Genomic DNA, 55,639 nt, shown 5'->3' on the forward strand with positions numbered 1-55,639 from the left:
CTGGGATTCCGGTGCAGGCGGCTGGGAGCAGTCCCGTACCAAGCCGGTTAGCGGTGATTTCAACGGTGATGGTCTGACCGACATCGGCGGGTTCCACAACTACGACAGGGCTCGGACGGCCTTGTTCGTCTGGACCGCCAAGGTGGGCGGCTTCAACTGGCCGAGCATGCTCTGGGACTCCGGCGTCGGCGTCTGGGAGCAAACCCGCACCAAGCCGGTCAGTGGCGACTTCAACGGTGACGGGCTGACCGACATCGGCGGCTTCTACAACTACGACGGAGGCCGTACCGCCCTCTTCACCTGGACCGCCAAGACCGGCGGGTTCAACTGGCCGGCCAATGTCTGGGACTCGGGCACCGGCGTCTGGGACCAGACCCGCACCAAGACCATCTAATGACCCGTCACACAGCTTGGTAGAGCCCGATAGGCCGTCCGATCTTCGACCGGGCGGCCTATCGGGCTGTCCAGGCGCGACCACCGAAAGGACAAGAATGATCCTGCTCTCTGATCCCGAGATCAGCCGGATGCCGATCGAGGAGTCCGGCGAAGCACTGATCGATCTCCACACCGTTCAGGCGCTGCGCGTCGATCCGCGGATGGCCGAGACCGGAGCCGCCTACGCCCACCTTCGCGTCGGCGTCGTGGATCGTCTGGTCACCGCGCAGTCCCTGCTGCCACCCGGAGTGTATTTCCTGATTGTCGAAGGCTTCCGAACGGTCGAACTGCAGGCGCGGTACTTCGACGCCCACGTCGACCGGCTCCGCGTCGCTCACCCAGGCCAGGACCACGACTGGTACCACCGGCGAGCCAGCCGCTACATCTCTCCCCCTGAGGTCGCCCCGCACGTCGCCGGAGCCGCCGTCGACCTGACCCTGTGCGACACGGACGGGAACGAGATGTGGCTGGGCACGGAGGTCAACGACACCGACACCGAGTCCTGCCACACCGCCAGCACGGCGGTGTCCGCCGAGGCCAGAGCGCATCGCCGCATCCTCAGCGAGGCCCTGGCCACGGTTGACCTGGTCAACTACCCCACCGAGTGGTGGCACTGGTCGTACGGCGACCGCTACTGGGCCTGCGTCAACGGCGCCTCGGCCGCACGCTACGGCCCGACGGCGCTCTGATCGCCCCACGGTGGGGCTGTCGTGAACGACCGCCCCACCGTGACAACGTTCGCTCCGCGCCGCCGTCGTTTCAGCCGAACGCGGCGGCGCATCGTGCCGGGTCATCAGAATGCGGATCACCCACTCTGGGGACCGAGCTGCTCGTGCAGGCGCCGGGCCGTACGGACGAATCCGCTCGTTCCCTTGCGCGCGGCGATCTCAGCGACCACGGGGAGCGTGCCGTGCGCGCCCGCCCAGCGTGCGGCGTCGCCGGCGAAGGTGAGCGCTTGGGTGTGGCTGGAGTGCGGCCGCTCCCCCGGACCTGGCAGGTAGACGGGCAGCAAGCCGGTCATGATCTCCCAGACCTCCCGGTGCGCGCCCTTTCCGTCATGGTTCCGACGCAGCGGTTACGAGGAGCAGTACGAGCAGCAGAACGCCGGGCTGCTGCGTTCGGCGCTGCTCAAGCGGTTCGAATCCTCGGCCTATGCTTTCAGCGCACTCTAGACAAGATGATCGACGGCCACGAGGCGTTCCTGTCCGCGCTCGACGACGGCGTGGTTCTCACCGGGGACACGCCGCGGGAGGGGACCTCCTCTGACGGCGCCGATCTCGACGATTTCCTGTCTTCCCTGGACGTCGCGGCCAACGGCAACATATGGAATGCGAGCGAGTTCGACGCCGCCGCGGGATCGGCCCGGCGCAGCCCGTACCCGATCTATTGGGGGAGCTGTCGCGGAGCCGGGCCATGCCGGACGGCTGCGGGGCGGGGAGGGTTGCTCAGGGCGAGGTCGGGGGGAGCATGCTGACGTGGTGGGATTGGTGCAGCCAGCGGCCATCCCGGGCGACCAGGACGTCGGTGGCGACGCCGCGCATCGCGAACGGCTGCCCGCCGTGTTCGCCCGTCTCCTCCCAGGTGTAGGAGCAGACCGCGGTCCCGCCGAGCTCCCGCACGGTGACGTCGTCGAGTGCCCAGTGGTCGATCCGCGCCGACCGGAAGAACTCGGCGGCCTGGGTGAGGAGGTTCTCCCGGCCTGCGGCCATCACGTCCGGACCCCCGGCGGAGAGGTAGTCGGGGAGCGTCAGCTCACGCAGCCGGTCCAGGTCCTTGTCCTGCATCGCCTGCCACCACCGGCGGATCGCGTCCTGCGGGGTGTGTACGGGCTGCGCCGACGGGGCCGCGGCGCCGCGGAGGGCCTCGGGGGAGTGCGGGCGGTCGCTCTGGCGGGAACGCTCCCACTCCATCGGGCAGGCCGACGGCAGATCGGCCAGGCCCAGCTCCGCCAGGACGTCCAGCAGAAGCTGCCGCCGCTGCGCCGAATAGGTGAGGATGTGGGCGAACACCCCGCCGAAGCTGAAACTCTGCGGCGGCTCGCAGAGGGCGTCCACGAACACGTCGTTCCAGCCGTGGCCCGACTCCAGGTCCCGGGCGAGGGTGAGGAACTCCGGGCCCACCGCGGCGTGCCGGTTCTTCATCGCCGCCAGGGATCGGTCGGGCTCGCCTGGCAGCGGGCGTCCCTCCATCGCGGCCACCCAGACCTCCTTGGTCCACACCAGGCGGTCGAGCATCTGCCGGGCGGTGGCCTCCGGCCCGTCGAAGTGGTGCACCACGTGCCCGGGGCGCACCTCACGGTCGAGATCGTCGTCCGTAAGTCGGCCGGCGTGGTCGAGGAGCTCGCCGGTGAGCCAGACGTCGTGTTCGAGCAGGCGGGTGGTGAGGGTCATCGGAGTACCTCCGGGGTGGGAGAGCAGCAGACCTGCCGGTGGATGAAAATGGATTCCGTTGGCGGCGACGAGCCGGAAGTCGCCCCCGCGTCCGGCGAACCGTCCCGGCGACACACCGTAGGCGCGGCGGAACGCCCGGATGAACGATTCGGTCGCCTCATAACCCGCCTCCAGCCCCGCGTCGGTCACCGAGCCGGACCGCTGCAGCCGCCAGGCGGCGCGCTCCAGGGCGAGCCTGCGGCGGAAAGCCGCGGGAGGCTCACCCAGCCCCGCGGTGATCAACCGGTCCAGGTGAAAGCGGCTGAGATAGGCCCTTTCGTGGACCGGCGCTGCGTCGGGGTCGGCCACCGAGTCGATGAGAAGCTCGATCAGGTGGCGGAGACGGTCGGGAGGTGTTCGCACATGACCATTCTGGGCAGCCGCCGGTTTCCCGCGCCTGACCGTTTTTGCGGTCCTCGCCGGTGACCGGAAATGCGCTCACCCCGCAGAGTACGGCCCTGCGGGGTGGCGGATGATCTTCTGGTGCCTAGTTCTTGGGGCACCCGGCCATGACGGCTGTGTAACTTCGATCCGGTTCAGGTGCCTTGGGGTCGGCCCAGACGACGGCCCTGGTCGGGGAGAGCAGGGTCGCGTCCGACACCAGCCACGAGCCGGGGACCGTCTTGCGTTCCAGACTCTCGTCGGTGACGCGGAAGGAGTCGATCGACACGCCCTTTCCGCTGAGTACCTCGGTGAACTTCTCCACGGTCATTCCCACGAAAGGCACGCAGTGCAGGATCTCACCCTTCGCGAAGATCGATCCCGTGCCGTCGTAGTCCTCCCCGGGCCGGGGGGGACGGCCCATGATCAGCGTCTCGGAGCCCGAGTAACCCTCCGGGATCCTGATGCTGATCAGACACGACACCAACGGTTCACCGCATCCTTCGCCGATCGGCTGGATCGGTGGCCCGGACTGCGGAGTGTCAGTGGTGGTCTCCCCGCCGATCAACCGACCGACGGCGCTGGGCGACGTGGGGATGAGTTTCAGTTCGACGGCGAAGCCGCGCTCCTTGAACTCCTGGGCGTATTTCTGCGGGTCGGCGTACAGGTCTTGCACCGTGACGACATAGCCGTCGCCCGACGCCTTGAAGTCCAAGGCCGAGGCGGGCTTGGGTCCCAGACCGCCGGTCGTCGGCAGCAGACTCACGGCGGTGAAGGTCGCCAGCGCGGCGGCGGGTACCGCGACCGCCCAGACCTTCCAACTCAGGCGGCCGGCTCGCGAAGGCTCCGTGGCCGTGATCGCGGCTCGTAGCTCGCGCGCGCCGGGCCCCTGTTCCGGCGTGTGCGGGGCGGGGTCGATGGCTTTCACCAGGTTGTCGATGTCGTTCATGCTTCCCCCATCGCGAGCATCGAGGACGGGTGGTGTTCGAGCATCGCGGCCAGCCGTTTGCGGGCCCGATGCAGGCGGCTGCGGGCGGCGATGCGGGTGCAGCCGATGACTTCGGCGATCTGGTCGCCGGTGAGGCCCTCCCAGCAGGCCAGGGCGAGGATCTCGCGGTCCCGCTCGGACAGCGTGTCGAAGGCGGCGCGGACGTGGGCCAGCTCGACCGGCTCGCGCCGCCGGTCGGCGGCGAGTTCGTCGCGGAGCCGCTCGGCGAGCACGGCCCGGCGGGCGGCTCCGCGACGCTGGTTGGCCAGTACCCGGCGGGCCACCCCGTACAGCCAGAGCAGCGCCTTGTCCCCCTCGGGGACGCGGTCGATCCGCCGCCACGCGGTCAGGAACGTCTCCGCGATGACGTCGGCGGTGTCGTCGGGGGAGTCGGTACGGCGTGCGGCGTACCGATGTATCGCCGGATAGTGGGCGTCGTAGACCGCTTCGAAGCGATCTCGCTGTGTCACAGGTTCTCCTCGTGGAAAGGTGCCGGACAACCTGGTAGTTGTCCGGCACCTCCAGATGTGTTGCACGCTAGCCGAGGGCTTTGCGGCGGCGGTGGTCCGCGACCCGGGCCCGGGAGGCGCAGGCTGCCGAGCAGTAGCGACGGGCGCTTCCCGGGCCGATGCCCAGGTAGAGGGTGGAACAGGTGGGGGATGCGCACTCACCCCAGGTGACGCGGCCGTACTCGGTGAGGATCCGTGCCAGGGCGAGGGCACCGGAGGCCAGGAACCAGTCGGCCCACCCGGCGTCGTCGCCTCGGTCCACATGCAGATGCCAGGGATGCCCGTCGTGCCGGGACAGGCGCGGCCGGGCACCGCATTCGGCGAGGAGGCGTTGAGGGCGCGGGCCGCCCGGTCGGTGTCGGTCTCGGTGAGGATGCCGGCCTTACGCAGCGCGGCGCCCCCGGCGCTTCTCCTGCTGGGCGTCGCCGTGCTCCAGCTTGTGGCGGCACTCCTTCACCGGCTTATGTCACCCCGGCGGGGCCGCAGGGCCCTCGTCGAGGCGGCCGACCACCCGGGATCGGCCTAGAGGTGTTTCCCAACCGCCGGACCACGACCACCGGCGATATCGGCACTCCGGTATGAGGCGCCGATTTTGCATACTGAAACGGTGACATCGGTTTTGCATAACGAAACGACGGTGCCGGTTTTGCATATCGAAACGGTGTTGGCGATTTTGCATACCGAAACGGCATAATCATATTTAATTCCGATTTGTTTCGGTGTGTTTTCCCAAGTGGTTTCAGGGGGTCCTGAACAATTTTTATTGGTGGGTGTTCCGTGTATTGACCGTGTGAAAAGTATCGGATTGACTATCGGCGTTTCCGCAGCGGCATCCACCGTCTCGGTGTCGACTCGCGGCGCATCCCGGACACGCAGCGATTGATCGGTTGTCGTTTCACGTGCGGCCTGTGCGCCGCACCAAGGAGTGAGCACATGAGAAACCGGATCATGACGACCCTGGCCGCACTTGCCGTCGCGGGCGCGACGCTGGTCGCCCTTCCTGCGGCCTCCTCGGCGTCGTCCACCCCCGTGCCGATCTGCGCGAGCGCATGGGACCCCGCCAAGGGCTACGCCGGCGGACTGGTCGCCTCCCACAACGGGCGCAACTGGCGGGCGAAATGGTGGACCCGGGGCAACGTCCCCGGCGGTCCTTCCGGAATCTGGCAGGACAAGGGGGTCTGCGACAACCGGCCGGGGACCTTCGTGGTCACCGAGGCGCAATTCAACGAGATGTTCCCGAACCGCAACCCCTTCTACACCTACCAAGGCCTGGTGACCGCGCTCAGCGCCTATCCGGCGTTCGCCGGAACCGGCAGCGACCTCGTCAAGAAGCAGGAGGCCGCGGCTTTCCTGGCCAACGTCGCCCACGAGACCATCGGGCTGGTCAACCTCTACGAGACGAACACGGCGAACTACCCTCTCTACTGTCATCGGCCCCAGCCCTACGGGTGCCCCGCCGGGATCAACGCCTACTACGGGCGCGGACCGATCATGCTGAGCTGGAACTTCAACTACAAGTCGGCCGGTGACGCCCTCGAGATCGACCTGCTCAACAACCCGAACCTGGTGCAGACCGAGCCGCAGGTGGCCTGGATGACCGGCATCTGGTACTGGATGACCGCGAGCGGGCCCGGCACGATGACCCCGCACCGCGCGATGGTCGACAGCCGTGGCTTCGGCGAGACGATCCGGAGCATCAACGGATTCTATGAGTGCGACGGCCGCAACCCGTGGCTCATGCAGAACCGGGTCAACAACTACCAGCGGATCACCGGGATTCTGGGGATCGACCCCGGAACCAACCTGACCTGCTGACAGGCCCACCGTCCCAGGCGGTGAGGAGGGGGTACGGCTGAGCGGGCGTACCCCCTCCGCGGCCGCCGGAATTCCCTCGCCTGCCGGTAGGGGGATTTCGTGATTCGACTTCCTTGAGACTTGAGACCGCCCATGGGGTGATTCGGCCACCGGAGCTTGGACAGGGCCGCCGAGAGCTCCGGCAGATAATATCCCTGATCATCGGGAATTAGAGTCTGGAATAATCGCAATCGAGCGATGTTGCGAGACTTCCAATCGGAGGATTCACCGGCGCCGGGCGAGCCGGAGAAACCCTGGAAGTAATGGGTCTTGTCAAAGTGCATGCCAGGGAGGAGTGTCATGGTTGCCCCGACATGACCAGGGGCGCTCCGTCGGGAGGCGCGCCCCGTCGTCGGGAACGGCCGGCAACTCTCGGAGGAGCTATGGCGACACCATTCACCGCTCACCATGCGAAGCCAGGCCGGCGCCGGGCCCCGACGAAGGGGCTGGGACGGCGTCTGCTGGCGGCGATCACCGCATTGATCGCGTTCGCGTTCCTCTCCGTGGCCCCCGCCTCGGCGGCCCTGGTGCTGCCGACACCCAAGGATTACGTGTCCAACCTCGACCTCGAGTGCTTCAAGACCAACCCCTACCAGCCGCCCACCACCAGCCTGACGCTGCGGCACCTCAACCCTGTGATCACCGGGGTTCCTCCCATCACGGTCACCTTGGGGATCCGTGAGCAGCTGTGCGTCCCCGTCGCCAAGAACAGTGTGTTCCCCCCGCCCGCGGTCCTGGACTTCATCCGGTACACCGACCTGGCCTGCTACAAAGTCTCAGGACCCGCGCTCAACCGGGCTCTGGTTCTGAACCACCTCAACCCGCTGCTGTCCAGTCTCCCCCGTCAGGAGTTCCTCGTCGGGGCGCCCCAGCAGCTGTGCGTTCCGGTGATCAAGAACAACGCGCTGCCCTCGGATGAGGTGCTCTCGGTCGTCAGGCATGTGGACCTGCTCTGCTATGCGGTGACCCCGCCCAACCCGTTGAACCGGACCCTGACCCTGACCCAGCTCAACCCGGTGCTGACCCAGATCCCGACCAGGCCCGTGTCGGTCGGCGCCGCCAGGCAGCTCTGTCTTCCGGTGGCCAAGGGCGGGGACAACATCCCCGCCGCGGTGCTGGCCATCGTGCGCTGGGTCGACCTCCTCAAGTACGACGTCGCCGCCACATCGGCCATCCCGCCGCTGGGGTTGTCGATCAGGCACATCAACCCGGTGCTCGGGCACCTTCCGCCCGAGTCGGTCGCCTTGTCCAACACGAGCCAGCTCGGCCTCCCCGTCGCCAAGAACAACACGATTCCCCCGGGCTGAGCGTTGAGCGCGGGGAGAGGCGCGGTCCGGGTGACGACGGTGCTCACAACCAGGTGACCTGCGCGTAGCCCGGGTCGCGCTCCTCCCCGCCGTACACTCCACGCCGGTTCCCCGGCGCAGCAGGCCCCGGCCGGATGTCAGACGGCCGGGGTCGTCGGGGGTTGCGGAACAGTCCGCCCTGACGTGGATTGCGGCTTTCAAGTGGCTTCGTGGGAAAAATATCCCTGATCATTAAGAATTTGAGCCGGGATAAATATCAATAGGGTGATGTTTCTGGTCATGTCGTCGGGTTGAATATCGACGGCGCCTGAACTGGTGAAATCGTAGAAGTAATGGGTCTTGTCAAATCAGGAATCAAGGAGGAATGTCGTGGTTGCCCGGACGTGACCAGGGGTGCTCTATCGGGAGGCGCGCCCCGTCGTCGGGAACGGCCGGCAACCCTCGGAGGAGCCATGGCGACACCGTTCACCCCCCACCACCCGAAGCCAGGCCGGCGTCTGCTGGCGATCGTCACCGCGTTGATCGCGTTCGCGTTCCTCTCGGTGGCCCCCGCCTCGGCGGCCCTGGTGCTGCCGTCACCCAAGGCGTACGTGTCCAACCTCGACCTCGAATGCTTCAAGGCCAGCCCCTACCAGCCGCCCACGACCACGCTGGCACTGCGGCACCTCAACCCGCTGATCACCGTTTCCGGCCCCGTTCCCACACCGGTGACGCTGCAGGTCACCCTGGGCGTGCGCGAGCAGCTGTGCGTTCCGGTGGCCAAGAACAACGTGCTCCCGCCGCCCGCGGTCCTCGACTTCATCCGGTACACCGACCTCTCCTGCTACAAGGTCACCGGACCCGCGCTGAACAGGAACCTGGTCTTGAGCCACCTCAACCCGGTGCTCGCCACGGCTCCGCGCCATGAGGTCCTGGTGGGGCCGCCCCAGCAGCTGTGCGTTCCGGTGGCCAAGAACAACGCGGTCCCCTCCGGTGAGGTGCTCTCGCTCGTCAGGCATGTGGACCTGCTCTGCTACGCGGTGACCCCGGCCACCCCGCTGAACCGGACCCTGACCCTGCGGCAGCTCAACCCGGTGCTGACCCAGATCCCGGCCAGAGCCGTGGCGGTCGGTCCCGCCAGGCAGCTCTGCCTCCCGGTTCAAAAGAGCGGGGACGTCATCCCGACCCCGGTGCTCGGCATCGTGCGCTGGGTCGACCTGCTCAAGTACGACGTGGCGACCTCGACCGCCATCCCGCCGGTGGGATTGTCGATCAGGCACCTCAACCCGGTGCTCGGGCATCTGCCGGCCGAGTCGGTCACCCTGTCCGGCACGAGCCAGCTCGGTCTCCCCGTCGCCAAGAACAACACGATTCCCCCGGGCTGAACCGGGTCCGGCCCAAGGTCGGGTGGCACGCCGCGGGACGTGCGTCACGGCGTCCCGCGGCGTTCGCCCGTCCGTGTCCGGGCCGAGCGCCCCGTACCGGAATCGCCGTCGGGGGCGGCTCCGGGGCGAGGTCGGTGCCCTGGGTGGTTCATGGCCGAATCGGATGGTTTGTTTGATTTGGTGGGGGTACAAGCAGGGTTAAGAAGGGCTCCATAGCGATCCCCGCATCCCCGGCAGGGGGCCGCCGGATTCTCACAACGTCAAAGTCCCTCGGCGAGATCCGATCGCCGCAGCCTGTCGGCAGGGGCTTGCCACGTCACCGGTCGAGCGTTCCCGGTATCCCGTGACCACGGGTGGCCGGTCCTCGCTCCACGACGCCCGAAACCGGGCGGTGACGCGACCGGGGAACAGCTACGAGCCGAAAGAGGTGTCAGTCATGCCTCACTCCAGCCACAAACGTGGACGTCGCGAACACATGCGTCAAAGCTCGATGCAGTCCGGTGGGGGGAGCCGCACGATGGGCGGAACGAAGACCATGAGCCGTACCACGACGAGCCGTAGCGGCCGTACCAAGGAACAACTCTACGCCGAAGCCAAGCGCCGCAACATCAAAGGCCGGTCGACCATGACCAAGGCGCAGCTGGAGCGAGCTCTCCGCTACTGACGCGGACTCCCGCACCGAGCCGATTGAGATCGGAGGTGAGCCGCCGCACCGTCGGCGGCTCACCGCCCTGTCCGGGGACAGGGTGGCCTGCCGGGACGCATGCGTCCGGACGCCGTCGCCGACGCGTCGGCGGCCCGTGCGTTCACCCCCTGGTCAGGCGCCGGAGCCGTGCAGATAGTCGCGCAGGTGCCGCGCGGTGAGGGAGTCCCCGTGGGCGACCAGGTCGGCGGGGGTGCCGGTGAACACGACCCGGCCGCCGTCGTGGCCCGCGCCCGGGCCCATGTCGATGATCCAGTCCGCATGGGCCATCACCGCCTGGTGGTGCTCGATCACGACGACGGAGTTGCCGTCGTCCACGAGCCGGTCCAGCAACCCCAGCAGCTGATCCACATCGGCCAGGTGCAGGCCGGTGGTCGGCTCGTCCAGGATGTAGGTGCCGGCCTTCTCCGCCATGCGGATGGCCAGCTTGAGCCGCTGACGCTCACCGCCGGAGAGGGTGGTGAGCGGCTGGCCCAGGCCGAGGTAGCCCAGGCCCACGTCGGAGAGCCGGTCCAGCACCGCCCGGGAGGGGCCCGAGGTGAAGAAGGCCCGCGCCTCGGCGACCGACATGGCCAGCACTTCGCTGATGTCCTTGCCGCGGAGTGTGTAGGTCAGCACCTTGGGGGTGAACCGCTTCCCCTCGCACTCCTCGCAGACCGAGGCGACCCCGGCCATCATCGCCAGGTCGGTGTAGATCAGGCCGATGCCCTTGCAGTTCGGGCAGGCACCCTCGGAGTTGGCGCTGAACAGGGCGGGCTTGACTCCGTTGGCCTTGGCGAACGCGGTGCGGACGGAGTCGAGCAGCCCGGTGTAGGTGGCGGGGTTGCTGCGCCGGGACCCGCGGATCGCGGACTGGTCCACCGTCACGACGCCGTCCCGGCCGGCGAGCGAGCCGTGGATCAGCGAGCTCTTGCCCGAGCCGGCGACCCCGGTGACCACGGTGAGCACGCCGAGCGGCACGTCCACGCTGACGTTCCGCAGGTTGTGCAGGCTGGCGCCTGTGATGGAGAGGTGGCCGCGAGGCCGCCGTACCCGATCCCGCAGCCGGGCCCGGTGGTCCAGGTGGCGCCCGGTGAGGGAGCCGGAGGCGCGGAGCCCGGCGACGTCACCTGCGTAGCAGATCCGGCCGCCGTTCGGCCCGGCGCCGGGGCCGAGGTCCACCACGTGGTCGGCGATCTCGATGGTCTCGGGCTTGTGCTCCACCACCAGGACGGTGTTGCCCTTGTCGCGGAGGAGGAGCAGCAGGTTGTTCATCCGCCGGATGTCGTGCGGGTGCAGGCCGACGGTCGGCTCGTCGAAGACGTAGGTGATGTCGGTGAGGCTGGAGCCCAGGTGCCGGACCATCTTCACCCGCTGCGCCTCGCCGCCGGAGAGGGTGGACGACTCCCGGTCGAGGCTGAGGTAGCCGAGGCCGATCTCCACCAGGGAGTCCAGGGTGCCGGAGAGGTTGGCGACCAGCGGGCGTACCGACTCGTCCCGGATGTCCCGGGTGAACTCGGCGAGATCGGAGATCTGCATGGCCGAGCACTCCGCGATGGTGCGCCCGTTGACCGTGGCCGAGAGCGCGGCCGGGTTGAGCCGGGCGCCGTCGCACGCCGGGCATTTCGCGAAGGTGGCCACGCTGTCGACGAAAGCCCGGATGCCGGGTTTCAGCGACTCGCGGTCCTTCTCCAGGAACATCCGCCGTACCTTCACCGCGAGTCCCTCGTAGCTGAGGTTGCTGGTCCCGATCTTGACCTTGGTGACGGGCTTGTGCAGCAGGTCGTCCCACTCGGCGGGGGTGAAGTCCTTGAGCTTCTTATCGGGGTCGAAGAAGCCTGAGCCGCGGTAGACCTGGGTGTACCAGGCGTCCACGGTGAAGCCGGGGACGATGATCGCCCCCTGGTTGAGGGAGAGCTCGGCGTCCACCAGCCGGGTCACGTCCAGGTCGGAGACCCGCCCGATCCCCTCGCATTTCGGGCACATGCCCTCCGGGCTGTTGAAGCTGAACGCGCTGGAGGTGCCGATGTGCGGGGTGCCGAGGCGGCTGAACACGATCCGGAGCATCGCGTAGGCGTCGGTGGCGGTGCCCACGGTCGACCGCGAGTTGACGCCCATCCGCTCCTGGTCGACGACGATCGCGGCGCTCAGGTTGTGCAGCGCGTCGACGTCGGGACGGCTCGGCGTCGCCATGAACGACTGGAGGAAGGCGGTGTAGGTCTCGTTGATGAGTCGCTGGGATTCGGCGGCGATGGTGCCGAAGACCAGGGAGGACTTGCCTGATCCGGAGACCCCGGAGAAGACCGTGAGACGCCGTTTGGGGATGTCGAGGGAGACGTCGGCGAGGTTGTTCTCCCTGGCTCCGCGGACCTTGATCACGTCATGGCTGTCCGCGGGTGCCGCCGCGGGGGAGTGCAGGTCCAAGCTATCGCTCCTGGTATCTTTATCGAGTAAAGAGATTACGATACTTTATGCTGTAAGGAGTGGCAACTTGGTTGTTTACGCTGGTCAGGGTGATGTTGAACGATCCATGGCCCTGCTCTGGCGTGACCCGAATGCGGAAGCCGTACGTCCCGGTCCCAAGCCCGGGCTGAGCGTCGAAGCCATCGTGGACGCCGCGATCGCCGTCGCCGACGCCGGGGGGATGGCCGCGCTGTCCATGCGTGCGGTCGGCGAGCGCCTCAGCTGTAGCGGTATGGCCCTTTACACCTATGTGCCGGGCAAGGCCGAGCTCATCGATCTCATGTACGACCGGGCGCTCGGGGAACTCCCCGTCCACTACCCCGGCGAGGACGACGAGTGGCGGGAAGCCTTGATCTCCTGGGCCCGTGACACCTGCGCCTTCTACGTACGGCACCCGTGGATGCTGCAGGTGTCGCAGGCGCGACCCGTGCTCGGGCCGGGCGAGCACCGCTTTCTGGAGACCCTCGCCTGCGTCCTGTGCCGGACCGGGCTCCGGCCCGCCGTGCTGCGCCCGGTCGTCGGAACCCTCCTCCACCTCGTCCGCGGATGCGCGCAGACGATCGCCGACGCCCGGTGGGCCCCCGCGGTGACCGGGACCTTCGAACACGAGTGGTGGTACGCCAGATCCCGCCTGCTGGCGGAGGTCGCGCCCGACTACGCCGCCCGTTACCCGGTACTCGTATGGCTCCACGGTGAAGACCTGGAGGAGAGTCCGCCTCCCGGCGACGCGTCCCTGACGTACCAGGAGACCGAGGCGCGCCGCACCTTCGAGGCCGGCCTCGCCGTGCTCCTGGACGGCGTCGAGACCGCGATGCGGCGGGCGGACCTTCCCTGACGCGCCGGTACGGGCCTCTTCCGAGCCATGAGGTACGGCCCTGCGGGCGTCGCCGTACCGTGCGCGGCCAGGTGGCCGCCGTACGTCGCCGGATCGGCCCCAGGCGTCGCCACGGTCTCCCGTAGACTCGTGTCTGTGCAGGTGGCCGGGGATGGGGGAGCCGGCCGCCGACTCCGGGAAGGTGACGGGATGACCGAGGCGCGCAGGGCGCGGGACCGATACCTGGCCGCGTTCAACGACAAGGACATGGACGCCCTTCTGAGCACGTTCAGTCCGGCCGGTGTCGCCGTCAGCCCCGAGGGCGCGGCCGAAGGGCATGAGGAGCTCGCCTCCTACCTCAGGGAGTTCTGGGCGGCCTTTCCCGATTGTCACCTGGTGGTCTGGGAGGAGGCGGAGGCCGACGGCACGACGGTCGAGGAGCTGTCGTTCGTGGGCACCCACAACGGGCCTTACCTGCTGCCGAGCGGCGCGATGCTCGCGCCGACCGGGCGCACCGTCCAGGTGCGGGCCTGCTACATCTGCACCGTCGAAAACGGGACCATCGTCAGTCTCCGCCTCTACTTCGACCAGCTGGAGCTGCTCACCCAGCTCGGCGTGCCCTGCCTGCCCGCCGGTTGATCGGCCGGGCGGCGACGGCCACCCCGCCCGCGGGACGTCGCCCCACCGGCGCCTCACTCCGGGGCCGTCGTCGGCTCGGGGCAGGCGGCGGTCTCCCGTAGACTCGTGTCAGTGCAGGTAGAAAGGCATGCGGGAGCTGGGCGCCGACTCCGGGAGGGCGACAGATGACCGAAGCTCGACGGGTGCGGGACCGATACCTGGCCGCGTTCAACGACCATGACATCAGCGCTCTGCTGGCCACGTTCAGCCCCACGGGGGTGGTCGTGAGACCCGAAGGGACGGCCGAAGGGCCTGAGGAGTTCGCTTCCCACATCGCGGAGTACTGGGCGGCCTTTCCCGATTGCCGCCTGGTGGTCTGGGAGGCGTTCGGCGCCGGCGAGACGGCGGTCGAGGAGGTCTCCTTCGCGGGCACGCACACGGCGCCCTATCTGCTGCCCAGCGGTGAGGTGCTCGCCCCCACGGGGCGCACCGTTTACGTGCGCGGCTGCAACGTGAGCACGGTGGAGGACGGGCTCGTCATCAGCATGCGCCTCTACTACGACCAGCTGGAGCTGTTCTCGCAACTCGGCGTGCCCTGCCTGCCGTCCACCTGATCAGCCGGGCAGCGACACCACGGTGTACCCGCCGACGTCGACCCCGTCGGTCACCTGGGTGAGCCGGTGGATCAAGGCTTGACCGCCCGTTCCCCCGAGCCCGACGGTCACCGGGACCATCGCCACCCCCGCCGCCGGGAGGGTCGTCTCCGCGGCCGGCGTCCCGAAGTCGGTGTCGTGGTCGCGCCGCTCCCGCAGCAGCCGCTGAGCCTCCTCGCCGAATCCGCCGCCCAGGACATCGGCGATGTCAAGCCCGCCCACCTGCAGGCCCGTCATCGGCTCGGCCGGGCCGGTGCGGATGCCCAGCGCGGCGAACGGGTCGGTGAGCGTTCGATCCTGAAGGTGGATCAGGGCGTCGATCGGATGGACGTGCAGTCCGAAGCCGATCAGCCGATGGGGGGAGGACAGCCGGAACGACCGGACGTACAGGGTGGTGGGGGCCTCCTCCGAGAACGGGTTGGCCAGCTTGAGCGTCATCGGATGAGGCTCACCCTCTCCGGCCAGGACCGTCACGTTGCGCTGCCCGACATGCCGATCCAGGTCCGGCCGGAAGGTGCTGGTCAGCGGGTCGCCCAGGCAGGAGACCTCGACGATCAGGCACTCGTGACCGCCGTTGACGAACTGAGGCGTCCACAGTGTCGTACAGGGCAGCGTCTCGGCCTGCCCCGCCGCGATCGAGGTGCGGTCGGAGGCGCCGATCACCGTGGCGAGCGTCGGGGAGATCCCCGCCGAGGGGTCGGCCCACCAGAACCGGGCGCGTACCCCGCTCGCCGGAGCGTACCCGAGGTTCTGCACCGTCACCGAGACCAGCACCTCGTCTCCGGCCGTGACCCGGCCCCACGGGTCGGACGGGGTGACCGTGATGTCAGGGCTCGCCCAGAACGGGGTGCCCGCGGGCACGGGCCTCCTCCCCATGTCGCTCGGAGTGGCCCGGACGACCAGCCAGGGCGTATAGGTCGGTGGAGGGCCCTCCGGCTCTTCTCCGTTCACCGCTTACTCTCCCTCGATCACTCGCGGACCACGTGGCCCGGATTCGTCGGGTCGGTCATGGTCCAGGTCGGCCACCCGATTCCCCGGTCACCGTCCAGATCCCAGTTGAGCAGGTCGGATTGCGGCGCCCGGATCAAGGTGAGGGACACGTCCACGGCGTTGCCGAACACGCCCTGCGGGATGCCGCCGTGCTCGGCCCGCTGCATCCGGAGCTCCCACTGATCGGGATCGAGCACGCTGGGCTTACCCAAGGGCGCGTCGAGCGGGTTGTCCTGGGTTCCCGGGAATCTCGGTACGGCCGTCGGCCCGTTGTCGACGAAACTGAACCCGTCGACGAAGTGGCGCGGATACCACGACCCCTCGGGATAGGAGATCTGCCGTGGCGGCTCCGGCGGTTCGGCCGGGTAGCGCGGCCAGTTGCTCACCGGGCCCGGACCGGTGACCCAGGTCGAGGCGGGGTATTCGCCCCCCTCCAGGGCGGACGGGCTGCGGCAGGTGCTCAGCGCGGCGTCCGGCGGGATGATCTGGCCGCCCCAGGTCTGGAACTGGATCTCGTTGTGGGCGAGCCGGTCCGCGTACGGCGGTCCGAGGCCACCGGCGCCGAGCAGGTCGCGGAACGCGTTCTCCAACTGGGCGAGGAACGAGTTCACCCAGCCCAGGTGGCAGTGGAGCTCCTGCCAGTCGGGGTCGGTGGCGTCGTCCACCAGCGCCACCGCCGCCGCGATCAGCGCGATCCCGGCGGCGGCCGCGCCGAACAGGAACGCCGCCACCCCGAGGATCGCCGCCGCGATGCCACTGGCGATCTCGGCGGCGGACGGGCTCGGCGGATTGATCGTCGGCGGCGGGGTGACCGTGCCGCCGGAGACCACGCTTCCGTCGACCTCGACCCAGTCCGGCCGGTCGCCGCAGCCGTCCGGGTCGTTGATCCGATGCGGCGGCGTCGCGCCGAGGAGTTCCCCCGAGCAGTTGATCCAGGTCGTCAGCCAGAGGACCGCGTAGGCTCCCTGCAGACCCGCCGGATCCACCCCCGGGGAGGGCGGGTCGCCGACGGTGTCGCGATAGCAGTCCAGCCAGAGTGTCACCAGGTCGGCGGGGAGGTGCGCGGGGACTGCGACGCCGTCGCGGATGGAGTTGAGCACCGTGTCCGGCGTGATGCCGCCGATGGCGAACCGGTTCTGGAGTTCCGAGCCGGGGATGTTGTCCCATGCCTTGTACGGCGGAATCGGGACTCGTTCGGAGTTTGAGAACACGATCTCCTCACCCCGGGCCCGCACCCGCTCCCGCGTGCCGTAGTAGCCCCAGACCCAGGCGTCGACGTGGTGGGAGATCCAGCGGTGCCGCCACCAGTGGTTCCGGTACGGCGCTCCGACCGCCCCGTTGACGAACGGGTTGCCGCACAGCGCGCCCGCGTACCCGACGACGGCGCCCAGCCCGAACGCCTTGAGCCTGGGGTCGGGGGAGTCGGCGCCCCGGCGACGCAGCTCGCCCCAGAACTTCCCGGTGAGATGCCCGTGCAGGGTGTCCCGGGGGTGCCAGTCCACCGCGGGCGGCGTCTTGTCCAGCGGCCGGACCGCTTTGATCGCATCGGGCAGCCCGGTCCGGATGCCGTTGATCAGCCCGAACCGGGTCCGCAGCGTCGCGATCAGCCCGGGCAGCGCGGTCAGGTCGGACTTCATGTCCAGCAGCGCGAACTTGTCCTCGTCCCGCACCGCGGCGCCGAAGCGCCGCAGCGTGTCCTTGAGGGTCCGCAGGTTGGCGGCCATCCCGGGGGTTCCGGGTGTGCCCGCGAGCAGGCGGAACAGCGGCAGCCAGACGTCGAACAGCGTGGAGTTGGATCCGGCGGCGCCGATCTCCACCCGTGTCGGCAGGAAATCCCCGAAAGCGGGGCCGACGGCGCCCAGATAGAAGAAGGGCAGGTCCGCCTCGTCGGGCACCGGCTCGCCGGCGTTCCGCAGCGCCGCAAGGACGAGATCCGCGATCGCGAACTGTGTGGGCACCCCGGTCACGTCGTCTCCCCCCGCAGCCGGTCGGTGGCGCCGGGTCGCTCCCGGCATGGCTCCCCATGATCTGTTTTCGCAGGTTAAGCCGGAAGGCAGGCTGATCGACGGCGGTCACTCGGTGTGTCACCGTAGATCATTCATTGCCCTGATCCGGGGTGACGGGCATACCTTCAGGAGATCGGCATGGCCGGCCTATCCGGCCACCTTCGGAGCGTTCGGCGCCGTGCTCACCCTCGGGCTGATCCGGCGCCGGGGGGAGGTTTTCCCGCGCCGGATCCCCGGATTGCGGGGCAGGAGGGTCCCCCCGCTGCCGGCGGTCGTTCCCGCCGGGTCTGTCTCGATCATCGGCACCGTGGCCGAGTTCACCTACGTCCGTTTAGGGTTCACCGAAGGTTTCGAACCGGACGATTGGGGTGCCTGGCTGCCGTCCTGCCTGTGGCCGATCTGGGGCGCCGCGCTCGCGGTCGCCGCCGCCTCCTACCACCGGCGTCGCAGCCACGACGCGCGGCAAGCCCTGGAACACTGATGCCGCCGGGTACGGCGTCCGCGGCGCCTCCTTATCGGGAGGATCGTCTCCTGGCAGCAGGCCGGGTCCGCACCGTGGAGCCCGTACCGGACACAGGGAGCGCGAAATGGCGGCATTTCAGGCAATTCCGGTCAAGAATCGACCGGAATCGTCTTTAGCATAGGTGCCATGGGGAACAGCATGAAGATCAACGCTTCCGGCGCCGCAGGCGAAAAACTGTCGGCACGCGCGGTCAACCGGGCGACGCTCGCCCGGCAGCTTCTGCTGGAGCGGGCCGCTCTGCCCGTCGTGGACGCGGTCGAGCATCTGCTGGGGCTTCAGGCGCAGACCACGCACACCTGGTACGTGGGCCTGTGGTCCCGGTTGGCCGGACTCGACCCCGTCGCCGTCGGCACCCTGCTGGAGAGCCGGGAGCTGGTCCGGATTCCGGTCATGCGCGCCACCATTCACCTCCTCTCCGCCGCCGACGCCCTCGCCCTGCGCCCGGTCGTCCAGCCGATGATCGACCGCGCCGCGATGAGCACCTTCGGGCGGCACCTGGGCGGAGTGGACCGGGACGCCCTCGTCGACGCCGCCCGCGAGATCACCGGGGAACGGCCGAGGAGCGCCGCCGAGCTGGGCCGTCTCCTCGCCTACAGGTTCCCCGGCCGCGACGCGGCGGGGCTGGCCCAGGTCGCCCGGGCCTGGCTGCCGATGGTGCAGGTTCCCCCGCGCGGGGTGTGGGGCCGGAGCGGACAGGCCCTGCAGTCTCCGCTGGAATCCTGGCTCGGCCGCGCTCAGCGCCCGCTTCCCCTGGAACGACTGGTACTGCGTCACCTGGCCGCGTTCGGTCCGGCGACCGTCCGCGACGTCCAGACCTGGAGCGGGCTCACCCGGCTCGCCGAGGTGTTCACCGCACTCCGCCCGGGCCTTCGGGTGTTCACCGGCCCGGACGGGGCGGAACTCTTCGACCTCCCCGACGCGCCGAGGCCGGGCCCGGACTCGCCCGCGCCGGTGCGGTTCCTCTACGACTTCGACAACCTGCTCCTCTCCTACGCCGACCGAAGCCGGATCCTGGGCCGTCCCGGCGACGTCGACTACACCGCCCACGGCTACGCCATCGGCTCGAACCAGCCCGCGACCGTGCTGGTCGACGGAATGGCCGCCGCCACCTGGACCGTCCTCCACCGGCGCGGATCGGCCACCCTGGCCGTCCGCGCCTTCCGCCCGCTCACCCCCGCCGAACAGGCCGAGATCGAAACCGAAGGCGCCGCCCTCCTTACCTTCCTCCACCCCGGCGCCGCTCCCGACATCCGAATCGGCTGACCGTCGCACCAGCCGTACGGAGGCATCCGGCCCGGGTTTGGGCTGGGCGTGAACGCGACAGGCGAACTGCGGACGGCCTTCTGGTCCACTGGATCTATCGTGAAGATGCCACAAGCGCGCGATGCCTTTCCTATTCTTCTTATATGAGGTCAATCGCGGACCCCGCGTCATTATGTAAGCGTGACCCTCGCAACTGTCACATCTTGATCGGCCTCCAGCAGCGACATGGTGAACGGTGTAAGGAGGCCGGAATCGTCGGCAGTGATGCCCTCGTCAACGCCATGGCGGTTGGCCTGGTCATCGAACTTTGGCGTAACAGCCCCGTCGAAGATATGCACTCCAGTCGGCGAGGACCGGACGACGCAGCCATCTTCGCCGAATCGACGGCCCTTCAGGACAGGGCCGTGCGAGCTTTGCGGGACGAGAACAGGGCTACTGCTCTTATCGACTTCGAGCGGCACCTACTGGATCGCACTCGGTCGTGGGCGGGGACCGGAGGTAAGACGCTTAAGGAGCTTGGCTACGGTCATCTGGGAACCTACACCCGGCATGTGAAGGATCACACAAACTCGCTGCTCAGTATTGACAAGCACACATGTGTGGACAGCCCACTTCAGGTCTACCTGGTGAACAGAGCCCGGGCGTTCGGTCAGGACCACAAAGGAATGCCCGGCTGGTCTGTTGTTGTGGAGCGTATCGGCGTACTTCTTGCCGACCCGGCTCACCGCGCGTGGGGTGGCGGCGACCGCGGTAAGCGCGCTCTCGCCGAGATGCCGCCGGCCACCCCGCCAATCGACAAGCTCACCAAAGCCCTACTGTCGGCCCCGTTCACCCTCCCGCGTGAGGTCCTTGCCTGGCTCAGCAATCACCTTCTCTTCTGTGCAGCACCCCCATACGGCACCTCCGATTGGGGAACGCGCGGAGAGTAGCCAGAATGGGGGTTTTCGCAGCTCTTTCTGCCATATCACAGTTTTTCGACTCGGAACTGATCAACGAGTATGTGAGATCGGGGCATATGTCCTAATAGTCGGCGAGCGGATGCGCAGGGCTGTTTTCTAGCATGCACGGAAAACATGTAGCGGGGTGAGTGGCCGCGTCCTCGACGTCCGAATCGGCTGACCCTGCGGTAGCCGTACGGAGGCATCCGGCCACCACCCTTTTCCAGTGGTTCGCGGTGGTGGCGTCACGATCCGGATTCATCGAGGGAGGTTGGGAGACCGGTCGGATGTCTTCCGGCCTGCCTGCGCCCGAGGATCACGTCGGCGATCAGGAAGAGAGCCAGGCTGATCCCGAACAGCGGGACGAAGTAGGCGATGCCTAGGGTCAGCGCGAGGACGACCGCCAGCACGCCGGGGGAGAGGGCACGGAGGGCGCCACGCGGGGCCGGGCGGCCGAAGCGGGCGCCCGCGCCGGTCTGCCTGGTGGGTCTGCGCTGCCACCACATGCGGTATCCACGCAGGATGACATAGATCAGGCCGACGGCCAGGGCGATGAGGACGAGCTGATTGACCGGCCCGAACAGCAGCCCCATGTGGGCGTCGATCGTCCAGTCCGTCAGCTTGGCCATGAAGGGCCAGTCGGCGAAGTCGAGCCGGTCGACCACCGACCCGTCGGCGCCGTCGACGCTGATCGCGTCGAACCGGGTCGGCCAGTCCCGCTTGCGCTCCTTCACGGTCCAGGCCTTGCCGTCGCCGTCCGGCGGGGTGATGAAGAGGGGTACCCGCAGACCCTCGGCACGGGCGGTGGCCATGACGCCGTCGATCCCCACCCCGGAGGTCATCACATCCTTCGGGGCCGTGGGGGTGGCGGGCGCCCCATGGTGCTGCCCGGTGCCCGCGGCATGGGCCTCCCCGGTCAGGGCGGTCTCCAGCGGCCTGCTGTTCCACTCAAAGGCCGACCGGATGTCGCCGATCCGAGCCCCCGCATGGGTGGACCAGGTCAGGCCGGTGGCGGACAGGAACAGCAGACCCAGGGCGATCCAGATGCCGGTGGTCGCATGCCAGGACAGGTTTCGGGAGCGCCCGCGACCCGAGGTGTCCGGCAGGAGCGTCCGCCGGAGACGGCGGCCGGTGCGGCGCCGCGCCAGCCACAGGGCGATCCCGCCGAGAACCACGATCCACATCCAGCTCGCGGCCAGTTCGCTGTAGTTCCGGCCGAACTCGCCGAGATGCAGGTTCCGGTGGAGTTCACCGATCCAGGCCCGGACTCCCAGCCACTGCCCGGATGCCGGGACCTGCCCGCGGACCGCGGCGGTGTAGGGGTCGACGAAGACGGCCATGGCGTATCCGGACGGCACGGTGTCGTCGCCGAACAGCACACGGGTGGTGCCCGTCTCGTCGACCGGGGGGATCACCGAGGTGATGCGGCCCTCAGGGTGTGCCGCGCGGGCCGCCGCGACCTGCTCGCCGAGCGGGACCGTCCGCTCGCCGACGGGGACGTGCAGCTCATGGCGGTAGACGATCTGCTCGATCTGCGGTGCGAGGGCGTAGAGGAGGCCGGTGACCGCCGCCAGCAGGATGAACGGGGCGACGAGCACACCCGCGTAGAAGTGCATCCGCAGCAGCAGCGGTCTCAGCTGGGCCCACACGTTGCGCTGCGGGCTGGGGGCGATGTCCGCCGGGGGGAGTTGCTCTGTGGTCACCGGGATCCTTATGTGCTCATCCGAGGTTTTTGGGCTGGATAAATAGTCGGACGAGTCATTTGCCGGGTTCCCAGGAAAAACCGGTTCCGCGGAGGTGCGGCGAGGCCGGGCCGGGCACGGGGTGGCGGGGTGCGCCTCATGTCGAGGGGTCACCGAGCGGCCGTGTCGGCATGCCGGATTTCGGGCTCGCATCATCCGGAGCGAACCCTGTTCCTACTGTGCACGTCCTAAAGAAAAGGGGGATAATTCCAAAGCTGCCGTTCTCGGGCGGCGTCGTCGGTCGGTCAAGCCGTTCACACCTGCGTTGTGGAGTCATCGCCTTATGGCCGAAGAGTTTCGGATGAGGGTACGTCCGGTTTTCGACCCGGAGATTCCGGCCAACGATCTCCGTTGGCTTCAAGCACAGCCGGAGCGGAGTTTGGCGGAGGGATCCGCGGTGCTGACCAGGGACGCCGCTTTCGCGGGAGCCGCGCTGTGTGCCCTTGGGGGCATCTTCCTGCTGAGTCTGCTGGCGCCGGTGGCCATCTTGGTCTCCCCGCTGATCGTGGCGTTTCTCGTGAAAGATCTGGTGAAGCAGAACGTCGACCGGATAAGCGACGCGGGGGCCGTGGCCGGGGGCGTCGCCGCCGCTGCGATGTTCACGGTGCCGCTCACCACATTCGGCGTGGAAGGGATCCACTGGACTCTTTTGCTGACCGCCGCGGGCTTGACGGTTATCCCGCTCGCAGGTAAAGGGGCCGGCCGCCGAAACAGGAGGCTGAACCGGAAATACCGCGGGCGCTATCTGACCTCGGCGGATTTCGACGACGTGGCCAAGGTTCAGCTCGCCCGGGTGCAGGACGCGATCGACGGTGTGCTGGAGGACGCCGCGGCGTTCGGGGATCGGTCGGAAGCCGCGGAGGCGGCCGTCGTGCTGCCGCACCGGGAATGGCAGGTGGCCGGTGCCCTGGCCAGGCAGAGCACCCTCAGGCGCCAGCAGGCCAAAGCGCGGAGGAACGCCGCCGGGGATCGGGTTCGCGCCCTCCTGAAGCCGCAGGAGCAGGCGCTCGCCGCCTCCGTGGCGGCCACGGAGGAACAGATCGCCGCGATCGAGCGGTACGCCGAGACCGTACGGAGGGCCAGGTCGGCGCAGCTGGAGTGGGAGCAGTGCCAGGAGATCCTGGCGCGGAACCCCGAATACGTCGAACTGCTGGCCGCCACCGTCAAGGACGATCTGGCGGCCGCCGACCTCCGCTCGCTGAGCGGCCAGGCCGAACTGCTCAAAGCCGCCTATGACGCTCAGATCTCGGAGACCGTCCGTGCCGGACGCCGCCTGACCGACTCCGCCCAGCCCGTCGGCCCCGAGGTCTGACGGAGGCCGGCCCTCGCGCGGGTGTCACGGCTCGGCGATGGCGTCCGCCACGGCGTCGGGGCGGACCTGCGGCACCATGTGTGCCACGCCGGGCACGATCGTGACCTGTGTCCCGGGTACCTCGGCGGCGAACCGGGCCGCGTGCCGCGGGACGTTGAAGGGATCGAGTGCGCCGTACAGCAGGGTCACCGGCGTCCGGAGCCCGGGGTGACGCGGTGCGACGGAGTCGGCGGCGGGGCCGGACCGCCGGAATCCGCACGCCGCCCCCCGAGAGCGGCCGGCTGTGACCGCATGCTCCCCGGGGAGTGGCGGGGGAGCTGAAGGGGCAGGTATCGCCAGGTGACGGGTATGCCCACCTCGATGATGACGGCGGCCTACATCACCGGGCTCGGTCCGGCCGATCGGATCCGCCTCGGGCCGCTGCTCGTGCCCACGCCGGGGCCGACCGACGTGCTCGTCGCGGTGGAGACCGTCGCGGTCAACCCGGTCGACGCCTACATCCGCTCCGGCCGCTACCGGACGCCGATCCCGATGCCGTTCATCGTGGGACGTGATCTCGCCGGGACGGTCGCGCTGACCGGACCGGGGGTGACGGGCTTTCAACCGGGAGATCGGGTGTGGTGCAACAGCCTGGGGCATCAGGGCCGGCAGGGGGCGTTCGCCGAGTACGCGGTCGTCCCCGCCGACCGGCTCTACCGCGTCCCCGAAGGCGTCGACCCGCAGACCGCGGTGGCCGTCGCCCATCCCGCCGCCACCGCCTATCTCGGCTGGTACGTCCACGCGCGGCTCCGGCCGGGGGAGACGGTGTTCGTCGGCGGCGGGGGCGGGAACGTGGGCACCGCCGCCATCCAGATCGCGGTGGCGGGCGGGGCACATGTGATCGCCAGCGCCCGCCCGGAGGACCATCCGCGGTGCCGCGCCGCCGGAGCCGAGGCCGTCCTGGACTACCGGGACCCGCGGCTGGCCGAGAGGCTGCGGGAACTCGCCCCCGCGGGGGTGGACGTCATGTGGGACACCTCCGGATACCAGGATTTCGCCGTCGCGGCGGAGGCGACGGCGCCGGGCGGCCGGATCCCGGTGACCGCCGCCCGCGCCGAGGTGGCGGTGCCCCTGTCCCGGCTGTACACCAGGGACGTCGCCGTGCTCGGGTTCGTCATCAGCCGGGCCTCCGTCGCCGACCTCGCCGCCGCCGCCGTCTTGATCAACCGGATGCTGGCCGACCGGCGGCTCACCACCCGGATCGCCGATCGCCTCCCGCTGGCGGAGACGGCCGACGCGCACCGCCGGATCGAGTCCGGCGAGGTCAGGGGGCGGCTGCTGCTCCTCCCCTGAGCCGTCGCCGAGGTCACAGGGCGTGGCCTCCCGCCACCTGGAGGACCTGCCCGGTGATCCAGCGGGCCTGATGGGAGGCGAGGAAGACGACCGCGTCGGCGATGTCCTCGGGCTCGCCCACCCGTCCCAGCGGCACGATCGAGCGGGCGTGCTCGTAGATCGCCTCGTCCATCCAGCCGCTCTGCACCGGGCCCGGGGCAACCGCGTTGACCCGGATTCCGGCCGGGGCGAGGTCGAGCGCGGTGCCGCGGGTCAACGCCTCCAGCGCGGCTTTGGACGTGCCGTAGCCCACCTGGCCGGGGAAGGCGCGGGCCGCGTCGGTGGAGATGTTGACCACACAGGGCCGCGCACCGCCGGCCCTCCGGGCCAGCTCCGCGATGAGCAGCGCGGGCGCCATCACGTTGACCCGATAGGCACGCTCCAGCCCCGCCGCGGTGAGCGTGTCCACCGTGTCGGGGCTCTCGCAGTGCGCGGCGTTGTTCACCAGCACGTCCACCGGTCCCAGCCCCTGTTCGACCGTGTCGAACACGCGCCGCGCGGCCTCCGGTTCCGCCAGGTCCACCCCGACCGTGACGGCCTTGCCGAGCTCGGCGGCCAGCGCCGTGGCCGTACCCGTGGCGGAGATCCGGTGTTCCCAGGTCACCCCGGGAGGCGGCGCCGCCTGCCCCGGCAGGTGATGCAGCGCCACCTGGGCGCCTTCGGCCGCGAACGCCCGGGCGATCGCGGCCCCGATCCCCCCGTCGGCGCCGGTGATCAGCGCCACTTTGCCGGCAAGTCCGGTGTTTCTCATTCCCCGAGCATCGTGGGCGGTGCGACATCGGGGCAAACACATTTCGCGGATCAGGGGCCCGGTGCCGCCGCGGCGGCCGTACGGGGTGGGGGACCGGTTCCGTACGGCGTGGGCGGTCCGATCGGCGACGCTCCGGCCGGTACGGCCTCAGGGTTCGCGCCCGAGGCCGTACCGGCCCGGGGTCAGCGGGTGACGCCGGTCAGCTCATTGGGCGTCTTGGGGAGGGGCACGGTACGGAGTATCCTCCCGGTGCCGAGGTCGATCGAGTGGAGCTCCCGGGTGCTCGGATCGGTGACGTACGCCGTCCGGCCGCGGACGAAGAGCATCGGCCTGGGCTTTTGCCACTCGACCGGCTCCTTCCACGGGTCGAGGACCTTGATGGTGCTCACGGTCTCGGCCCGGTCCGGGTCGATCACATGGAGTGCGCCGTCGGTGCCGAGCACGAGGGCTTCGCCGCCCGGGCCGCGGGCCAGGGAACGGAAGGTGTAGCTCGTGGGCAGGTCGAGCAGTTTCAGGGTGCCGGACTTGGTGTCGATGAGGGAGATCTGCCTGGGGCGTTCGAGTTCGGCGGCCGGATCCTTCTTGTAGTCGCCGAGGACGATCGCCGACCGATCGGAACCGGCTTGGTTGCCGATCCGGCCGTACTCGTGCGGGCTCTCGATCTTGCGTATCTCGCCGTCCCGGTAGAGCAGGACGCCGTCCTGGCAGCCGATCACGACGGCGTCGTCCCGCGCGGTGGCCTCGCCGTGCACGCCGGGGCAGTTCTCGTTGCGGGCGATCTCCCTGCCGTCCTTGTCCAGGACGAGGATGCCCACCCGTTTCTCCTCGGTGCCGAGGGTGACGACGAGTTCCCCGCTGCCCAGGCCGACGGCGACGCCGTGGTGCGGGGTGTCGGCCGTGTAGACCTCCGTCTCCGGGAGGCCGTCGCCGAGCCGCCTCGGGTCGAAGACGACGACTTTTCCGGTCCCGTCGGAGAACAGGGTGGTCCTGCCCGCGTGCCGCACCACGTGGCCGGGTTCGGCGGCGGTGAACTCGTCGGAGGTGAGCTCGGGGGCCGCGGCGTCGAGTATCCGGAAGCCGGTCGATGTGGAGACCAGGACGTGCCGGTCGTCTCCGGCTGGGTTGACCCGGTTGAATCCGGGGAGCGGGATGTCCGCGACGAGGTGGAGGCTTTGGCCGTCGAGGACGTGGAGGCCGCCGTCGTAGGTGATCACGAGGGGGTCCCGCACAGTGGTCTGGGGTGTGGTCCGCGCCGTCGGCGAGGACGAGGACGCCATGGGCTGCTGCAGACCGCAGGCGCTGACGGTGAAGGCGGTGGCCAGCAGCGCGGACAGCGCTGCCGCCGTCCGGGTGCGCGGTGCGATGTTCATGGGGGATCTCGCCTTTCAGCTGATTGAGGGAAACGTCCGGCCGACCGGGCCGGAGGGAACGTGGGGGTGGGGTTTCATCCGGTGCCGAGGCCGTCGACGATGGCCGAGGTGTTGGCGCGCATCAGGTCCAGGAACGTCGCGGCGCCCTTGCCGGGCGCGGTCAGCGACTCCGAGAACAGCGTCAGGACCCTGATCCGAAGCCCCGCCTCCGCGGCGAGCGCCCGGGCGAGGCGGTCGGGGTGGGAGGAGTCGGCGAAGATCGCTGGGACGCCGGCGGCACGGACCGCGTCGGCGAGGGATTTGAGGTCGGCGGCGCTGGGGGAGGCCAGGGTCGTGCCGCCGGGGACGATCGCGCCGACGACCTTGAAGCCGTAGCGTTCGGCGAAGTAGCCGAAGACGTGGTGGTTGGTCACCAGGCTCCGCCGGGCGGGAGGGATGGTGGCGAACCGCTGCCTCATCCACGTGTCCAGCTCGTGGATCTCGCGGCGGTGGCCGGCGGCGTTCGCCCGTACGGCCTCGGCGTCGACGCCGTCGACCTCGGCTGTCACCCGGTCGGCGATCACGTCGACGACCTTGGCCATCCGGTGGGGGTCCGTCCAGAAGTGCGGGTCGGGTCGCCCGGCCGCGTCCCCCGCGGCGTACGGGATCGGATCGGCGGCCTCCCCGGCGGCGAGTACCGGAACCCCGGCGTCCCGGGCGGCCAGGACCTGCCGCAGGACCCCCTCCTCCAGGCCGAGGCCGTTGTACACGACAAGGTCGGCCCGTTCGAGGCCGGCGGCCTGCCGGGCCGATATCCCGAAGGAGTGCGGGTCGGAGTCCGGTTTCATCAGCACGGTCACCGTGGCTTGGTCACCGACGACCCGGCGGACGACGTCTCCGAGGATGTTCGTGGTGACGACCACCTCAGGGCGGCGTCCCCCGGTGCCCGCGCACCCCGCCGCGGCGAGCGCGACGACCACGGCGAGCAGGATCCGGGCGATCAACGGCCCGTCTCCACCATGTGGGTGGGCGTGATGCCGGGGTCGAGGGTGCGGGCGAGCCGGAGCCCGTCGTTGTAGTCGATTTCGTGGATCACCCGGGCGGCCGGGTCGTTGACGTAGGCCCGGGAGGCGTCGGCCTCGATGACCTGCGTACCGGGCGCGGGTTCGCCGATCAGGGCGGTCTTCGCGGTCTGCCTCCCCGACTCCGGGTCGTAGGCGCGCAGGAAGCCGTCCGCGGTCAGGATGAGCACCGGGGTGTCCGGGCCGGTCGCGCAGACGGCCACCGGTGGCCCGGTCTTCAGCAGAGTCCACTTCTTGGCCCGTACGTCGAGCAGCCAGACGCCCCGGCCGCCCGCCTTCGCGGCCAGCGTGGTGCCGCCGGGACGGTGCTCGAAGTGCCGCGCGCGGCGTTCCCGCGGCACCTCGCCCGGGTAGGCGATCTTCTCCGCGGTGAAGGCGCCGTCGTCCTCGACGACGAGCAGGGCGCCGTCGGCGCACCCGAGGACGGCACCGGCGCGGGTCACGGCCGCACCGCGCGGCTCCGCGCAGGGCTCGTCGAACGAGGTGACCGGTTCGCCGTCCGCGGTGCGCACGTCGACGGCGTCTCCGGCGACCGGCAGGATCAGGTGTTCCCGGTACGGCAGCGCGGTGCCATCGCCCTCGGTCACTCCGATCCTGGTGATCTCGCCTTTCCCCAGGCCGGTCCGGTCGAGCAGCTCCACCGAGCCGTCGGAGAAGGAGACCGCGGCCACGGCGGGGTCGCTCCGGACGGCCTGCGGGCTCCGGCGCGCCAGGGTGCCGACGTCCCGGGCCTCGGCACGGTAGTGGTGGAGATGGTCGCCGTGGTCGACGGTCCAGGTACCGCCGTCCACGATGTTCAGCGCCTTGCCTCGGCCCGAGGTGAGGTAGGCGAAGCGGCCGTCACCGGCGATGCCGTCGACCCCGCCGACCCGCCCCAGCGTGAAGGTCTGCGCGGTCGTCAGGTCCAGGACGCGGACCGCCCCGGTCTCCCCGTCGGCCACGACCAGCCGCTGCTGCGGCTCGGCCGTCTCGACGGCGCCTTCGACGTAGCCGTGGGGGACCGCCTCGGCCGGTCCGGGGTCGGCGGTCTCGGTACGGCCGGAGGCGCAGCCGGTCGCCAGGACAAGGAGGGCGGCGGCGAGCATGCGGGTCCGCGTCACCCGGTCACCGCCCGGGTGCGGGGGAGCCGGTCCCGCAGGGACGCCGCCGTGGCGCCGAGAAAGAAGAGCGAAACGGCCACCGCGGTGATCGTGGCGCCCGCCGCCGTACCGAGGTGCCAGGACAGGATCAGGCCGATCACGGTCGAAGCGACGCCGAGGACCGCCGCCCCCAACATGATCGACGGGATGCGCCGGGCCCACAGGAGCATGGTCGCGGCCGGGGCGATCAGGAGGCCGAAGACCAGGAGGGTGCCGACGACGTGAAAGGAGGCGACGACGGCGAGGGTCACGAGTCCCAGCAGGAGGGCGTGCGCCGACCGGGGTCCCAGCCCCAGTGTGTGCGCCGTGCGCGGGTCGAAGGTGAGCGCGACGAACGACCGGTGGCCGAGGACGGACACCGCCGCGGCGACGGCCAGCGCGACGGCGAGGTGGGTCAGCTCCTCGGGACGGACGGCGAGGACGTCGCCGAAGAGGAGCCCGGTCAGGTCGACGGCGAAGGACCGGGAATGCGAAACGATGATCACTCCCAGGGCGAGCATGCCGGCGAAGAGCAGGCCGATGCTCGTATCCGGGGAGAGTCTGGGCGATCTGCCGAGCACGGTGACGCCGAGGGCCATCGCGGCGGCGCTGAGGGCGGCGCCGACGGCGAGACCGCCGCCGAGCAGCGCGGCGATCGCCACGCCGGGCAGCAGGCCGTGCGACATCGCGTCGCCGAGGAAGGCCATGCCGCGCAGGACCACCCAGGTCCCGGCGAGGGCGCAGATCAGGGAGACGAGGATCCCGCCGGCAAGCGCGTGCCTGACGAAGGAGACCTCAAAAGGATCAACCAACCATTCCATGGTATAAGTTTTATAATGAAAATCATTATCAATTTCAAGTCGGAGGCGTTGTGGAGGTCGTGATCGATCACCTGGTCGCCGGGTACGGGCGGCGGACGGTCCTCCACGGGATCACGGCGCGGATCCCCCGCGGGCAGGTCACCGCCGTCCTCGGCCCGAATGGCTCGGGGAAATCCACACTGCTGGCGGTGCTCGCCCGGATCATCCGGCCCACCTCGGGCTCGGTCGTCTCCTCGGGTGTGCGCAGGGTCGGCTTCGTTCCACAGCACAGCGCCGTCTCCGACACGCTGCCGATCACCGTCCGGGAGACCGTGGCCATGGGCCGGTGGGCCCACCGCGGCCGGTGGAGACGCCTCACCGGCCACGATCGGGCCGTCGTCGAGGCCCGGATGGCCCAGCTGGACATCCTCCCTCTCGCCTCGCGTCGGCTGGGCTCCCTGTCCGGAGGTCAGCGCCGGCGGGCGCTGCTCGCCCAAGGGCTCGCCCAGGAACCCGACCTGCTCCTCTTGGACGAGCCGACCACCGGCCTCGACCTCGAAGCCAGGCGCCTCGTCGACGAGGCGCTCGACGCCGCCGCGGCCCAGGGCGTCACCGTGGTCCACGCCACCCACGACCTCGCCGCCGCCACGCGCGCCGAGCACTGCCTTCTCCTGGAGCGGGGCCGGCTCGCCGCGCAAGGTCCCCCCGCCGAGGTCCTCACCGCCGAGACGCTCGGCCGAGTGATCGGCCTCCCCGGCGAGGCGTGGACACATCACGGGGCGAACAGCGGCCCGTCCCGGAATTCCCGATCGGACAACGGTTGCGCGGCTGGATAGAGGTGGAAATCTGCCGCCTCACCGAATCGTCGGTGCGGGCCGGGTCTGCGAACCCGCGGCGTGCTCTCGGCTGGGTCCGATGACGGTTGCGCTGTGTGCCCGCCACCGGGTGCCGCACAGCGAGGCGATCACGGATGCGCGGGGCGGGGACCTCCCCGCCGGCCGGAGGTGCGCATACGGTGGCGTGTTCTCACCCGTTCTCCCGGGAGGGGCGGCGGGTGCGGAGTTTCTGGCGGTTGCCGCAGCGGTCCATGGAGCACCACCGGCGCGCGCCGGGGCGTGAGGTGTCGAGGAAGAAGAGAAGGCAGTTGTCGGAGTCGCACTGACGGACCCGGCCGACGCGATCGGAGCCGAACACCTCGATCGCGTCCCGGGCGACCTGGGAGAGAAACTGCGTGCAGGTGACCGGCTCGGCCCAGCCGCGTTCGAAGGCCGTGCCGAGGGCCGGGACCAGGGGAGGCCGGGCCGCCATCTCGTTGAGCACCGGCTCGAAGGCCGGATCCCGTCCGTCGGCCGCCTGCTCGGCCAGTCGCTGGACGGCGGCCCGGAGCCGTTTCGCATCGGGCAGATCCGCCGGGTCCGCGTGGACTTCGCCCTTGATTCCCAAACTGCACGCCGCCACCCAGCAGGCGAGATCGTCCGCGGTGTCCAACTGCTCCCAGTAGGCGAGTAAGCCCTCTCCGCCCGTGAGCAGGAACTCCAGGCACAGGGTCCCGGGGTCGAAGCGGAACCGCTGCCCGTCCCTTCCTTGCAACACCACCATGCCATCAGGGTAGCATCGACACCAGTTAAACCGGTGTCACTGAGAAGGGGAACGGGAATGAGCATCGAAACCGAGCTGATCGAGCTGAGCGAGAAGTCGTGGGAGGCCAACCGGAACGGCGACGCCGCCTTCTTCGACCGGTTTCTCACCGAGACGCCGCTCAGCGTCTCGCACTGGGGCGTCGTGTCCGACCGGGACGCGATACTCCGGGGCTTCGCCGAGAACCGGAATCCCTACCTGCGGACCGACCAGTCCGACCACCGGGTGACCGTCCTGACCGACGAGAGCGCCGTGCACACCAGCACCGTGGAGATCGACGTCCTGGTGAACGGCACCGACAAGCAGACCGTCCGGCTCTTCGCCTCGTCGGTCCTGGTCAAGCGGGACGGGGAGTGGAAGTGCGCCCTCTTCCAGGTCAGCCCCGCCCCCACGACCTGATCGCGTTTCACGCGGCGGCGCCGGATCGAGTTCCGGTACGGCCGCCAGGCGGCCGACGCGCCGGGTCGATCCGATGATCAGCCCGGCGCAGCCCGTACCGGGACGAGGCGCCGCCCGGGAGGGAACCACGCCCGCGCGGTTCACCTGCTGTCGGCCGTCCCGCTGAACGTGGTTCTCTCACGTTGGCAACCTCCGGCCGGGTATCGGCATCCGGGACAGGTCGGCGGCCCCGGTCGCCTTGGCTCCGCGGTGTCGTGGCCGACGAGGATGCACACGGTGCTCACCGTCCTCGCCCAAGAGCGGATCACGCGCCGTAGGCTCGACGCATGGCGGAAGGGGTCGTCGTCGCGCGCGGCGTTCAGGTGGAGCTGGGAGGGCACCCCATCCTGTGGGATGTCGACCTCACGGCGGGTTCAGGTGAGATCGTGGCCGTGGTCGGGGAGAACGGCGCGGGCAAGTCGACGCTCCTTCGCTGCCTGGCGGGACTGCAGTCGCCGGCCGGCGGGGAGATCGACGTGCTGGACGGGCCGCCGGTGGACGAAGCCCGGTTCTGGCGGGAGGTCGCCCTGGTGGGGGATGAGCCCGCCTGGTACCCGGGATTGAGCACCCGGGAGCACCTGGAGCTCATGCACGCCGTGCACCGGGACGGACGCCTGACCGTGGACGAGGCCTTGGCCGTCTTCTCGCTGGAGCGACGGGCGGACCTGCACCCGCTGAGCCTGTCGACCGGGCAGCGGCAACGGCTTTCGCTGGCGATGGCGCTGCTCAGGCCGAGTCGGCTGCTCCTGCTGGACGAGCCGGAACGCGGACTCGACACCGAGTTCCGGGGGCGGCTCGCGGCGATTCTCCGCGACTACGCCACCCTCGGCGGCACGGTGGTCATGGCGACGCACGACCTGGCGCTCGCGGACGCCGCCGAGGCACACCTCATCACGTTGGAGAGCAAGGCGTGAACCCCGCACGCGCGTACCTCCGCTCCCGTGGTCGGCTCCCGAAGACCTGGTCGGACCGCTATGCGACGCTGTTCGGGCTGGTGCTCGTGATCGCGCTCGCCGGACAGCCCATCGAGGCCGCGCTGAGCGGACTGGCCGGACGGGCCGACCCCTCGCGGCTGGGTGCGGGGCTCGCTCTGATCTTCGCGGGCTACGCCGGATTCCTCGTCCTGGCGCGGACGCTCGGCCCGGTCGCGTTGCCGGCCGCCGACGCCGCCTGGCTGGTGCTCTCGCCGCTGTCCCGGCGTTCGACGTTGACCAGGACCGCGGTGGTGCTGTTCGCCGTTTCAACGGTGGGCGGGCTCGCCCTCGGCGTGGCGCTGCTGGCGGTGGTCGGCGCCCCGGACCACCTCACCCTCCGGGTGGCGGCCGCCCTGGTGGTGGGCGTCGCGACCGCGATCGGGGGCATGGCGACGGCGGTCCTCGGCCAGGCCTCTCCCGCGTGGGACCACTGGGTGCAGGCCGTTGTGGCGGGCACACTCGTGGCGGCGGTTCTCTCCGCCGCGCTGGGCGGCGGCCCGGGCCGGTCGACGCTGACCGCCGTCGCGAGCGCGCCGTCGGCGTGGGTGGGTGCCGTCGCGGGTACCGCCGTCGTGACGGCGGCCGTGTCGGCGTGGCGGGCCTGGATCGCGCTGGACCGGATCCCGGCTCAGCGGCTTCTTCGGTCCTCGTCCCGGTGGGGCAGGCTGAACACGGCGGTGACCCTCCTCGATCCGGGTGCGCTGACCTGGGCCGCCGAGGAGAACCGTTGGCGTGGCCGCGTGCTGCGCTCCCGCCGGTGGCCGCGCTTGGTCACCGGCCGGTGGGCGGGGGAGCAGGCCCTCGCCTGGCAGGAGTGGCGCCGGGTGGGCCGGCGTCCCCTGCGCCTCGCCGTGCTGTTCGGCACCGCGGCGCTCCCCGCCTTCGCCGTGCAGGCCGGTCTGTCCGCCGTCGCCGCGGTCGTCCTGCTCGGTGGGGCACTGGCCGCCGCCGTGGCCTGCACCGCGGGCATCCGCCGCGACGCCGACGACCCCACCCTCACCCGGCTGCTCGCCGTGGATCCGCGTGCCGCGCTGGCCGCCCGGGCGGTCCTTCCCGTCCTGGTCGCGGCTCTGTGGCTCGCACTCGGGTTGACCGGCCTGATGTCGGTCGGCGCATTGCCGGTCGGCGTGTGGTGGCTGCTGGCTCCGGCGGTCGCGCCCGCACTGGCCGCCGGGGCGATGCGGATGGCTCGGCGCCGGCCGCTGGACCACTCGATGCCCGTCATCGACATGGGAGCCGGGGCGATCCCGGCGGGACCGCTGATCTGGGCGTTGACCGGGGTCGACCTGGCACTGCCGGCCGGTTTTCCCGCGCTGACGGCGCTGGTCGAACGGCCCGCCGACCCGCGGTCGCTCATCGTCACGCAAGCGCTGGTGGGAGCGGTGGTTCTCGTCGCCTATCTGCTGCGTGCGGCGTCGCGCAGGAGTTAGATCTCGGTCTCCACAACCCCTGACTGCATACGTGCCACGCCAGAGGGCGGTATGTGAGGTTTCCGGGCGGATCTCCATGGCGGACGCTCGCCGCCGGTGGCCGGAAGGCGGTCGTCTACGCTCGTGGGGACGTCGGCCTCGTCCTGTTCCCGGACGGCGCCGCACTTCGACGGGCTTCGCCCCGTACCGGGACTCACGCCCATGTCAGGCCGCCGATCGGATGACCGATCGGGGCGGTGGGCAGCGAATGTAATGCTTTACGGCCCTGCGTCCCAAGTAGAGATAAACCCTAGGCGATTGGGAGGGACGTAAGGGATGCAAGACACTGCCGTGGAGGCAGGGGATATGCGCCGGATCATGCGGGATCCTGAGGCGTTCGAGGTCTTCTACCGAAAACACGCCGAGTCGGTCGGCCGGTTTGTGGCACGCCGGGTGACCGATCCGCACATGGTGGACGACCTGACCACCGAGGTCTTTCTCGCCGCCATCGACACGGCGCGCACCTATCGGCCCGACCGGGGGAGCGAAGTGGCCTGGCTCTTCGGGATAGCCAGGAACGTGGTGGCCACCGAGCAGCGCAGAGCGGCCCGGGAGCTGAGCAAGAACGGGCGGGCCGCCGGGCGGCGTTCGCTGGACCCCGACGACATCGCCCGGCTGGAGGAGCGGATCGACGCCGAACGGGCCGCACGCCCGCTCCTCAAGGCGGTCGCCGAGCTCCCGAAGAGCCAGCGGGCCGTCGCCGAACTGGTGGACATCGACGGCCTTTCGGTCGCCGAGGCCGCCGCCGCCCTGCGTATCCGGGTGGGAACCGCCCGAGTCCGGCTGCATCGCGCACACCGGTCGCTCAGGCAGGAACCCGATGCCCTCCCCGAGCCTGTCGTCACATTGAAAGGAGCATCATGAAGGCCGACCGCACCCCCCTCGCAGCCTTTGAGGAGCGGCGTCTCGTGGAACTGAAGGAGCACATCGCCGGCCGTGCCGCGGCCGAGCAGCGGAGCCGGCCCCGCAGGCGGCTGTTCTTCGGTGCCGCCTCGCTCGCCGGAGCCGGGCTCGCCACCGCGATCACGATCGTCTCGCTCGGCGGGACGGTGCCCGCCTACGCCGTCACCACGGACGCCGACGGGGTGGTGCACGCCGAGGTGCGTGACTTCCGCGACGCCGCGGGACTGACCAAGCGGCTGAAGGAACTCGGCGTGCCCGCCGTCGTGGACTACGTTCCGCACGGGCAGAAGTGCCGTGGACCGCGGGGGACCTTCGTGGAGGGCATTCCCGCCGGTCTGTACGAGCCGCCGACCGGTATTCCCGGGGAGAAGGACGGCTTGCGGATGAAGATCAATCCCAAGCTCTTCAAGCCCGGTCAGAGCCTCGTCTGGACCATGACGGTCCATCCCGACGGGGTGGCGACCGCCGCCACCGTCCTGATGCAAGGCCCGGTGGCCCCCTGTGTGCTCGTCCCCGACGAGACCAAGGAGCCGCTCGGATCGACCGGGGATCCGGGCAAGTCGCTTCCCGCGTATCAAGTGGACGGGAAGACGGTCGGCGAGGTGCTTCCCGAGCTCAAGAAGCGCGGGCTGAAGGTCGTCTACGAGGTCGTCGAGGCCAAGCCGCTCGGGAAGGACCGCATCGGCGTCACCGTCGACAAGCAGTATTCCGGCCCGATCGGTAAGGACTGGACCGTCGTGCAGGGGTGGGAGCACACCCCCGGGGAGTTCAAGCTGGTCGTCTCGGAGAAGCCCCTCTCCTAGCGGACCCCGTCCACGGCGGGCCCGACGATGCCGCCATGGGCGATCAGTCCACCCCCACCGAGACGGAGGTTCGTGTCCCCTTGGCGGGTCGTGACGCGAACCCCAGGTCGCCCTGTGTGACCTGAAGTCTCGCGCGAACCCCGGGTCGCCCTGGCCGGCCTGGGGTTCGCCGCTGTCCGGCCGGCGTTCCCCGCCGGGCCAATCGCTGCCCGAGTACCTCGCCGGGTTCCCGCACGCGTACGGCGTCCTGCAGACCCGGGAAGGACTGGTCCGGGCAGCCAGGGAGAACGTGCAGGATCTCGCCGCGGACGGAGACGTGTACGCGGAGACCCGGTTCGCGCCCGAGTTCCACCTCGGCCACGGGCTCACCGGCGCCCAGGTGCTCGATGCCGTCCTGGCCGGCACCAGGGAGGGATCCAGGAGGCAGGCCGACGCATCGACGTACGCGTCATCGTCTGCGCGATGCGCGACCGCCGGTTCGCGGCTCAGGCCGCGGAACCGGTTCAGCGCACGACGGACACCCGGGTCGTCGCCTTCGACCTCGGCGGGCCCGAGACGGGATACTCGGCGCGGCGGTTCCGGGACCTTTTCGGGCTGCGCCGCGCGGGGATTCACGTCACCATCCACGCGGGGGAAGGCGACGGTATGGCCTCCATATGACGACGGTGGGGATACACGGCGCCTTCCTGCCCGACGAGGAACGCGGCGACCTCGGCGAGCGCGTCACCGCGTGCCCACGGTCGCGTCGTGGGACTCCGTTCCCGGCGGTCGGTGGTCAGGTGGAGAAGCTTGCGGCTTCGGCTTCCGCCTGGGTGAGGGAGGCCTGCCACTTGTCCGGGTCGATCTGGACCAGGCGTTCGAAGACGCGGACGCGCCTGGCCATCCAGGCCGCGCCGGCCGTACGGTCTCCGGCCTCTCGTTTCACCCAGGCCAGGTTCCATAGGGCTCCGGCCAGTGAGGGCCAGTGCTGATTGGGGACGACGGAGGCCAGCTGGTCGTAGTCGACGGGGCCGGTGACCCCGGGTTGGCGAAGCCCGGCGAGTTCTTCGTAGACGGTCAGTCCCTGCTGGGCGTAGGTATGGACCGCGGCCGGGTCCAGCCCGGCGCGGTGGTAGAAGATCAGCTCGAAGACGGCGTCGGCGAGCGAGGGGCGGTGTTTCACCGGGTCGGTTTGGGCGAGGCGTTCGTAGACGCGGATGCGCTTGATGGTCCAGTCGGCGGCGGCGGTGTGGTTCCCCGCCTCGTGGTTGGTCCAGGCCAGGTTCCACAGCGCCCCGGTGAGCATGTGCCACTCCCAAAATTGGTTGGGGGTGAAGGCCGCCAGCTGGTCGTAGTCGACGGGGTTGGGGGAGCCGTGGAGACCGGCGAGCTCCTCGTAGCGCGCCAGCCCTTGGCGGGCGTAGGTCTGGACGGAGGCGGCGTCCAGCCCCGCACGGTGGTAAAAGATGAGTTCCCACAGTGCGTCGGCCACTGTGGGGCGGTGGGTGCCCGGGTCGGTTTGGGCGAGGCGTTCGTAGACGCGGATGCGCTTGATGGTCCAGTCGGCGGCGGCGGTGTGGTTTCCGGCTTCGCGGTTGGTCCAGGCCAGGTTCCACAGTGCCCCGGTGAGCATGTGCCACTCCCAATAGTGGTTGGGCGTGAAGGTGGCGAGCTGGTCGTAGTCGACCGGGGCCTGGGATCCGGGTGGCCGTAGTCCCGCCAGCTCCTCATATGCGGCCAGTCCTTGCTGGGCGTAGGTCTGTATCGCGGCTGGGTCGAGTCCGGCGCGGTGGTAGAAGATGAGCTCCCAGAGGGCGTCGGCGACGGTGGGCCGGTGTTTCTCGGGGTCGATCTGGGCGAGGCGTTGGTGGACGCGGATGCGTTTGACGGTCCAGTCGGCGGCGGCGGTGTGGTTTCCGGCTTCGCGGTTGGTCCAGGCCAGGTTCCACAGCGCCCCGGTGAGCATGTGCCACTCCCAATACTGATTGGGGGTGAAGTCGTCGAGTTGTTCGTAGTCGACGGGGTCTTGCGAACCGGATGAACGGAGGTCCGCCAGCTCCTCGTAGGCAATCAGGCCTTGCCGGGCGTAGGACTGGATGGAGGCGGCGTCGAGTCCGGCGCGGTGGTAGAAGATGAGCTCCCACAGCGCGTCGGCTGCCAAAGGCCGGTACGTGTCCGGGTCGACCTGGGCCGCCCGCCGGTAGACGCGGATGCGTTTGACGGTCCAGCCCGCCGCGGCGGTGAAGTCGCCGGCTTCTCGGTTGGTCCAGGTCAGGTTCCACAGCGCTCCGGCCAGGAGCGGCCATCCCCAGTGCTGGTTGGGGGTGAAGGTGCTGAGCTGCTCGTAGTCGACCGGGGTTTCCGAGCCGGGGGTACGGAGTCCCGCCAGCTCCTCATAGGTGTGCAGTCCTTGCCGGGCGTACTTCTGGGTCGAGCCGGCGTCGAGTCCGGCGCGGTGGTAGAAGATCAACTCGAAGAGGGCGGTGGCCAGCAGAGGCCGGTACTTTTCGGGGTCGGCTTCCGTCAGGCGCCGGTAGACCAGGACCCGTTCGATCATGGCCGCGGTAGCTTCCCTGCGGCGTCCCGCGTTGGCGAGCGTCTGGGTGAAGACGGCGAGGGCCGCCGCGCGGTCGAGCCAGGGCTGCGGGCAGGCGGCGATGTTGTCCAGGTAGCGGGGATCGTTCCGGTCACGGAAGTCCAGGATCAGCGGGGCGTCGCAGCTGGGGTGGGTGACCTCGAACTTTCCGTCGTGGCCACCCGGGGTCTTCAGGTAGGGGCTGTTGGCCAGTGGCGCGTTCTCCGGGAACAGCGGCTGGTCGTCCAGCTCGACCCGGGGGGCGTAGGTGTGCGAGTCGGGCCGGACCCAGAAGTCGAACCGGTGATTGTCCACGGTGTGAAATGAGTAGAAATCACTCCACCTAAGTGGATTGGGAAAGGTATTCCGTTGCCGCACGAGCTCTTGGAACGTGGTGAAGGTGATGGGTGCCCCGGTGGAGGGGTCGGGTGTGTCGGCTTCGATCACATAGAGAAAGCCCAAGGTCTTCGGGGGGACGGCGTCGTAGAGCACGTTCAGGAACTCGGCCTGCTGCGGGTCGACGGGTGTCCGGTAGATCGCGACATACACGCCGAGAGAGCCGTAGAACCGCAACGGCTCGGGCACCGTGGGCTCGGGCTGTTTGCCGAGGTCGAGAAAGAGCCAGGGTCCGTCCCAGGAGGCGCCCGCGAGTAGCAGCCACTTGTCGGGCACCTGCATCTCGGCGCCGCAGGCGAATCCGCGGTGCACGCCGGTGTTGACGGCGTCGCGATCAAGGGACTCCGTCTCGTTGTCCTCTGCGTCGACGATGCGGAGGCTGGGCCACCGGTCGAATCGGATCAGGTCGGCGAACTTGCTGTCCAAGTCGAGCCGGACGTCCAGGTCTCCGGGGTTGACCCGCACGTCGAAGGCCCGGGTGAACATCAGGGTCGTGGACTGGGCGATGGCGACCTGCTTGTACCCGGTCCACTCGTCCAGGCCGTACCCGCTGTTGAGCCACATCCCTCCGGCGGTGAGCAGGAACGACGGGGAGTGGTAGTAGATCTCCATACCGCTCATGGCGTCTTCGTCCGCCTCGTGCATCTGCGGCCGTTGACCGTGCCAGAACAGGTGGAGGTCGGCGGGGTAGCGGGTCATGGCCAGGATGTAGGCGGCCGGGGGCGGCCGGTAGTCGGACAGGCCGGCGATGAGCGCGTTGAGCGCCCAGTCGTCCGGGAACCACCGCATGGGTTTTCCGTCCCGGTCGGGGATGCCGGAGTACATGGCGAAGAACCCGGTGACCGGGTCACCGCCGATCCCCTCCCGGAGCAGGTCGTTGATCTTGCCTGGGCTGCTGGCCGTTTCCTTGAGTCGCCGGAACGGGGGTACCCGGCGCATCCGGGTACTGGAAACCCCGAATTTGACCATGATGTAGTCGAGCAGGATCCGCGCACCGTGTCTGACCGTCTTGTCCTTGGCGAAGTCGTGCAGGTTCATCAGGGCGTGCAGGGACAGCCGCTGGTACGGGCGGGCGTTGAACTCCAGGAAGTCGTGCTTGGCGATGGTGTGCATGTAGCCGAGCAGCCAACCGGCCAGGCCGTTGCCGACGTTGTCGACCTTCGCGTCGCCGGTCTTCTCGAAGAGGAGCTGGTTGACCAGGTACCGGGAACTGTTGATCATCAGCATGTGGTTCTCGGTTTCCGGGGCCACCTCGGTGGCCAGGGGGTAGGACTCGTCGGCAGGGTTGTGCGCCCCGTTGAGTGTCACCGGGACCAGCTCGGTGAGGATGTGGTCGACCTCCTCCTGGGTGAGCAGGTCGCGGTATCGGTAGAGGATGACCATGAGGCCTTTGACGGCCATGTCGTAGTCGCCCAGCCGTTGCAAGTGAATTTGAAGAAAGGACACGAACTCGTCGAAGCTGGTGCCCATGTGCCCGTTCGCGCGGTTCAGGGTGCGTAACGCGGTGTGAAAGAGCACAAGGGCGGGCGGTTCGCCGGGAGTCCGGAAGCCGCGGTCGACCGACAGCACCTGGAGGTAGGCGATCAGCTGGAGGGTGTTGTCCTCGGTGGCCGTGATGGACGGCAGGTTCAGCCATCGGGTGTGCACGTAGTGCCGGGCGATGTCGTTGGCCCGGGCGCCGTTGCTCGCATAGGCGTCGGCGGGGGTTCCGCCTGCGGGCAGGGGGCCGAGGATCGCGTCGGCGGGACCTCGGTCGTACCAGACGGCGATCTCCGGGGTGCTCCCGAAGGAGAAATCTTGCGGAGACAGGCTGTTGCCGAACGGCGCCGGCGGTTCGACCGTGACGCCGGGTTCACCGGTCGGGGCCAGCCCGGGATTCTGGAGCAGGGTGATCGTGGGGTGGATGCGGAAGGTGTAGAGCCCGTTCCCCCGGGTGTTGTCGAGCCGGAACTGCCCTGAGCTCACGCCCGCTCGGGCCCATTCCAAGTCCGGGGTGGGCACCCAGACCAGCCGCTCCAGGAACTTCGTCCCGTTGTGGGTGACGTCCACGCGGAACGCGTTGAATCCGATGTTGCCGCCGCCCCAGCTGACCACGAGGGACCTGCGCTGCTGATACACCGCGATGACCATGCGCGGCCCGAACTGCGGGGCCGTGAAGATGCGGCCGAATTCGAACTCCTGGTTCCGGATGTCGCCGACGGGATTGACGTCCTCCGGTTCCAGGGGTTTTCCAAGCGGGCCCTCCCAGGCCCCCAGCTCGTGCCACCGTTCCGCGATCACACCAGTGACCGGAGGCCACTCGGGGCTTGGGGAACCGGGGATCGTCCCGAGTTGTACCCGGACGGGGATGGTCGATCCCTGCGGGCTTTCATCGTCGTCGTCCACGCCGCGGACGGTGAACCCGTACTCGCCGAAGCCTTGCAGCCGGGTCCAGATCTGCAGCATGCTCTGGTTGGCGTCGATGGGCCGCAGTTGCAGGCCTGACTGGCCCTGGCTCGCCCCGTTGAAGGTGATGTCGCAGCGGTGGTGGTCGTAGCCGAATCCGGTTTTGGACCATTCGAAGCAGGCGTCGTTGCGGAGCCGGAAGCCGCTGACCACCATGTCCTGGTCGGGGGACCAGGCGATCTCCCCGTTCTCGAACCGCTGGCGCCGCCCGTTGCGTCCGGGGACGTCCTCCTCCGGCCCGGTGGCCTTTCCGAAGGGCCCGTCGGCGGCGCCCCAGGAGCGCCATCGGTTGCCGATTTTGCCGTCCACCGAGAAACCGTCGGGCATGGGATCGGTCCTCTCCGTCGGTATCCGAGCAAACCTGATGAAGGTGCTGATCAGATCCGCGCGGAGGAGTCACGACGACCGCGGAGATGCCAGACACATCCCCCCATACCCGGTTGGCACGGCGCTACCCGGGGGAGGGGCCGATGCCGGGTTCCCGGACACGGTCCGTACGGCCTCCGCGGCCGGCACACCGGCGTGGCCGCATCACGGCGTCGGCGAACGGGGCCGGTTAGGAGTCGCCGGCCTCGGCGATGCTCCACCGCCCGACCTCGTGGTAGTCCGAGTCGTAGACGACCGACCCGTCGCCCGGCTTCAGCTCGTAGTGGTGCAGATTCCCACCCCAATATCGCAGGATACGGCCCAGCTCCCCGACGGCCTTCCCGTCGAACGCCGTGTCACCCATATCCACTTCGAGAACAAACCTCACTTGTCGCCTCCGTACGTGAGGCGAGCGGATGGACGCCGCTCACCTGCTTAAATCATGTCATTGACCTTCCCAGTGAGACTTTTCTCGACCTTTAGCCCAGCCAACGGCTAGTGGCTATGGAAAAGTCTCAATCCGGGTAAAACCAAAACCTACGGTCCGGTGAGCCGGGAAACGTGCAGCGCCGCCGCTGAAGGACACCAGGGCGGCTACGGGTGCCGCCGGGTTCGGAACGCCGCCCGGTACGGGCTGCGCCCGGCCGGGCACCGCGAAAAGGTCCGGCGCTCAGGCTGCGGCCGTACGGTATGAACGCCAAGCGGGCGGAGGAGCCGCCGGTCCGGGACTACTCCGGGTGGGTCTTCGTCCTTTCCCCGGTCCTGGCCGGGCCGGGGCCGGAGGAAGGTGTCCAGGTGCCGGGTCGGCCGGTCGGCTCGCGCAGGTTGGACAGGTGGTCGCGGAGTTCGTCGAGGTCGGGGTGGCGGTTGACGGTGTGCCAGGCCAGTGACCAGGGGTAGACGGGGGTGGGGTGACGGATGGGGACGCGCCGGAGTCCGTGCCCGGTGAGCCAGGCGATGCGGGTGCGTGCGCCGAAGGTGGTGGCCAGGGTCGGCGAGTCGGCGATGGTGTCCAGCAGGTGCTCCACGCCGAAGTTGGGCCCGGTGGAGTCGATGTGGAGGCCGAACTCCTCGGCCATCGCGACGTAGTAGTCGCCCCATTCCGAGCCGGCGACGATGCCGGGGATCCAGATGCGGTGGTCCGCCAGGTCGGACAGCCGGACCCCGGGGGACTTCGCCAGGGGGTGCCGTGGCCCGACGAGAAGGTCCAGCGGCTCGTCGTACACCCGCCGGTGTTCGATACCGCCCGGAAGGGCGTCCGGGTCGCGGATGTAGCGGAAGGTGGCGTCGATCGATCCGCCGAGAAGCGCGTGGAAGGCGGCTTTGATGTCGCTCACCGTGATGACGTCGATCCGGATGTCCGGGTGGCGGGTATGGAAGTCGATCACCAGGGCGTTGGCGGCGACGCGACGACCCAGGACGTCGACCCGCAGGGCGCGGCCGGTGGGCTGAACGGACCGGACGGCGGCCTCCGCCGCCAGGAGCACCGCCTTGGCGTGCGGCAGGAACGCCTGGCCGTCCACGGTGAGCTCGGCGCGGTGCCGGCCCCGGGTGAAGAGGGGCACGCCAAGGCGCTGCTCCAGGGCGGCGATCCGCTTGGACACCGCCTGCTGGGTGATTCCGAGTTCGTCGGCCGCGTCCTGAAATCGACCGTGCTCGGCGACAAGGGCGAAGGCGTGGAGGGCTTCGGTGTTCATGAAGGCAGCATAGCGATGCGTCAAACAACCAATAGTTGTTGAACTGGCCAGATTATTGTTTGAGTACCAGTTCATCAAGTGTGTTGAATCAACGCCGTTCTACATTCGGTTGTGCGACGGTGAGGTTGGGGATGGCGGATCGCGACGATCTGGGAGCGGACTTCAGACGGCTTTGGCAGGCTTGTGCGGCGAGCTCTCTGGGGACGCGGCTGGCGCTGGACGCCATACCGTTGATCGCGATCATGGTTCTGGACGTCGGAGCCGCGCAGCTGTCGTGGATCTCGGCGACCGGTGGGGCGATCGGTGCCCTGCTCGCGGTCCCCCTGGGCCCGTGGATCGAGTTCCGGCCCAAGCGGTCGCTCCTGATCCGAGCCGACCTGCTGCGCTTTCTCGCGCTGGCGACGGTACCGATCGCGTACGGCACGGGGCTGCTGACCTACGTTCACCTCATGGTGGTCGCCGTGGTGGTCGCCGTGGCCGACATCGCCTTCATCGGGGCGAGGGGTTCCTACCTCAAGACGCTCGTACCGGCCCACCGGCTCACCGAGGCCAACAGCCGGTTCGAGCTCCTCACCTGGATTTCGACGGCGGTCGGCCCACCGGCGGGGGGTGCGATGATCGGGTTCTTCGGCCCCGTAGCCACGATCGTCGCGGACGCGATCGGCTATGCGCTGTCGGCGCTGCGCATCCGGGCGATCTCGGCACCGGAGCCGGCACCGCCCGCCCGCACCCCCGGCACGACGCGGTGGGGCGAGGTCGCCGAGGGCTGGCGGACCGTCTCCGCCGATCGTGTGCTCCGCCTGCTGTTCGCCCACACGACGCTCGTCAACGCGCTCATCCTGGCGTCCGCGCCGCCGCTGACCCACCTGATGCTGCACGACCTGGGTTTCACGCCCTTGGAGTACGGCCTTGGTTTCGGTATCCCGTGTCTGGGCGGTCTCCTGGGCGCCCGCCTGTCCCCGTCGCTGGTCCGCCGTTTCGGGGAACGCGGGATCCTGCTCGGGTTCGGCGTGGCCAGAGTGCTCTGGCTGATCGGTCTCACCTTCGTGGGACCCGGCCCGGCCGGGCTTCTCGTCGTCATGGCGGTCGAGAGTGCGATGATCTTCTGCATGGGCGTCTTCACCCCGGTCTTCGCCGCCTACCGGTTGCGGAACACCCCGGACCACACGACGACCCGCGTCCTCACCGCCTGGACCGTCACCGGGCGCCTGACGGTCGCCGGTGTCACGGCCCTGTGGGGCCTGCTGACCGTGCTCACCGACGCACGCACCGCGATCGCGACCGCCGGAGTCCTACTGATCGCCACAGCGGCCCTTCTCCCCTGGCACCGGTACCCGCACCAGGGGTCAGGCGCGGCGCGTTGATCAGCGGCCTGAGGCCGTACCGGATCCGGGTTTCAGCGCGGGTCCAGGCCCCTCGACTCGGCGGTGGGGCGGTAGCCGCGGACGTAGTCGACGGTGAACTCCCGAGGGTACGGCCGTTCGGGTCCGCGCTCCAGGCCGGTGCGGGGGAGTTCGTAGATGCCGAGCATCAGCTGCATCGGGTAGCGCGGTGACTGGTGCACGGTCCGGACGGGTTCGCCGTCGACGAGGAAGACGACCCGGTCGGGCGTCCACTCGGCGGCGTACACATGGAAGTCGCGGGCGTCGACGGGCAAAGGCTCCACGGTGAAGTCGTCGGCGATGTCGGGGTCGCCGAAGGGGTGCAGACCCATGCCGACGCGCGCGCCGTCCGGGCGGACGTCCCGGCCGAAGATCTCGCAGACGCAGATCTCGGCCGAACGTTCCGGCTTGTCCTCGTACCCGATCATCCAGAGCGCGACCATGGCGCGGGGGTCGTCGGTCGCCTTGGCCCGCATCTCGATCAGGCCGTAGAGCGGCGTGTAGAGCCTGACGTCGTCCTGCGCCTCGCGGACGACCATGCCGGGCCCGCGGCCGTGCTGCCCGAGGCCGCTGCCGACGGGTCCGGCGAAGACGCCGGTCTGCAGGGAGGAGACGCGGAGCTCCCCCTCCGCCTCGGGGCACCACGGCGGCTGGTCCTCCTCGATCAGGAGCCGCAGCAGGCCGCCGCCGACCCGGTGGCGGGCCAGGGACGCCGCGCCGGTGGTCCACTGGGGCAGGTACCGGGGTACCCACCGGGTCTCGTCGAGGCGGTCGCCGTCGAAGACGTCCTCGAACTCCAGCTCGTAGCCGTCCTTGGCGATCGGGTCGGGCGTGCCCTGCCGGTCGTCCGTGCGACACGTCACGTCGGTGCTCCTCTCGATGGGGACGGCCGCCGGTCGGCACGGCCGTTTCGGACGGGGTTCAGCGGGCGGTCCAGCCGCCGTCGACGACGAGCGTGTGCCCGGTGACGAGCGAGGCGGCCGGAGAGGCGAGGAACAGCACGGCCCCGGCGACCTCCATGGGTTCCCCGATGCGGTGCAGCGCCGCGATGCGCTCGACCACGTCGGCTTCGAACTCCGGATCCGCCAGCACCTCGGCCGTCCCGGGGGTGCGGACGAAGGTCGGGGCGACGTTGTTGACCGTGATCCCGTACGGGCCCCATTCGACCGCCAGGCAGCGGGTGAGGTGGGCGATGGCGGCCTTGGTCATGCAGTACACCGACTCGCCGGGCAGGGCCACCTCACCCGCCTGAGACCCCAGGTTGACGATCCGCCCGTACCCCTGGCGGATCATGACCCGGCCCGCGGCCTGGCTCGCGAGGAAGGTGCCCTTGAGGTTGATCGCGATCGTCCGGTCGAAGTCGGCCTCGGTGAAGTCCTCGGCCGGGTTGCCCGGCGCGACGCCCGCGTTGTTGACCAGGATGTCGATCCGGCCGAACCGGTCCGTCACCGCCTCCACGGCGGCGGCGATCTGGCCGGGGTCGGTCATGTCCATCTGCAGCGGCAGCGCCGTACCGCCGAGGGCCCGGATCTCGGCGGCCAGGCCGGAGTCCGCGCCGACGTCGCGCAGTCCCAGGGCGACGTCGGCGCCCGCGTGGGCCAGCGCCAGCGCGATGGCCCGCCCGAGGCCGCGCGCGGCACCGGTCACGAGGGCGACCTGCCCGGTCACGCTGAAGTCGGGGAACGATGCCACGGAACCTCCTGTCGACGGTGGAAACCCGCATGAGCGTCATTACCGTAATGGTTTTGCTCATGACGCGTCCAGTGCCGCCCGCGAGCCGTAGGCTGTGCTCATGCCCACCGCGACGACGAGCGGCAGCCCGCTGGCGCCCTCCCCGGCCGCCGAGCTGGTGCTGGCCTTCGTCAACACCCGGGCGCTGCGGGGCGGACAGGAGAGCCTGGCGGACATCACGGCGTTCCGCGGCTGGCTGGTCGCCGCCGGGTTCGCGGATCCCGGCGTCCACGTCGCCGAGGGCGACCTCGCGACGGCCCGTGAACTGCGCGAGGCGCTCATCGGCGTGCTGCTCGCGCACGCGGGCGCCCCGGTGCGGGATGAGGACGTCGATCGCCTGCGCCGCCTGGGCGAGCGGTATCCGGTACGTCCCGTCGTCGGCGCCTTCGACGCCGCGATGCACCCGGTGGCCGACGGGGTGGGCGGCGCCTTCGCCCGGGTGCTCGCCGCCGCCGCGGAGCTCGCGCTGCGCGGTACCTGGAGCCGGGTGAAGGCGTGCCGCAACCCGCCCTGCCGCCTCGGCTACTACGACCGCTCCCGCAACCAGGCGGCGGTCTACTGCGAGGCCCGCACCTGCGGCGCCCAGATGGCGGCGCGGGCCTACCGCGCCAGAACCAGAACGCACCGATAGCGGCCGCCGGTCTCCGGACCGGCTTTGCGCAGGGTACGGGCTGCTCCGCGCACCGCATCAAGGCGCGCCGGCCGCAAGGTCACCACGGAATCGATCAACGCGTTCCAGGAGGCGTGGGGACGGCGCCGTGCTCGGAACGTCATGTGTACGGTCGCGGCCCCCGTCGGCCGCGACCGTACACATGATCGATCTTGCTGTCACCTACCAGGCGTCCCACCGCCGTGGCCGGTCTCGCCGAGGTTGAAGTCGTCGGGAGCGACCTCGACCAGGTGGGCGGCTCAGTTGTCGATTGCCTGGTAGAGGGTGGTCCAGAAGTCGTGGATGGCCCGCGCCGAGTCCGGGGTGGACATCCCGACCTGGGTGAGCAGGATGCCGACGAGCCCGTTGTGCGGGTCGGCGTAGACCGTGGTGCCGGCCCCGCCGTCCCAGCCGAACTGGCCGACGGGTGCGTAGTCGCCGTGGTGGGTGCGCACCGCCATGCCGAAGCCCCAGCCGCCGTGCTGGCCCAGGCCGTACCCGACGTGGACGGCGTCGCGGGCCCAGGCCTCCCGGGCGGCCAGCACCCCGGGGGTGAGGCGGTTGGTGGTCATCAGTTCGACGGCGGGCCGGGACAGGATCCGCTCGCCGTCGTGCGTCCCGTGGTTGAGCAGCATCCGGAAGTAGGCGTGGTAGTCGTCGGCGGTCGAGTCGAGCCCTCCGCCGCCCGACTGGAACGCCGGGGGCGTGCTGTGATGTCCCCCTTCGGCCGGGTCCTCCACGAGGAACTCCCCGGTCTGATGGTCGGGGGCGTACAGGGGCGGCAGCCGGTCGATCTTTTCGGCGGGCACGTGGAAACCGGTGTCGGCCATGCCCAGCGGGTCGAAGACGCGCTCGCGCAGGAACGCCTCGAACGGCCGGCCGGTGACCCGGGCGACCAGCACGCCGAGCACGTCGTCGCCGATGTTGTACAGCCACCGCTCGCCGGGCTGGCACATCAGCGGGAGCGTGCCCAGGCGGCGCATCCACTCATCGGGGTCCGGGGCCGGCAGCAGCCATCCGTCCTCCTGGCCGTACACCCCCCGCTCGAAGAGCGCGCCCGTGATCGGGGACCCTTTCGCGGTCATGTCGATGCCGAGCCCGAACGTGGAGGTCAGCAGGTCCCGTACGGTGATCGGCCGCCGCGCCGGCACGGTGTCCTCCAGCGGGCCGTCGGGCCGTTTGAGCACCTGCCGGTCGGCGAGCTCGGGCAGCCACGGATCCACCGCGTCGTCCAGCCGCAGCCGGCACTCGTCCACCAGCACCATCGCCGCCGCCGCCCCGACCGGCTTGGTCGTCGAGGCCATCCGGAAGATGGTGTCCCGGCGCATCGGCGCACCGCCGTCGTGCCGCATCGTGCCGATCGCCTCGACGTGCGTCTCCTCACCCCGGCTGACCAGGGCGACCAGCCCGGGGATCCTCCCGGACTCGACGTGCCGTGCCAGCACCTGGCGCAGTCTGTCCAGTCCGGTCTTGGTGAAGCCGCTGTTGCCGTGTCCCATGGTGGGTCTCCTTAGGTGCGGTGTTCGGTGAACTCGGTGTTTGATCGTGCGGGGCCCGTCCCGGCGGGGTGTTCACGGGCTTCGCGCGGGCGGCGCACGGGGGTCGGGGGTGGGTTCGGCGGGGCCCGGTTCGCAGCCCCGCGGGCGCGATCGCCGGGTCGTTGACGGCGTCCGCCGTCGTCGGCCGCTCCGGTACCGGCTGTCGCCGTCGTGGCTCTCCGCCGGCGCGGCGGGATGGGGCCGGGCACGGCCCGCCGCGCCGTGCGGGCGGTCGTTGAGGTGGTGCCCGGCCAGGGCGCGTCGTCAGGCGGTCTTGGCTGCTTTTCCGGTGCCTTCGCCGGCGGCGTGCGTGAGGGCGTCGGTCAGCCGCCTCCGCTCACGGGCGGGGACGTAGCCGCCATCGGTGTGGTTCCGGGCGAACGCCTCGGCGAACGTCACCGGGTCCTCCCCGACGATCTCGCGGATAGGCGTTCCGTCGGCCGCGGCCCGCTCGAACAGGTCGGCCAGGCCTTCGAACCTCGACGCGTCGCTCTCGGCGTCGACCGGCACGAAGTGCATCAGGTACCGCTCGATCGCCTCGACCGCGGCGCGGTGGTCCGGCGGGAGTTGCCTCACGCGCGCCTTGTACTGACGCCACCGCCGCTTGGGGCCGATCACCTTGGCGAGCAAGCCGCCCTTTTGAGTGTCGGACATGGTCCTCTGCCTCCTTCGCGGAGTTGTTTGGGCTGTTCTGTGAGGAAGCTCCGGGTCCTCCGGAACTTTTGGGGACATGCCTGTCCGCAGGGGTTGGGGGAGTGCTCCCCACCTACCGCGGTGGATGTTCATGTATCGCTGAACATCTTCGAAGCTACATTGCATTCATGATTTGGTCAATATGCAAAGAAGGTTTGATTTGCCTGCTCAGCCACAGAAAATAACCTACATTGCAATGAATATGACACTGAATGCAATTGGCGATCGGGACTTGTATTGCAATGGGCTTGGAGTGAATGCATACGGCGCGGCGGGGTTCGCGCGCCGGGCCCGCGCATGTCGGCGGATGGGAGACGAGCATTGATGCCCGGAGACGGACTCACCTTCGAGGGCCGTCGGCACATCGCCGCGGGGCCGGCCGAGGGGCTCGGTCGGCGTCTCGGGCGGCCCGCCTCGACGCTCCTAGAGCAGGGCTGGTCGTCTGGGTCGAGGGCTCCGGCGGTCTTTCGCGCATTGCAGCGGGGCGGGATCGCCGTCGTCGGCACCCCGTTGCCGATCACAGGCGCCGGTATGAACAAGATCAGCCAACGCCGGGACGGCCGCCGGGGCGATCCGTTCGGTCAGCTGCGGACTGCGTGAGGCGGTGACGATCCGGTCTCGGGCCTGCAGGACCGCATGGGTGAGGGCCTCGCCCAGGGCTCGGCCGCCCCCGGTGAGGAGCCGCTTACGACGGATCTCCACCGTGATGCCGGTGGCCCGGAGGGTGCGGCCGCCGACTCCGCCGGTTTGTGCGCGAAGACGCCCTGGGGGCGTGGATTGAGGATCACGGGCCTGCCCGCCTTTCGGCACCGGCGGGAGCCACCCACTCCACGAGCTGGACCACGACGCCGCCGGGGTCGGTGAGTTGGAACAGCCGGTCGCCCCAGGGCTCGTCACGCAAGGGCATGGTGATGTTGGCACCCTCCCGTCGCAGACGCCGGTACTCGGCGTCAAGCCCGGTGACCGTGAAGGCCAGGATCATCCCTGCGGGTCGTTCATAGCGCCGCTCGTCGGGCAGCACCTGGCTTCCGCGTTTCAGCAGGACCACGTCGCCGGCTGCGTCGTCACGGGCCAGGGAGACGAAAGCATGATCGGCGATGACCTCGCGAAAGCCCAGGTGAGTGGTGAAGAAGGCGCTGGAGGCCACCACGTCGTCAACGGTCAGCGTCACCGTGGTGGCGATGATGTTCACTGATTTCTCCTCTCCCCGTTGACCCCCGAAAGGGGGTGTTTCGGATGGGTCAATCTTCAACCTGCGTCACTCGGGCATCAACGCCAGAACTGGCTATGATCCGATTAGTCCGACTCATAAATCAGATAGGGAGCGGTGTGGAGCTTCGCGAGATCGAGATCTTCCTGACTCTCGCCGAGGAGCTGCACTTCGGCCGCACCGCCGAACGGCTGCGCCTCACCCAAGGTCGCGTCAGCCAGGCGATCAAGAAGCAGGAGCGCCTCATCGGCGCCGCCCTGTTCGAACGCACCAGCCGCAAGGTGGCCCTCACCGAGATCGGCCGGCAGCTCTACGCCGACCTCAAGCCCGTGCAGAGCAGCATCGACGTGGGCCTGGAGCGCGCAAAGCTGGCCGCCCGAGGCAAGACCCGGGTGCTGCGCATGGGCCTGAGCCCGTTCAACCTGGCGGATTTGCGCACCCGCTTCGACGCCTTCACCCAGCGCCATCCGGACGTCGACGTGCGTTTCAGCCACGTCGAATTCGGCGACGGCTTCGGGCCGCTGCGCAGGAACGAGATCGACATCGCGCTCTTGTGGCTGCCGATCAGGGAAGCGGACCTGACCGTCGGCCCCGTCCTGTTCACCGAGCCGATGGTGCTGGCCATGTCGAGCGGCCACCGTCTGGCGGGCCGTGAGTCGGTCAGCCTGGAGGACCTCGGTGACGAGGTCGTCGCAGGCGGCATCACCCCCGACTACTGGCGTGAGGCGATCGTCCCCGCACGCACGCCCGGCGGCCGCTTGATCGAGGTCGGCCCGGTCGTCGACAAGTGGGCCGACATGCTGCCGATCCTCTCCAACGGAGAGGCCGTCTCGCCCATCCACGCCCACGCCGTCCGTTACGCATCACGCCCCGACCTGGTCTACGTGCCCATCCACGACGCGCCCTCGGCCCAATGGGCCCCTATCTGGCGCACGGCGGCCGAATCCGATCTGATCCTGGACTTCTCCCGAATCGTCCGAGACATGGGCACATTGGCTCTGTGACCTGCCGCAAGAGAGGTAGCGCAGGAGCTTGTCCGACAGGCCGTCCGATTGTTCGCGGAGAAAGTCGATGCGACCGAGCGGCTCCCGTCCCGCCTCTGATGAATCCTTCGGTTCCATAGGACTGCGTCGGCGTGATCGCCGACTCTGTCGGGGGACACCTGGGGCCGTAGTCGGCGATCATTTGAGACGAACACCGGTTGGTGTCGGTACGGGCTGCGCTCGGGCCCTGATCTACCGCCACCTCGATCCCGGCAAGCCGGTCTCGGCGTAGGAGGAGCACGGTGCTGCTTCGGTCACCTACTACGGCGGCAAGGCCAAGCTGAGCTTGTTCTGGAAATCTGGAGCGATCTCGCGAGCGCCAAGGTTAAGGTCACGTTGGCGGAGCGGTGCGGCGGAGCCGTTTCACCACAAAGGCGAGTAGCCCGAGGGCGGCCAGCGTGAAGACCGCGTTGCCTATGAGGTCCACATTCGCGGGCGCCGGGAAACTAGGCGCCTGCCGGAAGCTGTGCCAGGCGTAGGTGACCAGGCCGGCGGCGCCCAGGGCGAACCTGTGCCAGGGTCCCCAGCCCGTGCGCCGGGACCAGCGCAGGATGAGCAGCGTCATCGTGGCGTAGAGCGCGAGGTAGAAGCCGACCGTGATCCACGCGGGCACGACGGACTCCAGCTTGATCCCCACCATGGCGAGCAAGCTGGGGAGCCAGAACGCCGCCCCGGCCGCGATGGTGATCGCGAAGACGGTCCACGGGCCGGCCGGCGTGGCCGGGAGGAGGGGGCGGCGGAATCGAGCGGACAGGAACGCGGCGACGATCAGGGCGACGGCCGTGATCAGCGTCCAGGTGATCTGAGCGGCCGACAACGGGTAGACGGCCGGACCTGCCAGGGCGATGGGCACCGCGCCGCCCAGCAGGAACAGGACGGCCGACGCGGTGAGGCCGACCTTGCCGAGCCAGGGCGTGTCCGGCCGGCGTGAGCCCGCCTCCACCAGCGAGATCGGCACCGCGATGCTCCACACCCCGTGGATGGCCAGAACGAACACGGTCCAGTAGGCGCCGATGCCCAGTGCCGGAATGAACCCGTAGTCGAGCAACCGCAACCCGACATAGTCGGGATCGAACAGCGACCGGGTGAGCAGGCCCTCCTCGATCACGGCATAGGCGAGCCCGAGCAGGATGATCCCCGGCCACCCCAGCCCCCACCGGCGGGCGACCTCACGGATCAGCAGCGCGCCACCGCCATAAAGCGGAATCAGCCCGATGATCATCGGTAGGGCGTCGATGGCGATGTTGCCAAGTAGATACTCACCGACCAGCGGCGCGAGAACCAGCAGGCCAAGTGCTGGAAGAATGCGTTTGAACACGTCCACCCTCACCGGTTGTAGAGCCTGCGTGCGCACAGATAGCCGACCAGGGCGATGCCCGCGCTCCACACCGCCGCCGCCAGGAAGCCGGACCCGGCCGGACGCCCGGCCAGCAGCGCGCGCAGCGTCTCGATGACAGGGGTGGCCGGCTGGTGCTCGGCGAACCAGCGCAATCCGGTCGGCATCGACTCGGTCGGGACGAAGCCGCTGCCGAGGAACGGCAGCAGCATCAGCGGCATCGGCAGGTTGCTGGCCGTGGCCACGTTCTTGGTGGCCATGGCGAGTGCGACCGACAGCCAGGTGATCGCGAAGGTGAACATGGCCAGCACACCGACCACGCCGAGCCAGTCCGGCACCGAGGCGGGCGGGCGGAACCCGATCAGCAGCGCCACCGCGGTCACCGCGGCAATCGCGAGGAACGTCTGCACCATCGCCCCGAGTACATGCCCGGTGAGCACCGAGACGCGGGCGATGGCCATGGTCTTGAACCTGGCGATGATGCCCCCGGTCATGTCGGTGGCCACCGAGATCGCGGTCCCCTGCGCGGCCCCGACGATCGTCGTGATCATGATGCCGGGGACGAGGTAGCCGACGTAGGCGGCGCGGTCGGCGCCGATGCCCGCGCCCATGGTGCCGCCGAGGACGTAGACGAAGAGCAGGAGGAACACCACGGGCACGGCCGCGAACGTGAGGATGGGCGTGGGGTAGCGCCAGATGTGTGTGACCTGGCGCCGCAGCATCGTCGCCGAGTCGGTGATCGCTCTCATCGGGAGGGCTCCTTGGTCGAGGGCTCCTGGGTCAGGGTGAGGAAGACGTCCTCCAGGTCGGGGGTGTGCATCGACAGCTCGGCGACGTCGATGGCATGCGTGTCCAGCCACTCCAGGAGCTTTCTCAGCGTCCTGACTCCGCCGGAGTCGGGGATCTGGACGGTGAGCGCCGCGTCGTCGCCGGAGGTGGCGCCGACGTGGCCGGCCGCCCTGCGGTACCCGTCGGGGTCGGCGAAGCGCACGACGATGTGGCCGCCGGGCACCATTCGCTTGAGCTCCTCAGGGGTGCCCTCGGCCACCAGCCGGCCCTGGCTGAGCAGCGCGATGCGGTCGGCGAGTTCGTCGGCCTCCTCCAGGTATTGGGTGGTCAGGAAGATGGTCACGCCGTCCTGCCGAACCATGTCCCTGACGATCTGCCACATGGTGCGGCGGCTGCGCGGGTCCAGGCCTGCGGTCGGTTCGTCGAGGAAGATGAGCCTGGGCGTGCCGACCATGGTCATGGCGAGGTCGAGCCGGCGGCGCATGCCGCCCGAGTAGGTGACCGCGGGTTTGCGCGCGGCGTCGGTGAGGTCGAAGCGCTCCAGCAGTTCGCGGACACGCCTGCGGCCCTTGGCGCGGCCGAGGTGGAGCAGGTCGGCGATGAGCCGCAGGTTCTCCTCGCCGGTGAGGAGGCCGTCGACCGCGGAGAACTGGCCGGTGACGCCGATCGCGGCACGCACCTCGTCGGGTTCCTTGGCCAGGTCGTGCCCGGCGACCCAGATCTCGCCCGCGTCGGCCTTGATCAGGGTGGACAGGATCTGCACGGTGGTGGTCTTGCCCGCGCCGTTCGGGCCGAGCAGCGAGAAGACGGTGCCCTGCGGGATGGTGAGGTCGATGCCGTCCAGGACGCGGTGGGCGCCGTAGGACTTACGCAGTCCCGTCACCGAGACGAAGGTCCGCATCGCGTTCACCCCCGATCCCAGGTGACGGGCAGGTCAGCTGCTCCTGCGCGCAGGGCGGTGAGCGAAGGAGCGGGATCGAAGGGACAGGCGGGTGAGCGGTCGAGGGACGGAGTGATCGGCTCATCGCGATAGTACGTGTTCATCACAATTGAAAGCTACGTTGCTTTCAGAAATTCTGTCAATCAATCGATGTGCATAATTGCAGGTCAAACCCGATAAATTGATGCGTTGGCACTGAAGCTGAATGCACAGAAACATTGCATTGTGTGGCGCCGAACGCAATAGTGGTGTCATGTCAGAAGGAAGGTTGACCCTGCAGGACCGCCGGCGCATCGCGACCGGCCTCGCCGAAGGCCGCTCCTACGCCGAGATCGCCAGGCGGCTGGACCGGCCGACCTCGACGATCAGCCGTGAGGTCGGCCGCAACGGCGGCCCCGGCGACTACCGCCCCGAGCGGGCGCACCAGGCGACGGTGCGGCGGGCGCGGCGCGGCACCCCGGCACGTTCGGCCGAACCCCAGGACTCCAAGGTCTTCGAGGTGGAAGCGGGAGCCGTCGAGATGGCGATCGGGATGGGCCTGCCGAAAATGATGGCGCGCGTGCTCATCGGCCTGTGGCTGAGCGAGGACGGCAGGCTCACCGCGGCCGAGCTGTCGCGCGGACTGACAGTCAGTCCCGCCTCGATCTCCACGGCGGTGGCCTACCTGACCCGGCAGGGGCTGATCAGGCGCGAACGTGATCCGCGGCGGCGGCGCGACATCTACGTGGTCGACGACGACGCCTGGTACCACTCGGCGGTGATCAGCGCGCGGCAGACGCTCGCGGCGGCGGAGACCGCCAAGGCGGCGGGGCAGACGCTCGGGCTCGACACGCCAATGGGACGCCGCCTGGCCGGGGGCGGTGCGTTCCTGGAGCGGATCAGCCTGGACGCTCTGGCGTCGGC

At 69.6% G+C, this 55,639-nt stretch carries 55 protein-coding genes and 1 pseudogene (1 of these 56 cut by a window edge); 29 read left to right on the forward strand and 27 right to left on the reverse strand.

Annotated elements, in window-relative coordinates; translation table 11 throughout:
* Positions 1-394: hypothetical protein (locus tag RUR_RS15340; RefSeq protein WP_283135724.1), on the forward strand; the 394-nt coding region annotated here is incomplete at its 5' end.
* Positions 395-491: 97 nt separating this feature from the next.
* Positions 492-1,124, forward strand: a complete 633-nt coding sequence (locus RUR_RS15345) for a M15 family metallopeptidase (protein ID WP_283135725.1) — start codon at positions 492-494, stop codon at positions 1,122-1,124.
* A gap of 116 nt (positions 1,125-1,240) precedes the next feature.
* Here the strand turns inward: RUR_RS15345 and RUR_RS15350 are convergent, their stop codons facing one another.
* Complete coding sequence (locus tag RUR_RS15350) at positions 1,241-1,456, reverse strand: hypothetical protein (protein WP_283135726.1); 216 nt, start codon at positions 1,454-1,456, stop codon at positions 1,241-1,243.
* Here RUR_RS15350 and RUR_RS15355 point away from each other — a divergent pair.
* Both RUR_RS15355 and RUR_RS15360 read left to right on the forward strand, forming a co-directional pair.
* Complete coding sequence (locus RUR_RS15355) at positions 1,455-1,607, forward strand: hypothetical protein (protein WP_283135727.1); 153 nt, start codon at positions 1,455-1,457, stop codon at positions 1,605-1,607. The two genes, RUR_RS15350 and RUR_RS15355, sit on opposite strands and share 2 nt — an antisense overlap.
* Positions 1,608-1,612: 5 nt before the next feature.
* Positions 1,613-1,909 carry a hypothetical protein gene (locus RUR_RS15360; protein ID WP_283135728.1) on the forward strand — a complete coding sequence of 99 codons (297 nt, stop codon included), beginning with the start codon at positions 1,613-1,615 and terminating at the stop codon, positions 1,907-1,909.
* Here the strand turns inward: RUR_RS15360 and RUR_RS15365 are convergent.
* From RUR_RS15365 to RUR_RS15380, 4 genes are all read right to left on the reverse strand, one after another.
* Complete coding sequence (locus RUR_RS15365) at positions 1,881-3,227, reverse strand: helix-turn-helix domain-containing protein (RefSeq protein ID WP_283135729.1); 1,347 nt, start codon at positions 3,225-3,227, stop codon at positions 1,881-1,883. The two genes, RUR_RS15360 and RUR_RS15365, sit on opposite strands and share 29 nt — an antisense overlap.
* 124 nt (positions 3,228-3,351) lie before the next feature.
* Positions 3,352-4,194 (reverse strand): hypothetical protein, encoded by an 843-nt coding sequence (locus RUR_RS15370; protein ID WP_283135730.1) that lies wholly within the window; start codon positions 4,192-4,194, stop codon positions 3,352-3,354.
* A complete protein-coding gene (locus RUR_RS15375) occupies positions 4,191-4,703 on the reverse strand; it encodes an RNA polymerase sigma factor (protein ID WP_283135731.1) in 513 nt (170 codons plus the stop codon). The genes RUR_RS15370 and RUR_RS15375 overlap by 4 nt, the downstream gene beginning before the upstream one ends.
* A 67-nt stretch (positions 4,704-4,770) precedes the next feature.
* A complete protein-coding gene (locus tag RUR_RS15380; protein ID WP_283135732.1) occupies positions 4,771-5,004 on the reverse strand; it encodes a CGNR zinc finger domain-containing protein in 234 nt (77 codons plus the stop codon).
* On the opposite strand from RUR_RS15380, the gene RUR_RS15385 reads away from it, so the two are divergent.
* The 5 genes from RUR_RS15385 to RUR_RS15405 all read left to right on the forward strand — a co-directional run bounded on the left by RUR_RS15385 (position 5,005) and on the right by RUR_RS15405 (position 9,931).
* The gene (locus tag RUR_RS15385; protein ID WP_283135733.1) at positions 5,005-5,268 is read left to right on the forward strand and encodes a hypothetical protein; all 264 of its coding nucleotides are present in this window, start codon (positions 5,005-5,007) and stop codon (positions 5,266-5,268) included.
* A gap of 407 nt (positions 5,269-5,675) precedes the next feature.
* Positions 5,676-6,557: a glycoside hydrolase family 19 protein gene (locus RUR_RS15390; protein WP_283135734.1), complete on the forward strand. Its 882-nt coding sequence runs from the start codon at positions 5,676-5,678 to the stop codon at positions 6,555-6,557.
* A 422-nt stretch (positions 6,558-6,979) separates the two neighbouring features.
* Positions 6,980-7,903, forward strand: a complete 924-nt coding sequence (locus RUR_RS15395) for a hypothetical protein (RefSeq protein ID WP_283135735.1) — start codon at positions 6,980-6,982, stop codon at positions 7,901-7,903.
* A gap of 452 nt (positions 7,904-8,355) precedes the next feature.
* Positions 8,356-9,267, forward strand: a complete 912-nt coding sequence (locus tag RUR_RS15400; protein WP_283135736.1) for a hypothetical protein — start codon at positions 8,356-8,358, stop codon at positions 9,265-9,267.
* 517 nt (positions 9,268-9,784) lie between these two features.
* Positions 9,785-9,931 carry a hypothetical protein gene (locus RUR_RS15405; protein ID WP_283135737.1) on the forward strand — a complete coding sequence of 49 codons (147 nt, stop codon included), beginning with the start codon at positions 9,785-9,787 and terminating at the stop codon, positions 9,929-9,931.
* A 153-nt stretch (positions 9,932-10,084) separates the two neighbouring features.
* Here RUR_RS15405 and RUR_RS15410 read toward each other — a convergent pair whose 3' ends face one another.
* On the reverse strand, positions 10,085-12,367 hold the full coding sequence (locus tag RUR_RS15410) for an ATP-binding cassette domain-containing protein (RefSeq protein WP_428847011.1): 2,283 nt from the start codon (positions 12,365-12,367) through the stop codon (positions 10,085-10,087).
* A 112-nt stretch (positions 12,368-12,479) separates the two neighbouring features.
* Here RUR_RS15410 and RUR_RS15415 point away from each other — a divergent pair, with 112 nt between their 5' ends.
* The 3 genes from RUR_RS15415 to RUR_RS15425 all read left to right on the forward strand — a co-directional run bounded on the left by RUR_RS15415 (position 12,480) and on the right by RUR_RS15425 (position 14,458).
* Entirely contained in the window at positions 12,480-13,247 is a 768-nt protein-coding gene (locus RUR_RS15415) for a TetR/AcrR family transcriptional regulator C-terminal domain-containing protein (RefSeq protein ID WP_346349041.1), read from the forward strand.
* A gap of 189 nt (positions 13,248-13,436) precedes the next feature.
* Positions 13,437-13,865, forward strand: a complete 429-nt coding sequence (locus RUR_RS15420; RefSeq protein WP_283135740.1) for an ester cyclase — start codon at positions 13,437-13,439, stop codon at positions 13,863-13,865.
* A 164-nt stretch (positions 13,866-14,029) separates the two neighbouring features.
* Positions 14,030-14,458: an ester cyclase gene (locus RUR_RS15425; protein WP_283135741.1), complete on the forward strand. Its 429-nt coding sequence runs from the start codon at positions 14,030-14,032 to the stop codon at positions 14,456-14,458.
* On the opposite strand, the gene RUR_RS15430 is transcribed toward RUR_RS15425, so the two are convergent.
* A complete protein-coding gene (locus RUR_RS15430) occupies positions 14,459-15,448 on the reverse strand; it encodes a hypothetical protein (RefSeq protein WP_283135742.1) in 990 nt (329 codons plus the stop codon).
* A gap of 17 nt (positions 15,449-15,465) precedes the next feature.
* The gene (locus RUR_RS15435; protein ID WP_283135743.1) at positions 15,466-17,454 is read right to left on the reverse strand and encodes a hypothetical protein; all 1,989 of its coding nucleotides are present in this window, start codon (positions 17,452-17,454) and stop codon (positions 15,466-15,468) included.
* Positions 17,455-17,671: 217 nt separating this feature from the next.
* Between RUR_RS15435 and RUR_RS15440 the strand changes: the two genes are divergently transcribed.
* From RUR_RS15440 to RUR_RS15450, 3 genes are all read left to right on the forward strand, one after another.
* Entirely contained in the window at positions 17,672-17,974 is a 303-nt protein-coding gene (locus tag RUR_RS15440) for a hypothetical protein (RefSeq protein ID WP_283135744.1), read from the forward strand.
* A gap of 168 nt (positions 17,975-18,142) precedes the next feature.
* Positions 18,143-19,279 carry a winged helix DNA-binding domain-containing protein gene (locus RUR_RS15445; RefSeq protein ID WP_283135745.1) on the forward strand — a complete coding sequence of 379 codons (1,137 nt, stop codon included), beginning with the start codon at positions 18,143-18,145 and terminating at the stop codon, positions 19,277-19,279.
* A 203-nt stretch (positions 19,280-19,482) separates the two neighbouring features.
* Positions 19,483-20,208, forward strand: a complete 726-nt coding sequence (locus tag RUR_RS15450) for a hypothetical protein (RefSeq protein WP_283135746.1) — start codon at positions 19,483-19,485, stop codon at positions 20,206-20,208.
* Between the two features lie 254 nt (positions 20,209-20,462).
* Here RUR_RS15450 and RUR_RS15455 read toward each other — a convergent pair whose 3' ends face one another.
* On the reverse strand, positions 20,463-21,920 hold the full coding sequence (locus tag RUR_RS15455) for a PepSY-associated TM helix domain-containing protein (protein WP_283135747.1): 1,458 nt from the start codon (positions 21,918-21,920) through the stop codon (positions 20,463-20,465).
* Positions 21,921-22,338: 418 nt separating this feature from the next.
* On the opposite strand from RUR_RS15455, the gene RUR_RS15460 reads away from it, so the two are divergent.
* The gene (locus RUR_RS15460) at positions 22,339-23,271 is read left to right on the forward strand and encodes a hypothetical protein (protein ID WP_283135748.1); all 933 of its coding nucleotides are present in this window, start codon (positions 22,339-22,341) and stop codon (positions 23,269-23,271) included.
* Between the two features lie 24 nt (positions 23,272-23,295).
* Here the strand turns inward: RUR_RS15460 and RUR_RS15465 are convergent, their stop codons facing one another.
* Positions 23,296-23,460: an alpha/beta fold hydrolase gene (locus RUR_RS15465; protein ID WP_283135749.1), complete on the reverse strand. Its 165-nt coding sequence runs from the start codon at positions 23,458-23,460 to the stop codon at positions 23,296-23,298.
* 159 nt (positions 23,461-23,619) lie between these two features.
* Here RUR_RS15465 and RUR_RS15470 point away from each other — a divergent pair, with 159 nt between their 5' ends.
* The gene (locus tag RUR_RS15470) at positions 23,620-24,603 is read left to right on the forward strand and encodes an NADPH:quinone reductase (RefSeq protein WP_283135750.1); all 984 of its coding nucleotides are present in this window, start codon (positions 23,620-23,622) and stop codon (positions 24,601-24,603) included.
* A gap of 13 nt (positions 24,604-24,616) precedes the next feature.
* Here RUR_RS15470 and RUR_RS15475 read toward each other — a convergent pair whose 3' ends face one another.
* From RUR_RS15475 to aztB, 5 genes are all read right to left on the reverse strand, one after another.
* Positions 24,617-25,393, reverse strand: coding sequence for an SDR family NAD(P)-dependent oxidoreductase (locus tag RUR_RS15475; RefSeq protein ID WP_283135751.1), 777 nt, complete (start codon positions 25,391-25,393; stop codon positions 24,617-24,619).
* Between the two features lie 182 nt (positions 25,394-25,575).
* Positions 25,576-26,763, reverse strand: a complete 1,188-nt coding sequence (gene aztD, locus RUR_RS15480) for a zinc metallochaperone AztD (RefSeq protein WP_283135752.1) — start codon at positions 26,761-26,763, stop codon at positions 25,576-25,578.
* Positions 26,764-26,837: 74 nt separating this feature from the next.
* On the reverse strand, positions 26,838-27,746 hold the full coding sequence (gene aztC, locus RUR_RS15485) for a zinc ABC transporter substrate-binding protein AztC (RefSeq protein ID WP_428847002.1): 909 nt from the start codon (positions 27,744-27,746) through the stop codon (positions 26,838-26,840).
* Positions 27,743-28,924, reverse strand: a complete 1,182-nt coding sequence (locus RUR_RS15490; RefSeq protein ID WP_283135753.1) for an ABC transporter — start codon at positions 28,922-28,924, stop codon at positions 27,743-27,745. The genes aztC and RUR_RS15490 overlap by 4 nt, the downstream gene beginning before the upstream one ends.
* The gene (gene aztB / locus RUR_RS15495) at positions 28,921-29,763 is read right to left on the reverse strand and encodes a zinc ABC transporter permease AztB (RefSeq protein WP_283135754.1); all 843 of its coding nucleotides are present in this window, start codon (positions 29,761-29,763) and stop codon (positions 28,921-28,923) included. Before aztB ends, RUR_RS15490 begins: the two co-directional genes overlap by 4 nt.
* Before the next feature lie 50 nt (positions 29,764-29,813).
* Here aztB and aztA point away from each other — a divergent pair, with 50 nt between their 5' ends.
* On the forward strand, positions 29,814-30,578 hold the full coding sequence (aztA, locus tag RUR_RS15500; protein ID WP_283135755.1) for a zinc ABC transporter ATP-binding protein AztA: 765 nt from the start codon (positions 29,814-29,816) through the stop codon (positions 30,576-30,578).
* 190 nt (positions 30,579-30,768) lie between these two features.
* Here the strand turns inward: aztA and RUR_RS15505 are convergent, their stop codons facing one another.
* On the reverse strand, positions 30,769-31,341 hold the full coding sequence (locus RUR_RS15505; RefSeq protein WP_283135756.1) for a CGNR zinc finger domain-containing protein: 573 nt from the start codon (positions 31,339-31,341) through the stop codon (positions 30,769-30,771).
* A 57-nt stretch (positions 31,342-31,398) separates the two neighbouring features.
* On the opposite strand from RUR_RS15505, the gene RUR_RS15510 reads away from it, so the two are divergent.
* The 6 genes and pseudogenes from RUR_RS15510 to RUR_RS15535 all read left to right on the forward strand — a co-directional run bounded on the left by RUR_RS15510 (position 31,399) and on the right by RUR_RS15535 (position 36,627).
* A complete protein-coding gene (locus tag RUR_RS15510; RefSeq protein ID WP_283135757.1) occupies positions 31,399-31,779 on the forward strand; it encodes a nuclear transport factor 2 family protein in 381 nt (126 codons plus the stop codon).
* 326 nt (positions 31,780-32,105) lie between these two features.
* Entirely contained in the window at positions 32,106-32,732 is a 627-nt protein-coding gene (ccmA, locus tag RUR_RS15515; protein ID WP_283135758.1) for a heme ABC exporter ATP-binding protein CcmA, read from the forward strand.
* Positions 32,729-34,222, forward strand: a complete 1,494-nt coding sequence (locus RUR_RS15520) for a DUF6297 family protein (RefSeq protein WP_283135759.1) — start codon at positions 32,729-32,731, stop codon at positions 34,220-34,222. The genes ccmA and RUR_RS15520 overlap by 4 nt, the downstream gene beginning before the upstream one ends.
* A 315-nt stretch (positions 34,223-34,537) precedes the next feature.
* The gene (locus RUR_RS15525; protein WP_283135760.1) at positions 34,538-35,125 is read left to right on the forward strand and encodes an RNA polymerase sigma factor; all 588 of its coding nucleotides are present in this window, start codon (positions 34,538-34,540) and stop codon (positions 35,123-35,125) included.
* The gene (locus RUR_RS15530; RefSeq protein ID WP_283135761.1) at positions 35,122-35,967 is read left to right on the forward strand and encodes a hypothetical protein; all 846 of its coding nucleotides are present in this window, start codon (positions 35,122-35,124) and stop codon (positions 35,965-35,967) included. Before RUR_RS15525 ends, RUR_RS15530 begins: the two co-directional genes overlap by 4 nt.
* A 247-nt stretch (positions 35,968-36,214) precedes the next feature.
* A pseudogene (locus RUR_RS15535) lies at positions 36,215-36,627 on the forward strand (hypothetical protein).
* Between the two features lie 115 nt (positions 36,628-36,742).
* On the opposite strand, the gene RUR_RS15540 reads toward RUR_RS15535, so the two are convergent.
* The 3 genes from RUR_RS15540 to RUR_RS15550 form a co-directional block, all read right to left on the reverse strand.
* Complete coding sequence (locus RUR_RS15540; RefSeq protein WP_283135762.1) at positions 36,743-41,689, reverse strand: hypothetical protein; 4,947 nt, start codon at positions 41,687-41,689, stop codon at positions 36,743-36,745.
* A gap of 229 nt (positions 41,690-41,918) precedes the next feature.
* Positions 41,919-42,116: a hypothetical protein gene (locus RUR_RS15545; RefSeq protein ID WP_283135763.1), complete on the reverse strand. Its 198-nt coding sequence runs from the start codon at positions 42,114-42,116 to the stop codon at positions 41,919-41,921.
* 340 nt (positions 42,117-42,456) lie between these two features.
* Positions 42,457-43,425 (reverse strand): LysR family transcriptional regulator, encoded by a 969-nt coding sequence (locus RUR_RS15550; protein WP_283135764.1) that lies wholly within the window; start codon positions 43,423-43,425, stop codon positions 42,457-42,459.
* 131 nt (positions 43,426-43,556) lie between these two features.
* Between RUR_RS15550 and RUR_RS15555 the strand changes: the two genes are divergently transcribed.
* Positions 43,557-44,789, forward strand: a complete 1,233-nt coding sequence (locus tag RUR_RS15555) for an MFS transporter (protein ID WP_283135765.1) — start codon at positions 43,557-43,559, stop codon at positions 44,787-44,789.
* Between the two features lie 32 nt (positions 44,790-44,821).
* Here RUR_RS15555 and RUR_RS15560 read toward each other — a convergent pair whose 3' ends face one another.
* Both RUR_RS15560 and RUR_RS15565 read right to left on the reverse strand, forming a co-directional pair.
* The gene (locus RUR_RS15560; RefSeq protein WP_283135766.1) at positions 44,822-45,670 is read right to left on the reverse strand and encodes a glycoside hydrolase family 16 protein; all 849 of its coding nucleotides are present in this window, start codon (positions 45,668-45,670) and stop codon (positions 44,822-44,824) included.
* Positions 45,671-45,728: 58 nt separating this feature from the next.
* Positions 45,729-46,499 (reverse strand): SDR family NAD(P)-dependent oxidoreductase, encoded by a 771-nt coding sequence (locus RUR_RS15565; protein WP_283135767.1) that lies wholly within the window; start codon positions 46,497-46,499, stop codon positions 45,729-45,731.
* A 100-nt stretch (positions 46,500-46,599) separates the two neighbouring features.
* Here RUR_RS15565 and RUR_RS15570 point away from each other — a divergent pair, with 100 nt between their 5' ends.
* Positions 46,600-47,169: a CGNR zinc finger domain-containing protein gene (locus RUR_RS15570; RefSeq protein ID WP_283135768.1), complete on the forward strand. Its 570-nt coding sequence runs from the start codon at positions 46,600-46,602 to the stop codon at positions 47,167-47,169.
* Between the two features lie 278 nt (positions 47,170-47,447).
* On the opposite strand, the gene RUR_RS15575 is transcribed toward RUR_RS15570, so the two are convergent.
* A complete protein-coding gene (locus RUR_RS15575) occupies positions 47,448-48,686 on the reverse strand; it encodes a serine hydrolase domain-containing protein (protein ID WP_283135769.1) in 1,239 nt (412 codons plus the stop codon).
* 303 nt (positions 48,687-48,989) lie between these two features.
* A complete protein-coding gene (locus RUR_RS15580) occupies positions 48,990-49,379 on the reverse strand; it encodes a DUF1048 domain-containing protein (RefSeq protein WP_283135770.1) in 390 nt (129 codons plus the stop codon).
* Between the two features lie 363 nt (positions 49,380-49,742).
* On the opposite strand from RUR_RS15580, the gene RUR_RS15585 reads away from it, so the two are divergent.
* The gene (locus RUR_RS15585; RefSeq protein WP_283135771.1) at positions 49,743-50,018 is read left to right on the forward strand and encodes a hypothetical protein; all 276 of its coding nucleotides are present in this window, start codon (positions 49,743-49,745) and stop codon (positions 50,016-50,018) included.
* 184 nt (positions 50,019-50,202) lie between these two features.
* Here RUR_RS15585 and RUR_RS15590 read toward each other — a convergent pair whose 3' ends face one another.
* A complete protein-coding gene (locus RUR_RS15590) occupies positions 50,203-50,610 on the reverse strand; it encodes a VOC family protein (RefSeq protein ID WP_283135772.1) in 408 nt (135 codons plus the stop codon).
* A gap of 137 nt (positions 50,611-50,747) precedes the next feature.
* Between RUR_RS15590 and RUR_RS15595 the strand changes: the two genes are divergently transcribed.
* On the forward strand, positions 50,748-51,632 hold the full coding sequence (locus RUR_RS15595; protein ID WP_283135773.1) for a LysR family transcriptional regulator: 885 nt from the start codon (positions 50,748-50,750) through the stop codon (positions 51,630-51,632).
* 370 nt (positions 51,633-52,002) lie between these two features.
* Here the strand turns inward: RUR_RS15595 and RUR_RS15600 are convergent, their stop codons facing one another.
* From RUR_RS15600 to RUR_RS15610, 3 genes are read right to left on the reverse strand one after another with little or no spacing between them, the layout of a single operon-like run.
* Positions 52,003-52,989: a hypothetical protein gene (locus tag RUR_RS15600; RefSeq protein WP_283135774.1), complete on the reverse strand. Its 987-nt coding sequence runs from the start codon at positions 52,987-52,989 to the stop codon at positions 52,003-52,005.
* Between the two features lie 8 nt (positions 52,990-52,997).
* A complete protein-coding gene (locus RUR_RS15605) occupies positions 52,998-53,756 on the reverse strand; it encodes an ABC transporter permease (protein ID WP_283135775.1) in 759 nt (252 codons plus the stop codon).
* Positions 53,753-54,697 (reverse strand): ATP-binding cassette domain-containing protein, encoded by a 945-nt coding sequence (locus tag RUR_RS15610; RefSeq protein WP_283137036.1) that lies wholly within the window; start codon positions 54,695-54,697, stop codon positions 53,753-53,755. Before RUR_RS15610 ends, RUR_RS15605 begins: the two co-directional genes overlap by 4 nt.
* A 292-nt stretch (positions 54,698-54,989) precedes the next feature.
* Here RUR_RS15610 and RUR_RS15615 point away from each other — a divergent pair, with 292 nt between their 5' ends.
* Positions 54,990-55,639 carry the 5' portion of a helix-turn-helix domain-containing protein gene (locus RUR_RS15615; RefSeq protein WP_283135776.1) on the forward strand. 28 nt of this gene lie beyond the right edge of the window, so the window shows 650 of its 678 coding nt (coding positions 1-650); it begins with the start codon at positions 54,990-54,992; its stop codon lies beyond the right edge, outside the window.

The organism is Rhizohabitans arisaemae, assembly GCF_025996515.1.
GTDB classification, from domain to species: Bacteria; Actinomycetota; Actinomycetes; order Streptosporangiales; family Streptosporangiaceae; genus Rhizohabitans; species Rhizohabitans arisaemae.

Bases quoted from the DNA above. Each gene is read 5' to 3' on its own strand.
- ccmA (WP_283135758.1), top strand. From the start codon at position 32,106: ATGGCGGAAGGGGTCGTCGTCGCGCGCGGCGTTCAGGTGGAGCTGGGA.
- RUR_RS15570 (WP_283135768.1), top strand. From the start codon at position 46,600: ATGCCCACCGCGACGACGAGCGGCAGCCCGCTGGCGCCCTCCCCGGCC.
- RUR_RS15405 (WP_283135737.1), top strand. From the start codon at position 9,785: ATGGGCGGAACGAAGACCATGAGCCGTACCACGACGAGCCGTAGCGGC.
- RUR_RS15510 (WP_283135757.1), top strand. From the start codon at position 31,399: ATGAGCATCGAAACCGAGCTGATCGAGCTGAGCGAGAAGTCGTGGGAG.
- RUR_RS15400 (WP_283135736.1), top strand. From the start codon at position 8,356: ATGGCGACACCGTTCACCCCCCACCACCCGAAGCCAGGCCGGCGTCTG.
- RUR_RS15425 (WP_283135741.1), top strand. From the start codon at position 14,030: ATGACCGAAGCTCGACGGGTGCGGGACCGATACCTGGCCGCGTTCAAC.
- aztB (WP_283135754.1), bottom strand. From the start codon at position 29,763: ATGGAATGGTTGGTTGATCCTTTTGAGGTCTCCTTCGTCAGGCACGCG.
- RUR_RS15580 (WP_283135770.1), bottom strand. From the start codon at position 49,379: ATGTCCGACACTCAAAAGGGCGGCTTGCTCGCCAAGGTGATCGGCCCC.
- RUR_RS15345 (WP_283135725.1), top strand. From the start codon at position 492: ATGATCCTGCTCTCTGATCCCGAGATCAGCCGGATGCCGATCGAGGAG.
- RUR_RS15415 (WP_346349041.1), top strand. From the start codon at position 12,480: ATGGCCCTGCTCTGGCGTGACCCGAATGCGGAAGCCGTACGTCCCGGT.
- RUR_RS15605 (WP_283135775.1), bottom strand. From the start codon at position 53,756: ATGAGAGCGATCACCGACTCGGCGACGATGCTGCGGCGCCAGGTCACA.
- RUR_RS15505 (WP_283135756.1), bottom strand. From the start codon at position 31,341: ATGGTGGTGTTGCAAGGAAGGGACGGGCAGCGGTTCCGCTTCGACCCC.
- RUR_RS15555 (WP_283135765.1), top strand. From the start codon at position 43,557: ATGGCGGATCGCGACGATCTGGGAGCGGACTTCAGACGGCTTTGGCAG.
- RUR_RS15390 (WP_283135734.1), top strand. From the start codon at position 5,676: ATGAGAAACCGGATCATGACGACCCTGGCCGCACTTGCCGTCGCGGGC.
- RUR_RS15395 (WP_283135735.1), top strand. From the start codon at position 6,980: ATGGCGACACCATTCACCGCTCACCATGCGAAGCCAGGCCGGCGCCGG.
- aztD (WP_283135752.1), bottom strand. From the start codon at position 26,763: ATGAACATCGCACCGCGCACCCGGACGGCGGCAGCGCTGTCCGCGCTG.
- RUR_RS15610 (WP_283137036.1), bottom strand. From the start codon at position 54,697: ATGCGGACCTTCGTCTCGGTGACGGGACTGCGTAAGTCCTACGGCGCC.
- RUR_RS15525 (WP_283135760.1), top strand. From the start codon at position 34,538: ATGCAAGACACTGCCGTGGAGGCAGGGGATATGCGCCGGATCATGCGG.
- RUR_RS15360 (WP_283135728.1), top strand. From the start codon at position 1,613: ATGATCGACGGCCACGAGGCGTTCCTGTCCGCGCTCGACGACGGCGTG.
- RUR_RS15350 (WP_283135726.1), bottom strand. From the start codon at position 1,456: ATGACCGGCTTGCTGCCCGTCTACCTGCCAGGTCCGGGGGAGCGGCCG.
- RUR_RS15550 (WP_283135764.1), bottom strand. From the start codon at position 43,425: ATGAACACCGAAGCCCTCCACGCCTTCGCCCTTGTCGCCGAGCACGGT.
- RUR_RS15540 (WP_283135762.1), bottom strand. From the start codon at position 41,689: ATGCCCGACGGTTTCTCGGTGGACGGCAAAATCGGCAACCGATGGCGC.
- RUR_RS15530 (WP_283135761.1), top strand. From the start codon at position 35,122: ATGAAGGCCGACCGCACCCCCCTCGCAGCCTTTGAGGAGCGGCGTCTC.
- RUR_RS15385 (WP_283135733.1), top strand. From the start codon at position 5,005: ATGCAGATGCCAGGGATGCCCGTCGTGCCGGGACAGGCGCGGCCGGGC.
- RUR_RS15470 (WP_283135750.1), top strand. From the start codon at position 23,620: ATGCCCACCTCGATGATGACGGCGGCCTACATCACCGGGCTCGGTCCG.
- RUR_RS15420 (WP_283135740.1), top strand. From the start codon at position 13,437: ATGACCGAGGCGCGCAGGGCGCGGGACCGATACCTGGCCGCGTTCAAC.
- RUR_RS15585 (WP_283135771.1), top strand. From the start codon at position 49,743: ATGCCCGGAGACGGACTCACCTTCGAGGGCCGTCGGCACATCGCCGCG.
- RUR_RS15355 (WP_283135727.1), top strand. From the start codon at position 1,455: ATGATCTCCCAGACCTCCCGGTGCGCGCCCTTTCCGTCATGGTTCCGA.
- RUR_RS15575 (WP_283135769.1), bottom strand. From the start codon at position 48,686: ATGGGACACGGCAACAGCGGCTTCACCAAGACCGGACTGGACAGACTG.
- RUR_RS15475 (WP_283135751.1), bottom strand. From the start codon at position 25,393: ATGAGAAACACCGGACTTGCCGGCAAAGTGGCGCTGATCACCGGCGCC.
- RUR_RS15445 (WP_283135745.1), top strand. From the start codon at position 18,143: ATGGGGAACAGCATGAAGATCAACGCTTCCGGCGCCGCAGGCGAAAAA.
- RUR_RS15370 (WP_283135730.1), bottom strand. From the start codon at position 4,194: ATGAACGACATCGACAACCTGGTGAAAGCCATCGACCCCGCCCCGCAC.